General features: G+C 68.1%; 56 protein-coding genes and 2 pseudogenes (1 of these 58 cut by a window edge). 33 read left to right on the top strand and 25 right to left on the bottom strand.

Annotation, left to right across the window (positions count from 1 at the left end):
* Positions 1–249 (top strand): annotated as a pseudogene (locus tag FJ694_RS19575) (hypothetical protein); the annotation flags it as partial.
* Between the two features lie 132 nt (positions 250–381).
* On the opposite strand, the gene FJ694_RS19580 reads toward FJ694_RS19575, so the two are convergent.
* A complete protein-coding gene (locus tag FJ694_RS19580; RefSeq protein WP_157269010.1) occupies positions 382–588 on the bottom strand; it encodes a hypothetical protein in 207 nt (68 codons plus the stop codon).
* 597 nt (positions 589–1,185) lie between these two features.
* On the opposite strand from FJ694_RS19580, the gene FJ694_RS19585 reads away from it, so the two are divergent.
* Positions 1,186–2,160, top strand: a complete 975-nt coding sequence (locus FJ694_RS19585; protein ID WP_198320909.1) for an AraC-like ligand-binding domain-containing protein — start codon at positions 1,186–1,188, stop codon at positions 2,158–2,160.
* A gap of 24 nt (positions 2,161–2,184) precedes the next feature.
* On the opposite strand, the gene FJ694_RS19590 is transcribed toward FJ694_RS19585, so the two are convergent.
* Complete coding sequence (locus tag FJ694_RS19590; RefSeq protein WP_157269012.1) at positions 2,185–3,147, bottom strand: cyclase family protein; 963 nt, start codon at positions 3,145–3,147, stop codon at positions 2,185–2,187.
* A 183-nt stretch (positions 3,148–3,330) separates the two neighbouring features.
* Between FJ694_RS19590 and FJ694_RS19595 the strand changes: the two genes are divergently transcribed.
* Positions 3,331–3,630 (top strand): YHYH domain-containing protein, encoded by a 300-nt coding sequence (locus FJ694_RS19595; RefSeq protein WP_157269013.1) that lies wholly within the window; start codon positions 3,331–3,333, stop codon positions 3,628–3,630.
* A 60-nt stretch (positions 3,631–3,690) separates the two neighbouring features.
* Here FJ694_RS19595 and FJ694_RS19600 read toward each other — a convergent pair whose 3' ends face one another.
* Positions 3,691–4,455 (bottom strand): DNA/RNA non-specific endonuclease, encoded by a 765-nt coding sequence (locus FJ694_RS19600; RefSeq protein ID WP_375140238.1) that lies wholly within the window; start codon positions 4,453–4,455, stop codon positions 3,691–3,693.
* Between FJ694_RS19600 and FJ694_RS37175 the strand changes: the two genes are divergently transcribed.
* Positions 4,352–4,795, top strand: coding sequence for a hypothetical protein (locus tag FJ694_RS37175; RefSeq protein ID WP_232540128.1), 444 nt, complete (start codon positions 4,352–4,354; stop codon positions 4,793–4,795). The genes FJ694_RS19600 and FJ694_RS37175 overlap by 104 nt on opposite strands.
* Positions 4,796–4,836: 41 nt before the next feature.
* Positions 4,837–5,532 carry an HAD hydrolase-like protein gene (locus FJ694_RS19610; protein WP_157269014.1) on the top strand — a complete coding sequence of 232 codons (696 nt, stop codon included), beginning with the start codon at positions 4,837–4,839 and terminating at the stop codon, positions 5,530–5,532.
* 12 nt (positions 5,533–5,544) lie between these two features.
* On the opposite strand, the gene FJ694_RS19615 is transcribed toward FJ694_RS19610, so the two are convergent.
* The 4 genes from FJ694_RS19615 to FJ694_RS36750 all read right to left on the bottom strand — a co-directional run bounded on the left by FJ694_RS19615 (position 5,545) and on the right by FJ694_RS36750 (position 8,390).
* The gene (locus tag FJ694_RS19615; RefSeq protein WP_157269015.1) at positions 5,545–5,955 is read right to left on the bottom strand and encodes an OsmC family protein; all 411 of its coding nucleotides are present in this window, start codon (positions 5,953–5,955) and stop codon (positions 5,545–5,547) included.
* A 702-nt stretch (positions 5,956–6,657) separates the two neighbouring features.
* Positions 6,658–7,104 (bottom strand): hypothetical protein, encoded by a 447-nt coding sequence (locus FJ694_RS19620; protein WP_157269016.1) that lies wholly within the window; start codon positions 7,102–7,104, stop codon positions 6,658–6,660.
* 132 nt (positions 7,105–7,236) lie between these two features.
* A complete protein-coding gene (locus FJ694_RS19625) occupies positions 7,237–7,548 on the bottom strand; it encodes a hypothetical protein (protein WP_157269017.1) in 312 nt (103 codons plus the stop codon).
* Positions 7,549–7,685: 137 nt separating this feature from the next.
* Complete coding sequence (locus tag FJ694_RS36750; protein ID WP_198320910.1) at positions 7,686–8,390, bottom strand: hypothetical protein; 705 nt, start codon at positions 8,388–8,390, stop codon at positions 7,686–7,688.
* A 153-nt stretch (positions 8,391–8,543) separates the two neighbouring features.
* On the opposite strand from FJ694_RS36750, the gene FJ694_RS19635 reads away from it, so the two are divergent.
* Positions 8,544–8,837, top strand: a complete 294-nt coding sequence (locus tag FJ694_RS19635) for a hypothetical protein (protein ID WP_157269018.1) — start codon at positions 8,544–8,546, stop codon at positions 8,835–8,837.
* A 615-nt stretch (positions 8,838–9,452) separates the two neighbouring features.
* On the opposite strand, the gene FJ694_RS19640 is transcribed toward FJ694_RS19635, so the two are convergent.
* The 3 genes from FJ694_RS19640 to FJ694_RS19650 all read right to left on the bottom strand — a co-directional run bounded on the left by FJ694_RS19640 (position 9,453) and on the right by FJ694_RS19650 (position 12,578).
* A complete protein-coding gene (locus FJ694_RS19640; RefSeq protein ID WP_157269019.1) occupies positions 9,453–11,000 on the bottom strand; it encodes a helix-turn-helix domain-containing protein in 1,548 nt (515 codons plus the stop codon).
* 311 nt (positions 11,001–11,311) lie between these two features.
* Complete coding sequence (locus FJ694_RS19645) at positions 11,312–12,001, bottom strand: glutathione S-transferase family protein (RefSeq protein WP_157269020.1); 690 nt, start codon at positions 11,999–12,001, stop codon at positions 11,312–11,314.
* A gap of 259 nt (positions 12,002–12,260) precedes the next feature.
* Positions 12,261–12,578: a helix-turn-helix domain-containing protein gene (locus FJ694_RS19650; protein ID WP_310735055.1), complete on the bottom strand. Its 318-nt coding sequence runs from the start codon at positions 12,576–12,578 to the stop codon at positions 12,261–12,263.
* Between the two features lie 459 nt (positions 12,579–13,037).
* Between FJ694_RS19650 and FJ694_RS19655 the strand changes: the two genes are divergently transcribed.
* Positions 13,038–13,769 carry an endonuclease/exonuclease/phosphatase family protein gene (locus tag FJ694_RS19655; protein ID WP_375140239.1) on the top strand — a complete coding sequence of 244 codons (732 nt, stop codon included), beginning with the start codon at positions 13,038–13,040 and terminating at the stop codon, positions 13,767–13,769.
* Between the two features lie 173 nt (positions 13,770–13,942).
* Here FJ694_RS19655 and FJ694_RS19660 read toward each other — a convergent pair whose 3' ends face one another.
* Together FJ694_RS19660 and FJ694_RS19665 are read right to left on the bottom strand one after the other, a co-directional pair.
* Positions 13,943–15,418: a DUF6880 family protein gene (locus FJ694_RS19660; RefSeq protein ID WP_157269023.1), complete on the bottom strand. Its 1,476-nt coding sequence runs from the start codon at positions 15,416–15,418 to the stop codon at positions 13,943–13,945.
* Positions 15,415–16,299: a hypothetical protein gene (locus FJ694_RS19665; RefSeq protein WP_157269024.1), complete on the bottom strand. Its 885-nt coding sequence runs from the start codon at positions 16,297–16,299 to the stop codon at positions 15,415–15,417. Before FJ694_RS19665 ends, FJ694_RS19660 begins: the two co-directional genes overlap by 4 nt.
* A 925-nt stretch (positions 16,300–17,224) precedes the next feature.
* Between FJ694_RS19665 and FJ694_RS19670 the strand changes: the two genes are divergently transcribed.
* Both FJ694_RS19670 and FJ694_RS19675 read left to right on the top strand, forming a co-directional pair.
* Positions 17,225–17,626 carry an antitoxin Xre/MbcA/ParS toxin-binding domain-containing protein gene (locus FJ694_RS19670; RefSeq protein ID WP_232540130.1) on the top strand — a complete coding sequence of 134 codons (402 nt, stop codon included), beginning with the start codon at positions 17,225–17,227 and terminating at the stop codon, positions 17,624–17,626.
* Complete coding sequence (locus FJ694_RS19675; protein WP_157269026.1) at positions 17,623–18,099, top strand: RES family NAD+ phosphorylase; 477 nt, start codon at positions 17,623–17,625, stop codon at positions 18,097–18,099. Before FJ694_RS19670 ends, FJ694_RS19675 begins: the two co-directional genes overlap by 4 nt.
* A 122-nt stretch (positions 18,100–18,221) precedes the next feature.
* Here FJ694_RS19675 and FJ694_RS37975 read toward each other — a convergent pair.
* From FJ694_RS37975 to FJ694_RS19720, 9 genes and pseudogenes are all read right to left on the bottom strand, one after another.
* Positions 18,222–18,431 (bottom strand): annotated as a pseudogene (locus tag FJ694_RS37975) (transposase); the annotation flags it as partial.
* A 42-nt stretch (positions 18,432–18,473) separates the two neighbouring features.
* Positions 18,474–19,280, bottom strand: coding sequence for a sugar phosphate isomerase/epimerase family protein (locus tag FJ694_RS19685; protein ID WP_157269027.1), 807 nt, complete (start codon positions 19,278–19,280; stop codon positions 18,474–18,476).
* A gap of 31 nt (positions 19,281–19,311) precedes the next feature.
* Positions 19,312–20,592, bottom strand: a complete 1,281-nt coding sequence (locus tag FJ694_RS19690; protein ID WP_157269028.1) for a TRAP transporter large permease subunit — start codon at positions 20,590–20,592, stop codon at positions 19,312–19,314.
* A gap of 14 nt (positions 20,593–20,606) precedes the next feature.
* Positions 20,607–21,158: a TRAP transporter small permease gene (locus FJ694_RS19695; RefSeq protein ID WP_157269029.1), complete on the bottom strand. Its 552-nt coding sequence runs from the start codon at positions 21,156–21,158 to the stop codon at positions 20,607–20,609.
* A gap of 116 nt (positions 21,159–21,274) precedes the next feature.
* Entirely contained in the window at positions 21,275–21,889 is a 615-nt protein-coding gene (locus FJ694_RS19700) for an NIPSNAP family protein (protein ID WP_157269030.1), read from the bottom strand.
* Positions 21,890–21,932: 43 nt separating this feature from the next.
* Positions 21,933–23,759 carry an FAD-dependent oxidoreductase gene (locus FJ694_RS19705; RefSeq protein ID WP_157269031.1) on the bottom strand — a complete coding sequence of 609 codons (1,827 nt, stop codon included), beginning with the start codon at positions 23,757–23,759 and terminating at the stop codon, positions 21,933–21,935.
* Between the two features lie 5 nt (positions 23,760–23,764).
* Positions 23,765–24,577, bottom strand: coding sequence for a shikimate dehydrogenase family protein (locus FJ694_RS19710; RefSeq protein WP_157269032.1), 813 nt, complete (start codon positions 24,575–24,577; stop codon positions 23,765–23,767).
* Positions 24,578–24,607: 30 nt separating this feature from the next.
* Positions 24,608–26,377, bottom strand: a complete 1,770-nt coding sequence (locus FJ694_RS19715; protein WP_157269033.1) for an FAD-dependent oxidoreductase — start codon at positions 26,375–26,377, stop codon at positions 24,608–24,610.
* A 112-nt stretch (positions 26,378–26,489) separates the two neighbouring features.
* Positions 26,490–27,506: a TRAP transporter substrate-binding protein gene (locus FJ694_RS19720; protein ID WP_157269034.1), complete on the bottom strand. Its 1,017-nt coding sequence runs from the start codon at positions 27,504–27,506 to the stop codon at positions 26,490–26,492.
* A 227-nt stretch (positions 27,507–27,733) separates the two neighbouring features.
* Here FJ694_RS19720 and FJ694_RS19725 point away from each other — a divergent pair, with 227 nt between their 5' ends.
* On the top strand, positions 27,734–28,378 hold the full coding sequence (locus FJ694_RS19725; RefSeq protein WP_157269035.1) for a TetR/AcrR family transcriptional regulator: 645 nt from the start codon (positions 27,734–27,736) through the stop codon (positions 28,376–28,378).
* A gap of 28 nt (positions 28,379–28,406) precedes the next feature.
* Here FJ694_RS19725 and FJ694_RS19730 read toward each other — a convergent pair whose 3' ends face one another.
* Positions 28,407–29,303, bottom strand: a complete 897-nt coding sequence (locus FJ694_RS19730; protein WP_157269036.1) for a helix-turn-helix domain-containing protein — start codon at positions 29,301–29,303, stop codon at positions 28,407–28,409.
* Positions 29,266–29,571 carry a hypothetical protein gene (locus tag FJ694_RS19735; protein ID WP_157269037.1) on the bottom strand — a complete coding sequence of 102 codons (306 nt, stop codon included), beginning with the start codon at positions 29,569–29,571 and terminating at the stop codon, positions 29,266–29,268. Before FJ694_RS19735 ends, FJ694_RS19730 begins: the two co-directional genes overlap by 38 nt.
* Between FJ694_RS19735 and FJ694_RS19740 the strand changes: the two genes are divergently transcribed.
* From FJ694_RS19740 to FJ694_RS19765, 6 genes are all read left to right on the top strand, one after another.
* The gene (locus FJ694_RS19740) at positions 29,561–30,388 is read left to right on the top strand and encodes an SDR family NAD(P)-dependent oxidoreductase (RefSeq protein ID WP_157269038.1); all 828 of its coding nucleotides are present in this window, start codon (positions 29,561–29,563) and stop codon (positions 30,386–30,388) included. The two genes, FJ694_RS19735 and FJ694_RS19740, sit on opposite strands and share 11 nt — an antisense overlap.
* Before the next feature lie 76 nt (positions 30,389–30,464).
* The gene (locus tag FJ694_RS19745; RefSeq protein WP_157269039.1) at positions 30,465–32,237 is read left to right on the top strand and encodes an FAD-dependent oxidoreductase; all 1,773 of its coding nucleotides are present in this window, start codon (positions 30,465–30,467) and stop codon (positions 32,235–32,237) included.
* Positions 32,227–32,574: an NIPSNAP family protein gene (locus FJ694_RS19750; RefSeq protein WP_157269040.1), complete on the top strand. Its 348-nt coding sequence runs from the start codon at positions 32,227–32,229 to the stop codon at positions 32,572–32,574. Before FJ694_RS19745 ends, FJ694_RS19750 begins: the two co-directional genes overlap by 11 nt.
* Positions 32,575–32,626: 52 nt before the next feature.
* The gene (locus FJ694_RS19755; protein ID WP_157269041.1) at positions 32,627–33,616 is read left to right on the top strand and encodes a Bug family tripartite tricarboxylate transporter substrate binding protein; all 990 of its coding nucleotides are present in this window, start codon (positions 32,627–32,629) and stop codon (positions 33,614–33,616) included.
* Positions 33,617–34,095: 479 nt separating this feature from the next.
* Positions 34,096–35,685 carry an MFS transporter gene (locus FJ694_RS19760; RefSeq protein WP_157269042.1) on the top strand — a complete coding sequence of 530 codons (1,590 nt, stop codon included), beginning with the start codon at positions 34,096–34,098 and terminating at the stop codon, positions 35,683–35,685.
* Positions 35,686–35,722: 37 nt separating this feature from the next.
* Positions 35,723–36,016 (top strand): DUF2798 domain-containing protein, encoded by a 294-nt coding sequence (locus FJ694_RS19765; RefSeq protein ID WP_157269043.1) that lies wholly within the window; start codon positions 35,723–35,725, stop codon positions 36,014–36,016.
* Positions 36,017–36,154: 138 nt separating this feature from the next.
* On the opposite strand, the gene FJ694_RS19770 is transcribed toward FJ694_RS19765, so the two are convergent.
* Positions 36,155–36,643, bottom strand: a complete 489-nt coding sequence (locus tag FJ694_RS19770) for a bacteriohemerythrin (RefSeq protein WP_157269044.1) — start codon at positions 36,641–36,643, stop codon at positions 36,155–36,157.
* Positions 36,644–36,737: 94 nt separating this feature from the next.
* Entirely contained in the window at positions 36,738–37,574 is an 837-nt protein-coding gene (locus tag FJ694_RS19775; RefSeq protein ID WP_232540132.1) for an FRG domain-containing protein, read from the bottom strand.
* A 198-nt stretch (positions 37,575–37,772) separates the two neighbouring features.
* Between FJ694_RS19775 and FJ694_RS19780 the strand changes: the two genes are divergently transcribed.
* The 17 genes from FJ694_RS19780 to FJ694_RS19860 all read left to right on the top strand — a co-directional run.
* A complete protein-coding gene (locus FJ694_RS19780) occupies positions 37,773–39,092 on the top strand; it encodes a Rieske 2Fe-2S domain-containing protein (protein ID WP_157269045.1) in 1,320 nt (439 codons plus the stop codon).
* 74 nt (positions 39,093–39,166) lie between these two features.
* Positions 39,167–40,159 carry a PhnD/SsuA/transferrin family substrate-binding protein gene (locus tag FJ694_RS19785; RefSeq protein WP_157269046.1) on the top strand — a complete coding sequence of 331 codons (993 nt, stop codon included), beginning with the start codon at positions 39,167–39,169 and terminating at the stop codon, positions 40,157–40,159.
* Positions 40,160–40,241: 82 nt separating this feature from the next.
* Complete coding sequence (locus FJ694_RS19790) at positions 40,242–41,222, top strand: Bug family tripartite tricarboxylate transporter substrate binding protein (RefSeq protein WP_232540133.1); 981 nt, start codon at positions 40,242–40,244, stop codon at positions 41,220–41,222.
* 20 nt (positions 41,223–41,242) lie between these two features.
* Positions 41,243–41,971: a sulfite exporter TauE/SafE family protein gene (locus FJ694_RS19795; protein ID WP_157269047.1), complete on the top strand. Its 729-nt coding sequence runs from the start codon at positions 41,243–41,245 to the stop codon at positions 41,969–41,971.
* Positions 41,972–41,982: 11 nt separating this feature from the next.
* Complete coding sequence (nadC, locus tag FJ694_RS19800) at positions 41,983–42,846, top strand: carboxylating nicotinate-nucleotide diphosphorylase (RefSeq protein WP_157269048.1); 864 nt, start codon at positions 41,983–41,985, stop codon at positions 42,844–42,846.
* A gap of 19 nt (positions 42,847–42,865) precedes the next feature.
* On the top strand, positions 42,866–43,840 hold the full coding sequence (locus FJ694_RS19805) for a PDR/VanB family oxidoreductase (RefSeq protein WP_157269049.1): 975 nt from the start codon (positions 42,866–42,868) through the stop codon (positions 43,838–43,840).
* A complete protein-coding gene (locus FJ694_RS19810) occupies positions 43,837–45,039 on the top strand; it encodes a Gfo/Idh/MocA family oxidoreductase (protein WP_157269050.1) in 1,203 nt (400 codons plus the stop codon). The genes FJ694_RS19805 and FJ694_RS19810 overlap by 4 nt, the downstream gene beginning before the upstream one ends.
* 11 nt (positions 45,040–45,050) lie before the next feature.
* On the top strand, positions 45,051–45,578 hold the full coding sequence (locus tag FJ694_RS19815; RefSeq protein ID WP_157269051.1) for a MarR family winged helix-turn-helix transcriptional regulator: 528 nt from the start codon (positions 45,051–45,053) through the stop codon (positions 45,576–45,578).
* 54 nt (positions 45,579–45,632) lie between these two features.
* Positions 45,633–46,598: a LysR family transcriptional regulator gene (locus FJ694_RS19820; RefSeq protein WP_232540134.1), complete on the top strand. Its 966-nt coding sequence runs from the start codon at positions 45,633–45,635 to the stop codon at positions 46,596–46,598.
* Between the two features lie 262 nt (positions 46,599–46,860).
* Entirely contained in the window at positions 46,861–47,838 is a 978-nt protein-coding gene (locus FJ694_RS19825; protein ID WP_157269052.1) for a Bug family tripartite tricarboxylate transporter substrate binding protein, read from the top strand.
* A gap of 32 nt (positions 47,839–47,870) precedes the next feature.
* Complete coding sequence (locus FJ694_RS19830; RefSeq protein ID WP_157269053.1) at positions 47,871–48,395, top strand: cupin domain-containing protein; 525 nt, start codon at positions 47,871–47,873, stop codon at positions 48,393–48,395.
* A 46-nt stretch (positions 48,396–48,441) separates the two neighbouring features.
* Complete coding sequence (locus FJ694_RS19835) at positions 48,442–49,314, top strand: amidohydrolase family protein (RefSeq protein ID WP_232540135.1); 873 nt, start codon at positions 48,442–48,444, stop codon at positions 49,312–49,314.
* Positions 49,315–49,381: 67 nt separating this feature from the next.
* On the top strand, positions 49,382–50,383 hold the full coding sequence (locus FJ694_RS19840; RefSeq protein WP_157269054.1) for a Bug family tripartite tricarboxylate transporter substrate binding protein: 1,002 nt from the start codon (positions 49,382–49,384) through the stop codon (positions 50,381–50,383).
* Between the two features lie 16 nt (positions 50,384–50,399).
* Positions 50,400–51,137 carry a maleate cis-trans isomerase family protein gene (locus tag FJ694_RS19845; RefSeq protein ID WP_157269055.1) on the top strand — a complete coding sequence of 246 codons (738 nt, stop codon included), beginning with the start codon at positions 50,400–50,402 and terminating at the stop codon, positions 51,135–51,137.
* A gap of 121 nt (positions 51,138–51,258) precedes the next feature.
* Positions 51,259–52,308: a tripartite tricarboxylate transporter substrate binding protein gene (locus FJ694_RS19850; protein ID WP_232540136.1), complete on the top strand. Its 1,050-nt coding sequence runs from the start codon at positions 51,259–51,261 to the stop codon at positions 52,306–52,308.
* Positions 52,309–52,350: 42 nt separating this feature from the next.
* On the top strand, positions 52,351–54,147 hold the full coding sequence (locus tag FJ694_RS19855) for a thiamine pyrophosphate-binding protein (protein WP_157269056.1): 1,797 nt from the start codon (positions 52,351–52,353) through the stop codon (positions 54,145–54,147).
* A protein-coding gene (locus tag FJ694_RS19860; protein WP_232540137.1) for an aldehyde dehydrogenase family protein crosses the window boundary here: on the top strand, positions 54,144–55,447 show its 5' portion. 226 nt of this gene lie beyond the right edge of the window; only the first 1,304 of its 1,530 coding nucleotides appear in the window; its start codon is at positions 54,144–54,146; its stop codon lies off the right edge, out of view. The genes FJ694_RS19855 and FJ694_RS19860 overlap by 4 nt, the downstream gene beginning before the upstream one ends.

Consider the following 55,447-nt stretch of genomic DNA (forward strand, 5'->3'; position numbering starts at 1 on the left):
TTCTCGATGCTCACCATCAACGCCGACTCTCACCCGCTGATGCGGCGCTTTCACAAGCCCGGCGACGAGAAGCGCTCGGTGGTGGTGGTGCCCCAGGAGCGGTGGCGGGACTGGCTCTACGCCGACGAGCGAGAGGCCCGGGCGCTGCTGCAGCCCTTCGACCCGGAAGCGTTCACGGCGAGCCCGGCACCGCGGCCAGCGCGCAAGTCGGCCGGCGTCGAGGTGGCGAAGGACGATCCGGCGGCTTGACCGGCAGGGTGCCAGGTGCCGCGGCGTCCAGGCCTCGTCGTCTTGTCAAGGCCATGGCCCTGCCAACAACGGCACGGAGGGATTCCATGGGCGAAGTCGCGTCCAGGGGACCGCCGCGCATCAGCCTGCCGGTCAGCGGCGCTTCTTGCGCCGCGGCTTCGGCGCGGCGAACGGCGCCAGCCAGGCACTCACCGCGGCGCCAGCGGCCTGACGCGTGGCCGTGGCAGCGCTTTTCTTCGCGGTGCTCCTCGCGCGACCCCGTGCCGCACCGGCGACGGCGTTGGCGCCGCTGAGCCACATGCTCAGGATGGGGTTCTTCTTCAGCCAGGGATTGCTCATGCGGGGCCTCTTGATCAGAGCTGCCAGTGTGTGCACAGGCCATCAGCGGGGCTGCCGGCCGGCACCGCAGTGACATGTAAGCCCTCTCCGACATGCTGTCAGCGGCGCCCCGCAACTGCGTTTCAATGTCGAGCCTGAAACGTTGCCATTGCAACTTCCTCCAAACGACTGCACCACCGGCCCGGACCGCTTTGAGCCATGCACGCCCGAGGTATCCAGGCTCAAGTGGGCTTGCCGCGGTTCGTCACGGTTGCCGCCAGACAGTCCTCGGGAGCAGATGGCGCGCGGTACACCGCCACCCACGACAATCGCTTCACTGCGGATTGGCCAGGACTTGAGCGAGCACGGGAGCGCAACCACATCGGCCACCTTGCCGGCATGACCAGGTGCTGTGCAGCGCGCTTGCGCCACCAGCGCCGCCGGGCCTGTCGTGCCGGGGTCGATCCGGTCATGTTGGCACCCCGCCCGGAACCGCTGTCACCGGCCAGGCAAGGCCCAGCGCCCATGGCGACCGTGACGCCTGCACGGCTGGGCGCTGGTTCGTGCCAGGCGCGCGCACAGCGCACAATCATCGCTTCCCGGCATGGAGCAGGTCACATGGCACACGCACATGGTTTCGCCACCTTGTCGCTGCCGCCGCACCGGCGGGTGGCCGGCTGGACGCAGGCGGTGTCCGACCGCTTCGTGGAGTCGGGCTTCCAGATCGAGGAGCCTGAGGGCTTCGACGCCGCCATGCTCAACCGCGACCTGGCCGCGCTGTCGCTCACGTGTTTTCGCTCCAGCGGGCACGGCAGCAAGCGCGTGACGCGCTCGCAGCGCCAGGCCGCGCGTGGAGCGGAGGAGTTCTTCCTGCTCAACCTGCAGCTCGCCGGCCGTGGCGCGGTGCGCCAGGCGGGCCGCGAGACCTGGCTGGCGCCGGGCGAATACGCCATCTACGACACGCGCCGCCCCTACGAACTGGCCTACGACGCCGACTACCGGCAGGCGGTGCTGCGCATTCCCAGGCGCGAGCTGCTGGCGCGGCTGGGCGGCTGTGATGCGCTGGTGGCCCGGGCCGCTGCGGCCAACACGCTGCCGGGCCGGCTGCTGCAGCCCATGCTCACGGCGCTCGGTGAGGATATGCCGGCGTCGCAGCCCGGCACCGCGGGCGACCTTGCCTGCGCCCTGCTCGACGTCATCACGGCGGGCCTGCGGGAGCTGCGCAGCGAGGCGGCGCCCTCGAACTGCCCGCGGTTCGAACGCGTCAAGGCCCAGGCCATGGCGCGGCTGCACGATCCGTCGCTGACGCTGGGCGCTCTCGCCCAGGCGGCGGGCGTGTCGCTGCGCGGCCTGCACCAGCTGTTCCGGGCGCAGGGCTGCACGGCTTCGCGCTGGATCTGGCAGCAGCGGCTGGCCGCCTGCGAGCGCGTGCTGCGCGACCCGGCCGCCTCGCACCGCACGATCACGCAGGTCGCCTTCGACCACGGCTTCAGCGACGCGGCGCACTTCAGCCGGGCCTTTCAGCAGCGCTACGGATGCTCGCCCAGCGAGCACCGGCGCCGCTGCAATGCTGCCGTGCAGCGCAGGGGCTGAAACGGCGCGCCAGCGCCCAAGCTTTCAGCGGATGGCGATGGGCGCCACCGGCGAGCCCGAGGCGCCCACCAGCGGCAGCGGCGTCATGACGAACAGGAACTCGTGCGCGCCGTCCGCAGCCAGCGTTTCGAGGTCGAGGTTCTCGATGTTGTAGATGCCGGCCTGCGTGCCCATGATCTGGTGGCAGGGCCACAGCACCGCGGCGTCGTGCGGGTTGGGCACGACGTCGCAGCCGTAGGTGTCGCAGCCGGTGGCCGCGGGCTTCTGGCGCACGATCCACTCGCAGGCCTGCGCTCCCCAGCCGGGCGCCTTGCCGGTGTAGGCAGCCGGATCACCCTTCCACAGCTGCGCCCAGCCGGTGCGCATGAGCAAGGTGTCGCCTTCGCGCAGGGTGAGCTTCTGGCGTGCCAGCGCGCCCTGCAGGTCGGCCGCCGTGACCTCGTAGCCGGGCGGCAGCCGCTGCACGCCCTTGTAGGCCGCCACATCGATCATCACGCCGCGCGTGACGAAGGGGCCGGCGTGCTCGATGCCCAGGCGCTGCAGCCCGTTGCGCCGCACGAACTCGCGCCGGTCGTTGCCATTGTAGTAGAGGTCGCCGATGCCCACGTGCCCGAGCCCGTCGAGCTGCGTGCCGACCTGTCCCAGCTCGCCAGAGACGAAGTCGAGGTTGGCCGTCAGCGCGTTCTGGCTCGGCGGCTCGTCGGCGTGCGGGATGGTGAGCTGGAAGGACCGCCCGCCCCAGATGGGCATGTCGGATCGAAACGGCTGGGCCAGCGAGTGGATGCGCCCGGTCCTGGCCAGGCGCAGCGCCGCGAGCGTGCGCTCGGGCGTGATGCGGTTGGCCGCGCCGCGCTGGTCCTGCGCACCCCACTCGGACGGGAACCAGGAGGGCGCCTCGGCAGCCAGGGCCGGCGCAGCCGCGCAGGCCAGGAGCAGCGAGGCCACCGCATGGCGGCTGTGGAAGGGACGTGTGGCTTGGGCAGGCATGTCTTCCTCGTGGTGTCGGTGCGGGCGGTCCATGCGGACCACGACAAGGAAGGTGCCTTGGAGAGCCAGCGCCATCTTGCCTGCCCGTGCCGGGCGCTTGTCCCTCAATGCAAGATGGAGTCCTTGGCGGGACCTCGTCCAGGCACGGCCGTGGCCCGACCGGAACATGAGGGGGACCCACCGATGAAACGAATCCCGGCATCCGTGGCCGCGGCTGTCCTGGCCACGTCGCTGCAGGCGCTGGCGCACGGCGGCGGCCTGGACGCCAGCGGCTGCCATCACAACCGCAAGACAGGGGACTATCACTGCCATCGCGCTCAGCCCGAGCCGGTGCGCTCGCCGTCCAGCCAGGCCGCCGCGGATGCCTTGCAGGATGAGCGCCGCGCTGCAGCCGCTCCCGGCGCTCCGACCTGCCATGTCGGCCCGCGTGGCGGTACCTACACCATTACGGCCAGCGGGCGAAAGAACTACGCGGGATGTTGAAGGACCTGGCCGCAAGCTCGAAAAGAGCTGAGCAGGTTCGAGATCGGCTGGCCGAGAAGGTCAGTCCGCAGGGTTGATACCCGGCAGGAACTCGATGCCGGTGCGTTGCACCAGTTCCCGATAGCTGATGGGCTTGCCCGCGCGCGCCTCGTTCTCGTTTTCCACCCAGTGCGCCCACGCCCGGTTCGTGCCGGCGTCGTAGACCAGCTTGTAGAGTTGTGCCGGCACCCACACCCTGCCCTTGCCGATGACCTGGGCGCCGGCGGCCGGGTACACCGGGCCGGTGAAGACGTAGACCGGGCCCTTGGCCCGACGCACGTAGCGCCGGGTGTCGTTCTCGATACCCGCCCAAGTTTTGCGATTGTTCTCGGGTGCCTGGGGAACCATGTTTGCGAGGCTGAATGACTGCGCCATGGCCTGCGCGGTCGGCATGTCGGCAGCCGGGGCCATGTGGCCGCGGTCGAAGCCGCTGCCGCGATAGTCCTCCAGCGTGGCACGCTCTGCCTGCGGCAGGCGCGCGTCGGCGTAGAACTTGTTGGTACGCTCCTCGTCGGCCGCGTCGGCCAACTGCGCGGCGGTGAGTCTTTCAACGGCGAAGATCGGCGTCTTGGTTCGGCCTGAGTGCAGCACGGCGAAGGCATCGAAGCAGAGGTCGCGCGGCTGCCTGGCCTGCAGGTCCGGCACGCGCGGCAGTTCGCCGGGAAAGAACTGGCGGCACTGCTTGAAGCCGGCCACCGGCTCGCCCGACACGATCGCCGGTGCCGGCACCTGCCTGGGCACGGGTGCGCGCGCATCGCAGGCGGCCAGTGCCAGGACACAGGCCACGCCAAGTAGGGATAAACGGATTGTTGTCGTCATGGCAAGGCATTGTCTGCGCGCGCGCCATGCACCCGGCATCCGGTCATTCGCGGGCGATCGTGGTCGGGGCGATGCCCAGCATGCGCTTGAACGTGCGGCTAAGATGGGCCGAGTCCGCGAAGCCTGCCAGGTGCGCAGCCTGCGTGTGAAGGCGCCTGCCGCGGCGGTGGGCCGGTCCGAGTTGGCGCAGGACAGCAGCCCGTCGGCGCAGCACCCGCCGATCCGCCTCAGCGGACAAGAAATCGCGGATATCGTGCGTTTTCTGGGGGCGCTGCCCGGACCCATCGTCGAAGCCCCGGCGCCATGAATGCAGTCCCCTGACTCGCGCCCCCGAGGAGCCTGCCTGCCATGCCCTTGCCCGCCTGCCGCCTCGTGCTGTTCGACTTCGACGGCACGCTGGCCGACTCCTTCCCGTTCTTCGTCGAGGTGCTGGGTGAGCTCGCGCGCCGTCACGGCTTCACGCCCGTGACCCCGCAGCAGATACCGCTCATGCGGCGCCAGGACGTGCGCGCCAACATGCGCCTGGTGGGCCTGCCAGCGTGGAAGCTGCCGCACGTGGCGGCAAGCTTCATGCAGCTGATGCAGTCGCGCCGCGCTGCCGTCCCGCTGTTCGCTGGCGTGCAGGAGACGCTGGCCTTCCTGCGCGAGCAGGGCATGACGCTGGCGCTGCTGACCTCGAATTCGGCAGTCAACGCGGTGCGCACGCTGGGCCCTGCCAGCGCAGCGCATTTCGCATACCTCGAAGGCGGCAGCCCGATCCTGGGCAAGCGGGCGCGGATCAGGCGGGTGCTGGCTCGCAGCGGCATCCCGGCTTCGCAGGCGCTCTACGTTGGCGACCAGATCTCGGACTTGCGCGCCGCGCATGCCGCAGGAGTCGCCTTCGCAGCCGTGGCCTGGGGCTACGGCGAGATCGATTCCTTGCGCCAGGCCGGCGCGGACCAGGTCTTTGCCGACGTTGGAGAACTGCGGCGGCTGGTCAGCGACTTGGGATGCACGAGCCCGGCGGATTGCACAGAGTTCTCCTGTGCCCGCCCCCGCGGCTGAGAAGCATGCGGACTACGAGCCCTGCGGCGCCAGCTCGGTCACGACCTCGGTAGTCACCTGCGTCATCAGCTTGTGGACGGGGCACTTGGCCGCCACGTTGAGCAACTCCTGGCGCTGCGCATCGCTCAGTGCACCCGTGATGTCCAGCGTCACGCGCAGCCGGTAGACCCCCTGGCGCTCCTGGCTGTCGTCACGCTCGACGCTGGCGCGGATGTCCTCGACGGGGATGTGCCTGCGCTGCGCGTACCACAGCGCCGTGAGCGCCTTGCAGGCACCCAGGGCGCTGTCGTAGAGATCATGTGGCGTCACGCCAAGGTCTTCGCCACCGTTGGCCGGCGGCTCGTCGACCGCGAAGATGTGGTTTCCCACGCGGATGGTGTGCTTCATCTTCTGCGCGCGATCACGAACGACTTCGATGGTCATCGACTGGCTCCGGTAGAAGGGACTGCGCATTGTTGCGGCAGCACGGCATCCGCCTTCGCTCAGCCGATGCTGCTGCAGCAGCATCGCGTGCTGCAGGGGTGTGTGCAGACCGCACCCGGACCGGCCGACCGCCGTCTGGGGTAGGCAGCAGTCAGCGCGTACAACGGGCACACGCCGTCCGCCTCGCGTGCCGTGCGTGCGCAGGCAAGTGCTGCGTCACGCAGCGGCTCCTTGTCGATCCGTACACCGTCGCGCTCGAGCCGGCGTCAAGCCTCGTCGAGCAAATCAAATACCGCCTGCGTGCGCCATCGAGCTGCTGCACACGGGACTGGAACTGTGCACGCATGTGCAGCCGGCCACGCGAAGGCTGCCGATCGGGCGCCACGGGGCGCTCCAGTGCTCGCAGCGTGACCATGGGCGAGAAGCCGAGCGCCACGCCGCCGACGCTGGCCGCTGGCGTCACGCCGGCCAGCGTGCCGAAGGGGAAGAGGTCAAGGGCAGCCCGGCTGCGTTGCCGTGCTGGTTCGATGTTGGAGGCATGGGCATCCGGCACCGCCAGGTCCAGGTCGCGGATCTGGAAGGCGTGGCTGGCCGTGGCGCGACCGGGCTGCTACAGGGGACAACCCGGCAGCGCCCGAAGCTGTGCAGGGACACTGAAGCCGATGGTTCCTGGAGAAGTCCGCTCTTGGCGTGCAGGGGGTTTCAGGACCGGGGCAGGCGGCCGGGCAGACCAATACGTACCGGCGCGCCGGCCTCGTCGAGCTCGATGTCGCCGGTCAATGCCACGGGATGTTCCAAGCTCCACACCGAGACGGTGAGAACCGGCAGGGACGGCGTCGCCTGCTCGTCACCGGATAGCGGCAGTCTCGTGGCCAAGTGCATCACGACCAGCGTCGCGTCGTGGTCCTCGCCAACGGCGAAGGCGGCCCTGGACTCCAGCTCCGCGAGGTCCTCCACCGTGTGGTCGTGTGGCGGCTCGACATCGATCACGGCACGCTCGTTTCCCGCTGCCAGGTCTGCGGTCCGAAACACTTGCCAGCGGCCGGCGAAATGAGACAGGCGCACGCCCGGCGCGGCGTAGCGGCGCGACAGCCGGGCGTAGACAGCATGAAGCAGCTCCGGCGGCTGCTGTTCGAGCATCGAGAACATGGCGCGGCACTTTGCCAGCCGAACGGCTCATGCCTGCGCCCTTGTTGCAGCGCCGTCACACCGAGCGGGACGGTGTGCGTGACATCAGGCCACCCCGGCAGCGATTCGGCCTGGAGGCCGTGCCGGGATGGATCAGGCGTGTCCCGGCGGGTAAGCGAAGCCGCCGCCGTGCTCCATCTCCAGGCGGCTTTCCTCAAGCAGATCTTCCTGCACCGGGTCCGGGGCGCCGCCTTCGCTGACATGCACCCGGTACCAGGCAGCGATCAGCGGCACCACCAGCGGCTGTGGGCCGTCCACGAGCTCGGCGAGGTCCAGGTCGCTGGCTTCGCAGATCGCCGCGATGGGCGCCATGCTGAAGCGCACCCGGCCGTTGTCCGAATCGAGCGACAGGCGCAGGTCCGCGAACTCGACGCCCTCGGGGATGGTGACACGCAGCTCTCTCATGGCGCTCCTCCCAGCCTTGCCATGCCGGGATCTTGTCCCGTCACCGCGCCCTTTGGCCGTGGTGCCATGGAAATCCCTGCCGCGGCTGCCGAATCACTCCAGCGGGCGGTGCAGGGCGTCTACAGGGCATCGAGCCGTCAGGACGCGGCGGCCTCGGCGCCGGGCGTATCGGCGGCCGACGGCGCTGCGGCTGATTCCTCGCCTGCGGCACGCGCAGGTTCGCTCGCGCCCTTGGCAGCGCTGGTCTTGCCAGCTGCCTTCTTGCCCGCAGCCTTCTTGGCAGAGATTTTCTTGGCAGCAGCCTTCCTGGCGGGTGCTTTCTTCGCTGCGGGCGCCGCGGCATCGATCCCCTCGGCCTGTGCAGCAGCATCGGTCGTCGCAGCCTGGGTACGCGTCTTCTTGGCAGCGGCCTTCTTGGCGGCAGCCTTCTTCGCAGGCGCCGGTGCCGGTGCCTCAGCGGACTTCTTGGCCGCCGGCGCAGCCGTCTTGGCGCCGCGCGGGGCACGCCCTTCCTCCATGCCGAAGCGCTTGGCAGCCTTGGCGTCCGTCGTGGCCAGGTGGGCTCCCTTGGCGGTCACAGGCTGCTCCAGTCGCACGGCGCCACCCTCGTCCATCTTGGCCAGCGTCTGCGCCAGCTTGGCCACCGCGCGCGCGAGCTGCTTGACGGTCTTGGCGCCGACCGCGAGGTTGGCGAGGTCGATCTTCGTGCGGAACGTGGCTGCTGCGGCGATGGGCTGCGGCGCCTTCTTCGCGGCGGCCTTCCTGGCAACAGGTGCAGCCGTCTTCGCAACGGCTTTCTTGGCGGCAACTTTCTTGGTTGCGGCGGTCTTTCTGGTCGGCATGGTGGTGTTACTTCCTCAACGAAAATTGTGACGTAGCGTCTGCAGAGGATACCGGCAAGACGCCGGGCGCTCTTGCAATGCCTGCCAGGCCGGCCAGCCCGGCGCCGCGCGCGCTACAGTGGTCGCATGCAACTCGATGGCAGGAAAGCATCTATGAATCGAGCCAGCAGCCCGGTGGGGATGATGTTGCAGTTCGCCTTCGGTCCTGGAGGGATCGCCCGGCCAGCCAGCGGCCCGGCCACGCATGCCACCGGCGCCGTGGCCTGCGAAACAGCACCGCAGTTGCTGGCGCTGGCCGCTTCCGCCAAAGCCTGGTGGGAGGCCAGCCGGCCCGAGGGCTGGTCGCTGGAGCAGCACCTGGCCGACCCGGCCGCTGGCTGCAACGCTTCGGCTCTGGAGCGGGCGCTGGCCGAAGCGGTCGCACATTGGCTGAAGGACGACACGTGAGTGCTGTGGTCCGCTCCACAGGGCGCCAAGCGCAAGCGCGCTGACTCGGCCCAGTCCGCTGCAGACGTGCCCCCGGCACGCAGGCCCTACACGGTCCTGGCTGCAGTGGGAGTCCGAGGGCGACCTTCGGTCGGGTCGGGTCTGGAAACAGGCTGGATGTGGAGAGACCAACCTGGGGGAATCTTCCTTCACGACCGGCAGGATGGCGTCGGCCACGGGCCGTAGCCGCCGCTCGATGTCGTGGTGGTGCCTGTCGGCGCGTGGCGCATCTTCAGCAGCTGCGGGCCTGCCGGCGTGATCGCACAGTTGATGCGGGAGGGGCTGCTTCCGGGCATTGGCGCAGGCGCCCCAGCCGCCGTGGGATGCTTTCAGCCAAGCACGCCGCGGGCGACTACAGCGGGACGCTGCGCCGGCAATCTTCGACTTCCTGGCCAAGTCGCTTTCAATAGGCCAGTAGCTCGTCCATGTAGCGGGCCAGGATGCAGTGCAGGCAATCCCTGTTGGGCTGCCGCTGCAGTGATCCTTCAATGGCCGCTCTGGGCACCGATGGCGGCAGGAGATGCGATGCCATCGTGCCCAATGGCATTGATTTCATGGATCGGCCGTCAAGATGCCTCAGAGCAGGCGCACGGTGCCCAGCAGCTCGAAGGCCTTGTCCTCGGAGAGCCTGCCTTGCCGGTCCTTGAGCGCCAGGATCTTGATGAGTGCTTCCGTGATGGGCGCCAGGCCACCGTCGATGACCAGCGGTTGGGCCGAGACCGCCGTGAAGTTGATCATCCGCTGCACGACCTGATGAACGGACTCGGATGCCGGCACCATGACCGGTGTCGGGACCGGCACCACGGCCGGCACGGCCGGGACGTCGACAGGCGGCGCTGGCGTGGCTGCCTGCGCCGCGGGCTGCACTTCAGGCTCGACTGGAGCCAGCAGGTCGGCTTGAACCGGCACGGCGGCAGGAGGACGGGCGGATGCCGTGACCGGGCGGCCGGGCCCGGTGCGCTGCGGGTGGTCGCCTGAGGAAGCGGGCCGGATGTGGGGCCGCTTGTCTGCTTGCCGGGCGGCGACGCTCGTGGCCACGGTCTGGCTTGCGGCAGCGGCGGCAGCGGCGGCGTCGTCGGCCACGGCGGTGGCCGTGTGGCTCGAATCGGCCGGCGCGACAGCCGTCTCGGGTGCCACTGCGCCGCTGGCACCCGCCGGCGTGCCCTCGGCTGCGGCTGCGCCACTGGTCGCAGCGGTGCTGGCGCTGGCCGCGGTGCTGCGCGACACGGGCAACAGCAGCTTGAGCGCGGCCGCAGGGATGTCGGCCACCGTGCGCGGCGCCTCGAACCAGTCCTCGTGCAGGCCCAATGACTTCGCCACGTTGCGGCAGAACGCCTGGTCCAGGACCTTGCCGCCGTTGGCTATCGTGGACATGTAGGGCTGGCTGATGCCGATGAGGCGTGCCAGCGCGCTTTTGGCGCCCTTGCCCTGCACCAGAAGGCCCAGGTTCTGCTGGCGCAGTTCAGGTGTCGGCATGGAGGCGGAAGTTGCTTTGGGGTCGGACGGAGTGCGCTGCTGTGCCGTGGAGGAAGGCGGCTGGCCTGCTTTGGGGGCAGCCGCCGCCTGGGCGGCTCGTGCAGCGGGTCGTGATGCGCTCTCAGCACCCTCGCCAGCCGCCATGGGCCGGGTACCGCGCGCTACCGGAACGTCATTGGCTTGCTGATGCTCGACAGGCGTTGCGGACGCGACTTCGGTTGCCCGGCCTTGCTGTGCCGAGTCGTTGCCTGGCAACGCCAGCACCTTCGTCGGCGCTGAGCCTGCAGGGACGGCGGCGGCACGTCCTGCCACGGGCTGGGCGCTGGGACTGGCAGCGGCCGCCGCCACTACCGCGGGCGCGACAGGGGCCTCCTCATCGAGATCGTCGTCATGCAGAGCGGCCTTTCCAGGGTCCCTCAACAGCTCCAGGGTACGCGCCGGAGGCGCCTTGTTGAGACCATCCAGCCACTTCCCGGGCAGCTTCAGCGCCCGCTCGATATGAAAGGCCGTCTCGTCGGGACACAGGGCACCGCGGGACATGGCCTCGAGCCGCTCCAGCGGCACCTCGGCCACCAGCGACAGGGCCTCCCGCACCGGCGCATGCTCCAGCAGCAGCCGCAGGTTCGCGGCCCGCAAGGCGCCGTTCACGCCCTGCTTGACGACTGGTGGGGCACCTTTGTCCTGCCGGGAGCCGCCGGGCGGCCGGCTTGACGCCAGCTGCAAGACCACGGGGTCCCGCATCGGCTCCCGGTACTCACGAGCGCGGCTTGCGCCGCGGTCGCCGTCACGGCGCCTTGCTTGCCAATCAGCCTTTGCCAAAGAGTTCTCCCTGCTTCCCTTGCCCGATGGGCGCTCGCATCGCGCCGCATGACCCACAGAAGAAATGCCCGTCGCCAGTCAAGCAAGTTCCTTAGCGAAGCATCTTCTCATTGCTCCAGCATAGGCAGGAAGCACCGTGCTCAGGCGGATGGATTCTTCAGCCGCTGGTTCTGCGGGAACATGGCGCGTTGCGCCTCGTCGTCCATCTCGGTCTTGAAGGCGTGGCGTTCCTTGAGCGCTTCGACCCGCTGTGCGGCAGGCCGGGCGTTGATGGCGTCGAACAGCCGCTTGACGTGGGGCAACTGCTGCCAGGCGTCCGCGCCTAGCGCGAAGGGTACTGCGCGTGCCCAGCCCCAGACGGCCATGTCCAGGAGGGTGTAGCGCTCACCCAGCATCCATGGCCGGTTGGCCAGGTGCTGCTCGACGAGCTTCCAGTGCCGCCACGCCTCGTAGTCGTAGCGGTTGAGCGCGTAGGGCACGGGCTCCGGGGCGTAGTGCTTGAAATGCACGCACTGCCCGGTGAAGGGGCCGATGCCCGAGGCGGTGAACATCAGCCACGACAGCATCTCGCCGCGCTGCTCGGGCGCGGGCAGGAACTGGCCGGTCTTCTCCGCCAGGTACAGCAGGATGGCGCTGCTGTCGAACACGGTGGTCGAACCGTCGACGATGGCGGGCACCTTGGCGTTGGGGTTGATGGCCGTGTACGCCGGCGCATGCTGCTCGCCCTTGCGCGTGTCCACGGGGATCGGCTCGTACGGCAGGCCGGCTTCCTCCAGGAAAAGCGCCACTTTCATCGGGTTGGGCGCGAGCGAGTAGTAGAACTTGAGCATGAAGACTCCTTGGGTGAACGGGCCGGGTCCGTGCGGTCAGCGGCACGTGACCCCGTGCAGAGATGGCGCACCCTGGGCGCCTGTGACCGCGGAAAGACGCGCTGCGAACCGTGGCCGGCCAGGAGGGGAAAATCCATGAGCCTTGAGAGGCGCACCGTCGGCGCGCATCAGTCTAGATGGGAACGCAACCGCATGCCCGGCGCGGTCGTTGCGCCATCGCGGAAGCCGCCGCTGTGGCGGCATCTCCGGTCGTGATGCGTCACCGCCGGGTTCTCGGCCTGATGCCGGCGAGCTCGATGCGCAGTGCTTCCCGGTCGAACTGGGGGTCGACGAGATCCGGCAGCCACTCCAGCCGCTCGTAGAAGTGCAGCGCAGCGGCATAGATGGCCATGGATACCGAGGCCTCGCCGCGCTCCATGCTGATGATCGTGGGTGCCGAGGCGTTGAGCTGCGCAGCCAGGTCTCGGATCGTCATCCCGCGGCGTTCACGCGCCAGGCGCAGGTTCGCTCCCAGCGCAGCCAGAGTCCTGGTGATGGCTGGCGGCAGGTCACGGGTCATCTTTGGCGCACGAGGCATAAACTATATTTTTACAAAATCTCGGCAGATGTGGAATCATAATTTAACAACGAGGCCTGCCCCGTTCTGGAATAGTCCCGGCTGCAATTGCTGACTGCACGCCGGGCTGGCCGCTCCGAGACGGCTGCGTCGATGCTGGCACTGCGTGGCTGGAGCGTACATGGCGGCTTCCTTGCGCCAGCGTGCCTGGCGCAGGGAATGAGCCGCAACCGTAAGGGACGGCGGGCTCAAGGCTGAACATCGGCCTCCATGCACGAGCCTCTCGAGGCATTCCCTTCAGCATCAAGGCCCGGTGCAGGCAGCAGCAATGCAATGACGCTACAGCGGCGGCTGCAGGGTGCAGAGCATTGCTCTGCTGCAACCGGCAGCTGTGTTGACCAGAAGCCTTGTTGTCGTGCGCAATTGCGCGACCCATGGTGCGAAGGACGAGGAATCGGGGGAGAAGCGACGTTGGCATCGATGCGGATCGGCACATGGAACCTGGGGCGCTCCGGCGCGTTTCACCGAACCCGAATTGCTGGGCAACAGGAAGTGCTTCGTCATTGCGGCGCGGACATCTGGATCCTGTCCGGGGCCCATGTCGCCAACGTGCCGCCGCACGGCCAAGCCTGCTGCACCGTGCCCGGGCCCGAGTTCCAGCACGCCGGCGAGCATCGCGTCATCATTTGGTCCACGCATGCGATGGAGGCAGTGGCCACCGAGGACCCGACATCGACCGTTGCGGCGCGGCTGCAGCCGCCGGCGCTGGATCGGCCGCTGCTGGTGTATGGCACCACCATGACGCACGCCCGTGGCGGCGCTGTGCAGCGCCAGGGACTGGCCTGGCAGCGTCACCACGCGACCGTGCAGCGCCAGCGTGCCGAATGGCTGCGGCTGCGCCAGGAACATCCCGACCACCTGCTGTGCGTGGCCGGCGACTTCAATGCCAGCCTCGACGTGTCGGCGCATTACGGCACGGTGGACGCCAGGCTGGCCATCTTGCAGGGCCTCTGCGATGCCGGGCTGAGATGCTTGACGGCAGACGAGATCCCGAGTGAACGGGCAGAGGACGCCCGGCGCGCCGGCATGGATCACGTGGCCTTCACGGAACTGGCCAGTCTTGCGAATCGGGTCGAAACAGTGCCCGGTGTGGTCGAAGGCCGTCGCATGAGCGAGAGGGACGGTGTCCTGGTCGATCTGAACTGGAAGTGAGGATCCTTGGCTTGGAGGCGGTCGTCATTTCCCGACGCTCGTCACGTTGCGAGCGCAGCGTTTTGCTGGTCCCTGGCAGGTGTACAGCCTGCAGGCTGTGGGCCGGCGTCGACAGCCACGGGAGCCATCGACTGCAAGCCAGGCGGAACTGACCGGTCAACCGGCGCCCGCCTTCAGCGCATCGGCAGTCCGTTGAGGAAGTTGCGCTTGCCCGCGTACACCTTGCGCAAGTGCGCCAGCCACACTGCCCGTTGTGGCGCGTACATGCGCTGGGCGATCTCCGCAACCAGCTGCAGCTCCATCCGGTAGGGGCTGGCGGCTCGCTGCATCGAGGCGTCGAGCACGCGCATGAGAAGCGCCGCCGCCGTGTCCCGCTCCTCGGTGTCGAGATTCAATGCGATGGTGCGCAAGGTCGGCGCCGAGCAGCGCGTCCCAGCGGGCTGCACCAGCCGTGCCGCTTCCCGCCAGCGCTGATCGGCACACAGCAATTCTGCCCGCAGCGTGACGTCGCCCTCGAACCGGCCGCCGCTGGCTTCCTCGATCTGCAGCCAGGCCAGCATCTCTTCGCGCAGTGCCCTAACGTCGTGTCCGGCCGTGCTGGCCGCTTCGAGCAGTGCCTGGAACGACGTCAGGCTGGGGCGGGCCTCGAACAGGCGGCGCCGCAGCGCCAGCGCCTCGTCGGTGCGGCCCGCGTGCTCCAGGCAGCGCAGCAACGCTTGCTGAAGGCGCGCGTCATCCGGGAACGCGCGACAGCCCTCCTCGGCCTGCAGCAGCGCCTGGGCATGGCGGCCGTGGCGCTCCAGAAAGCCGATCACGCACGCGTGGGCGTCAGGCCTGCAGAGGTCCTCGTGCAGCACGGCCAGGATGCCGTCGATGTCGCCCGCCGCTTCGAGCTGCTCGCGGTGCAGCCGCTCCAGCTGTGACAGGGCGCTGTCGGGCCGAGGCGCAGGACCAGCGTACCGGCCCTTGCGGCGCGCCTGCTTCTCTTCCCACTGCTCAATCTCCAACAGCAGCGCGTCCTTGGCTGCTCGCCAGCGCTGCTGCAGGGCCCGACGCATCTCCTGGCACGCCGCTTCGCCCATGGCAGCCTCGGCCGCCGCGGTGTCGAAGCTCTCGTACGGATCGTCGAGCACCAGGTGCAGATAGGTCCGGCCGAACGTAGCCGGCTGCGGCCCGGCTGCCTGAAGACAGCGCAGCCATTCGGCACCGATGGCCTGGCACAGCTCGCCGAACTCGCCATAGGAGTCGTCCGCCTCCTGCGACAGCTCCCATGCCCGGCGCAGCGCGTGGCCGCCCAGCTGCACGGCCGCCTGGGCGTCGCGGACACAGGTCTGGCGCAGCAGCGGCAGCACCGCCTCACCGCGGCGCACGTACCCTCGGCCCTCGCCCAGCTTGATGTAGTGGCGCCCCGGCCTCAGCATCCCGTCAGCAATGGCCTCGAGCTCGGCCGGCTTGCACGTCACCTCGCTTGCGCGGCGCCAGCACTGCAACTCCCGCTCGATCTCGAAGTCGCTGTCGGCCATCTGCATCAGCTTCTCGGCCAATACCGATGCCGGCAGCCCCTGCAGGAACGACTGCAGCCGCAACCGCTCTTGAACCTCGGGCAACGGCTCCAGGTCGCCGGCCTGGCTCACGTCCACAGCGCTCATGGCAGCGGCCGCACAGGACCGGCCGGCATGCTGCAGACGCCTCTCGCCCTCCGGGCTGGGGCACACCGCCGCAGGATGCGTTTCCAGCCGTTGCGCGCCCTCACCGCCTCGTCCAGGATGTCCAGATACTCGGCGACGTCCACCACGCTGTCGCCGGGCAGTGACCCCTGGGCATGCTCCTGCAGCGCTCGCAGGCGGCGCGCCGGCGTGTCGCCCATCACCCGGATGCGGCTGTAGGCCTCGCAGGCGTAGGCGAAGGTCTCGCGCCGGCGGAAATCGATGTCCAGCAGCCACTCGCGACGCCGGGTTTCGGGCAGCCCGGCGGCAGATCGCTCGCAGTTGTGAAATACATGCGCGACTTCGTGCACCACGAAGTCGGCGAAGGGGTCGTCCTCGGCGAAGTACGCCTGGCTGACATAGCAAGTCGCCTCCTCGCTCAATCCCAGGCAGGCCGAGCCGTCGTCCGAGAGCGGTTCGCACCCTGCGGCGGCCAGGACCATGTTGGCCAGCGACCAGGCGGTGCGGGGCCAGAGCCTGGTGCGCAGGACCGACTCGACATTGTCCGGTCCCACGATGACGACCGAGCGCTCCAGCAGCGCCAGCACGGCGTCACGCTCGGTCGCCGGGAACAGGCCTTCGACCATAGGCGCGACCTTGCCGCGCACCCATGGCGCCAGGTCGGCCGCCAGCGGCAGCACCGGCGTTGGACTCGCCTCCAGCCGTGCCAGGCAGTGCGCAATAAGCCCTTCGCGCAGGATCGCGTCGGCGTTGCGCGCAGCCTCAAGGAAGCTCGTGCCTGCCCAGCGCGGTGCGTCGTCGTAGTCACCTGTAGCCAGGTAGCGCTGCAGCGCAGCCTCCCGGCTCTCGACGGGGGTTTCCATGCGGCGATTGTGATGGAGGCTGCCCCGGATAGCCATGCGTGCCATGTCGTGCGCAACAGCCGCGCCACGGACAGCCAAGGGGTGGGTCGCCATGCGCCGCCGATGCGGCCATGCCGAACTGGGCCGGAAGCCCGGCTCCTCCATCGTCCGGGAGACCGCCTGCAGCCGGGCCGCAGCCCGAACTCCTCCGGCCGTTGGCCATCGACTCCCGCTTCCAGCAGCGCCTGCATCAGCGCTGCGTTGCCGGCGCGCGCTGTCACCATCAGCGACATGGCGCTCGACCGGGGTGGATGATCCACGCCTTGGGTGCCGGCCGTGCGCAGCACGTCCTTGAAGTTCCCGCCGGCACAGGGCTGCCGGGAGCGCTGGCGCCGTGCAGCCACCGTGCGCTGCACCGGCGGCCTGCTGCGGCGCGAACAGCGGCCGTGCCAGGCGATCGTCCTTCCAGCCTGCGCCCACAACCATTCCGGCTTCGACAAGGCTGCGCGTCAACACAAACTTCACTGCCGTCTGCCGTGTGATCCGGGGCCGCCACTCCTGCACAGATCTGCGCACCGATCCGGTGGACACCGGTGCAAGGCGGGCCAGGGCTGCGCATGCCGTGTGGAGGCTTGCGGAACAGGTGTGGGCTGCCCGTGCATTCGTTCCCGGAGAAGCAGCTGAAGGGAGATCGCGCCTCCTCCATTTGGAGGTAACATTCCCTCCAGATGGAGTATCCAACATGACTGCCACCGCCCGCCCTAGGAAGTCCCAGTCCCTTGCGACATCCCCGGTTGTCACGGCTGGTGTAAGCAGCCGCAAGCCACGACGCGCCTTGCGGCAGGATGCCGGTGCTCGACTCTGGGGCGTGCTCAGGCGCAGCGGCGCCCGTGACTCGCGGGCCGTGTTTCATGAGTTGCTGGGCCTGGTTACCGACTGCCCCCCCGTGGACCTCTACGACGCGGTGGAGGAAGGGGTGCCGACCGCGGTGGTCTCGGTGATTGCCGGTGCCTTCGGCGGCACGCATGAGTCAGTGATGGACCTCATCGGCGTTTCCGAGAGCACCTTCCGACGCAAGCACGAAGCCAGCGAGCCACTGCCCGAGGTGGCAGGCCATCGCGTCATGGGCTTCCTGCGCATCGTGGCGCGGCTGCAGCGGCTGTTGCAGGAAAGCGGTGACCCGGCGCAGTTGGCGAACTTCGACCTCGATGCCTGGGTCAGGGACTGGATACGCGAGCCCTTGCCCGAGTTCGCAGGCAAGACACCGGCGCAGATGCTGCGCAATCCGGAAGGCCAGCGTGCCATCGAGGAACTGCTCGACCGCATGCGCGGAGGCCTGCCCGCGTGACGGTGTCCCTATGGCGTATCGCGGCCGACACACCCTCCTGGACGGCTGACGACATGGCTGGCAAGGGTGCGGCCTACAAGGGGGGCCGCTGGAACGGCCCTGGCGAGCATGTCACGTACGCTGCGACATCCATCGCCCTTGCGGCCTGGGAGACGCGCGCGCATCTTGGCCGTGCCGGCACGCAGCTGCCATTCAACCGATTCCTGGTGCGCATCGATGTACCCGACGACGTGTGGGCGGCCCGCACGCAAGTGCCCCGACCCTTGCCTGTGGGCTGGAACGCCATTCCCGAAGGTATGGTGTCGCGCAGTATCGGCTCGGCTTGGCTGGCCAGAGGCACCTCAGTTCTGCTGGCGGTGCCTTCTGTCATTATCGAAGAAGAGTACAACGTGCTGATCAACCCAGCGCATCCGGATGCAGGGCGGCTCATGCCCGAGAAGGTGCGCCGGTTCCTATACGACCATCGCGTTTGATTCCGATTCCAATTTGGAAGTGAAACAACGATCCACGGCCACGCGGTGATGGAGTGAACGCGTTGAGTATCGCGTTCAAGATCGGCCAGTGCATCGGCCAGGTGTTTCTCAACGTCTTCCAGGGTGTCGAAGAAGCGGTTGTGGAAGTGCTTCTCGCGCAGCTCGTCCCACAGATGCTCTACGGGGTTGAGCGCGGGCGAGTATGGCGGCAACTGCAAGGGGCGCACATTGGGTGGCCACTGCAGCGCGGCCTGGTGGTGCCAGCCCGCGCCGTCGAGCACCAGCACCACGCGCTCGCTGCGATGGCGCCGGGAGAGCCCAGTCTCCGTGATGGCAGACCCGGCCCTTGTTTCACCAGTGAATACGCGTCGGGATTAGCCCAGCAGCCGCAGCGTGGCCTCGTGCGCCTGTGTGGCCCAGCCGAGCGCGCCGGCCAGCGGCGCACGCCGGTGGTGCGGGATCTCCACGCTTAGCGGCAGGTCGGACGGCAGCGCGGACAGCATGGCGCGGATGTCGATGCCACCCTCGCCGGGCAGCAGCCGCTCGCAGCGCGCGTCGCGGATCAAGCCTTCCATCGTGTCCGGTACCTCTGCCGTAGCGTCGCACACCTGCGCATAGTGCAGCAGCTCGCGCGGCAGTGCCACCACCTGCGCCAGCGGGCTGTCCGAGCGGGCCCAGTGAAGCGCATCGACCAAGATGCCAGCGTTCACGGGCCGGCCGGCAGCCTGCACCAAGCGCAGCGCGCTGCCCACGTCGGGCACCGCCGTCCACGGCATGAACTCGATGTTGGGATGCAGACCGTAGGGCCGCGCCACCTCACACAGCGCCGCGAAGGACTGCGCCAGGCGCTGCGGCTCGCGGTCGTCGCCGCCGACCAGGATGCTGTGCGCGCCCAGCTCGGCGCCCACCTCGCAAAAGCGCTGACAAGCGCGCGCGTCGAAGTCCGCACCCAGGCGCACGATCTCCAGGTCGAAGATCCGCACCCCGCTGTCCTGCATGCGCCGGCGCGTCTCGCGCAGCAGCGCGGGGTCGTCCATCAACGGGTAGGCCTGGCCGCCGGGTGCCGAGGGCAGGAGCCGGATGCCGGCATGGCTGTAGCCGGCGGCGGCGGCCGTCTCGACCAGCTGCGGCGGCGCCAGGTCGAGCACGGTCAGGTGGGCCAGGGAAATGCTGCGGGTCATGGATGAACTCCGGTATGAGAGAAGACTGGATTCAGTTCGCCAGCCAGCGTGCCGGCGCGATGACGAGCGAGGGGAAGAACACCATCAGGAACATGACGATGAACTGCGCCACCATGAACGGGATGACGCCGCGCGTGACCTCGTCCATCTTCATGCGCCCCACGCCGGCCACGACGTTGAGCACCGTGCCCACCGGCGGCGTGATCAGCCCGATGGCGTTGTTCATAATGAACAGCACGCCGAAGTAGACCGGATCGATCCCCGCGGCCTTGATCACGGGCATGAGCACCGGGGTCATGATCAGGATCGTGGGCGTCATGTCCATGGCCGTGCCCACGGCGATGACGAGCAGCATGATGGCGATGAGCAGCAGCGTCTGGTTGCCCATGAAGGGCTCGAGCAGGCTGATCATCTGGCTGGGGATGTCGGCCACCGTGATGAGCCAGGCCGAGACCATGGCCGCGGCCACCAGGAACATGATCACGGCGGTGGTCTTGGCGGCGCTGACGAAGACGCCATAGAGCTGGCTGAGCCTCATCTCGCGGTACACCAGCATCGACACTAGCAGCGCGTAGACGGCGGCCACCACCGCCGCTTCCGTCGGGGTGAAGACACCCATCTTCAGCCCGACGATGACGATCACCGGCAGCCCCAGCGCCCACAGCGACTCGCGCAGCGCGGCGAGTTGCTCCTTGAAGCTGGCCTTGGGCGGCGGCTGGATGTTCTCGCGCTTGGCCACGAAGTACCAGGCAATCGCGATGGATAGCCCCATGAGCAGTCCGGGGACGATGCCGGCGAGGAAGAGCTTGGAGATCGAGACGTTAGCCGCCACGCCGAAGATCACGAAGCCGATGGACGGCGGGATCACGGGCGCGATGATGCCCGCCGAGGCGATGAGCCCGCCGCTCCTAGCCTTGTCGTGCCCGGCCTTGACCATCATGGGCAGCAGCAGCGCGGCTAGCGCCGCGGTGTCGGCCACGGCCGAGCCCGAGAGCGCGGCGAGCATGCACGCGGCCAGGATGGCCACGAAGCCCAGGCCGCCCCGCTTGTGGCCCACCAGCGTGAGCGCCAGCTTGACGATGCGCGCCGAGAGGCCGCCGACGTTCATGATCTCGCCGGCGAGCATGAAGAAGGGCACGGCCAGCAGCGGGAAGGAGTCGGCGCCGTTGATGACGTTCTGCGCCAGGATCTGGGCGTCGAACATGTCCAGGTGCACCATCAGCGCGACGCCGGAGACCAGCAGCGAGTAGGCGATGGGGATGCCCAGCGCCATGGCGCCCAGCAGCGAGCCCAGGAAGATGAAGACGGTCATGGTCGGCTTCCCCTTCAGACCTTGGCCGGCTGGCCCAGGTGCAGTTCCTCGACCTGGGCCAGGTCCTCGGACTCCTGCACCGCAATCAACTCGTCGTCGCCGAGCTGGCCGGTGGCGAGCCGCCACAGGTCGTGCAGCAGGATGACGCCGCTCAGCAGCGCGAACACCAGGCCGCTGGCGTAGAACACCGCCATCGACAGGCCGGTCACGGGGGCCGCCACCTCGCGGTTGATGGCGACCTGGGCCAGGGTGCCGCTCCACAGCAGCCAGGTCACGTACAGCATGGCGGCGTGCGACAGCACCAGGCACGCCTGCCTGCCGCGCCGATTCAAGCGGGACACCAGCATGTCCGAGCCCAGGTGGCCGCGCTCGTGGATCGCGACCACGGCGCCCAGGAAGGTCAGCCACACGAAAAGCCAGCGCGAGATTTCCTCGCTCACGGTGATGCCGGAGTCGAAGGCATAGCGCAGCACGACGTTGCCGAAGACCAGCAGCACCATCAGCGCCAGGCACAGCACCAGCAAGGCTTCGAGCAGCCGGCAGCCGCCGGCAACGAGTCGGTTCATGGGAGTCTCCTACGGAAATGGACGCCGCCTTGGCACCGCGGCGCGGGTGCGGCCGGCACGGGATGTCGGCGCAGGGACGGTCTGAACGGCGCGCGGCGCGGCGGCCGCGGCCGGGGTCACTTCAGCGGCGAGATCGCCGTGGGCATGAAGATCTGCGACTGCATGTTGGAGGTCAGCCAGTCGGGGCCGCCCTTGGGCGGCCACACGCCCTGCTTCACCGCGTCGGCGCGCGCGGCCGAGCGCTCGTTGAGGCTGGCCGCCGGCCAGAAATGCGTGAAGCGCGGCGTGCCGTCCAGGGCGTACATCGCCAGCAGGCACGGAGAAATCTCGTTGCGCGCGGGCAGCGCGGCCTTCCAGGCGTCGAGCGTGGGCTGCAGTCCGCCCGTCTTGTACTGGTAGGTGCGCACCTCGTAGACCGGGCCGTAGCTGCCCGGGGCGGGCGGCTCCATCCAGGGGAAGCCGGCGTAGCTGTGCATCTCCAGCCCGGTGAGCAGCTCGCCGCAATTGAATGGGCTGCTCGCCAGCAGCGCGCGGCGGCGTTCGGTCAGCAGCTCGGCCTCGGTCTCGAAGCCGCGCAGCACCAGGATCTGGTTGATCGCGCCGATGTCGGAGTACCAGCAGCCCAGCAGCCGGCCGCGGGCCTCGGGAGCCTGCACCCAGGCCTGGATGGCCTCGGTGGCCTGCGCCGTGACGAAGAGGCGCGTGGTCAGGGTGGCGAGTTCGTAGTACATGCAATGGCTCCGTGAAAGGGGTTGGTGATGCTGCCGGTGCGGCTCAGGCGCCGGCGGCCAGCGCCGGTGCGGTCGCCTGCACCGTTGCGGCCGCACCGGCCTGCGCCGCGTCGTGCGCGGCGATGAAGCCGAAGGTCATGGCCGGGCCGAGCGTGATGCCGCCGCTGGGGTAGTGGCCGCCCAGCACGCTCGACATGTCGTTGCCCGCGGCCCACAGGCCCGGGATGGGCTGGCCGCCGGCGTCGAGCACGCGCGCCGACGCGTCGGTGCGCAGCCCGGAGAAGGTGCCCAGGCTGCCGGGGACGATGCGCACCGCGTAGAAGGGCCCGTGCTCGATCGGCGCCACGCAGGGATTGGGCTGGTGCAGCACCTCGCCCTGCACGCGGTTATAGGGCGTGGCGCCACGGCCGAAGGCGGTGTCGCGGCCTTCGCTCGCCTCGGCATTGAAGCGCTCGACCGTGGCCGTCAGCCCCTCGGCGGCGATGCCGCAGGCCCGGGCCAGCGCCTGCAGGCTGTGCCCGCGGCGCAGGTAGCCCGAGCGCAGCCACGGGCCCAGCGGCACGGGCGCGGGGCGCACGCGGCCCAGGCCGTAGCGCCGGATGAAGCGGTGGTCGCACACCAGCCAGGCCTGCACCGTCTCGCCGGGCGGCGTGGCACGCACCAGCGCGCCGGCGAAGTCGTGGTAGCTGTCAGCCTCGTTGGCGAAGCGCCGCCCGTCGGCGCGAACCGCGATCAGCCCCGGCTTGCCCCGCTCCACCAGGTGCGGGAAGTGGCCGGTGCCGCCGTCGCGCCGCGGCACCAGCGACACCGGCGCCCAGGCCATGGGCGAGGCCAGCGTGGCGTCCACCACGCCGCCGGCGCCCTCGCCTAGGCGCAGGCCATCGCCGGTGTTGGCGCCGGGCGCTGCGGACCAGTGCGCGCGTGCCACTTCGCCCTCGCCCAGCAGCGCCGCGCGCCGGGCCGGGTCGTGCGGGAAGCCGCCGCAGGCCAGCACCACGCCGCAGCGGGCATGCACCGTGGCCTCGCCTTGCGCGGTGCGCAGCACCGCGCCGGTGACGCGCCCGCCCTGGCGCAGCAGCCGCTGCACGCCGGTGGAAACGCGCAGCTCCACGCCGTGGTCCAGTGCCGACTTCAGCAGCGCGCCCGCCAGTGCATTGCCGCCCACCAGCCGCATGCCGCGGCGGTGCAGCACCAGGTCCTTCACATGCGCGGCCACGCGGCGCGCGACATGGGCGAAGGCGCTCCACGACCGCGTGGCGTTGAAGAAGTGTTTCAGCTCGCTGGCAGCGATGCCCATGCCCCAGAAGCTGATGAGGTCCAGCGGCGGGCGCAGGTACGCCAGCGCCGGCCCCAGGGCGCGGGCGTCGAAGGGCGCGGCGCACACCGAGCGGCCGCCCTGGGCCGCGTCGGGGCTAGCGCCATGGAAGTCGGGCACGGCGTTGCCGTCGATGAAGTCCAGCGCCGTGTGGCCGCGGAAGAACTCCACCATGCGCGGTCCCTGGGCCAGGAAGGCGTCGATGCGCGCGGCGTCGTACTGGTCGCCCAGCTCGTGGCGCAGGTACTCGCGCGGCGCGGCCAGCGGCTCGCGGATGCCGGCGGCCACGGCCAGCGGATTGCGCGGAATCCACATCCAGCCGCCGGACCAGGCCGTGGTGCCGCCAATCAAGGCTTCCTTCTCCACCACCAGCACCCGCAGCCCCAGCGTGGCCGCCGTCACGGCCGTGGCCAGGCCGCCCGCGCCCGAGCCCACCACCAGCAGATCGCAGCTGCCGGGCACGGCGCCGGCACCGACCGTGCCGCGCTGCGGCGCAGCGGCCCTGGGCTGGCCGGCGTGCAGGCCCGGGACGCTCAGCGAGGACTTGGCGGCCATCGGCTTCAACCCTTGAGCGGCCCGTCGGCCAGCAGGAAGTCCACCATCAGCGCGCACACGCCGGCGAACATGTCGGCGCCGATCTGCGTGGCGCAGCCGCGGCCACGCGCGGCCTCGATCAGCGGCGTGACGGCCGGCTTTGTGATCACGTCGCCCACGAAGGCACCCTCCTCCAGGCGCGACACGTCGAAGGGCAGCGGATCACTGGCCTGCATGCCCACCGGCGTGGCGTTGATGACGAGGTCGAAGCCGCGCGGATCGCTGCTGCCGGCACGGACGCTGTCGCCGTGGCGCGCCTGCAGCCGCGCCAGCAGGGACTCGCGCCGCGCCGCGTCGGGCTCGTGGATGGCCAGCTGCTGCACGCCGGCCTCCAGCAGCGCCAGGGCGATGGCCGAGCCCGCGCCGCCGGCGCCGGCCAGCAGCGCGCATTTGCCCCGGGGCTCGCAGCCGTTGCCGCGCAGGGCGTGCACGTAGCCTTCACCGTCGAAATGGTCGCCGTGCCAAGTACCGTCGGCATTGCGGCGCAGCACGTTGACGCCGCCCAGGAAATGCGCATGCTCGCTGGCCGTGGCGCACCAGCGATAGGCATCGAGCTTGTGAGGGACAGTGACGATGATCCCGTCGAGGTTGCGCATGTGCGCCGCGCCCTGCATGAAGGCCGGCAGGTCGGTGCTGGCGATGTGCACCGGCATCACGATGGCATTGCGGCCGCGTGCCTGCAGCGTCTGCGTGACGCCGGCGGGCGATTTCACCTGCGCGATGGGGTCGCCGATGATGGCCACGACGCGCGTGGCACCGTCGAGTTGGAAGGCATTCATCTTGTCGAAGCTCCTGGAAATGAAGGGGGTTCAGGCCGCGGCAGCCAGTGCGGGCGACGACGGAGCCTGCGCCGCTTCAGGCGCTTCAGCGTTGCCGCGGGCGCGCCGCGCCGCATGGCGCCCGGCGAGGTAGCCGAACACCAGCCCGGGGCCCAGCGTGATGCCGGGCGCGGCATAGACGCCGCCGAAGGCCGAGTGCATGTCGTTGCCCACGGCATAGAGCCCTTCGATCGGCTGCTGCCGCGCATCGAGCACGCGCGCGGCCGCGTCGGTGGCCCAGCCGGTGGCCGCGCCGATGTCGCCGGGGTAGAGCTTCACGGCGTAGAACGGCGCCTCGCGCAGCGGCCCGACGTTCGGGTTGCGCAGGCCCAGCGTGGCGTCGCCCATATTGCGCGAGTAGTCGGTGCTGCCGCGGTTGAAGTCGGCGTCCACGCCGGTCTCGGCGTAGCGGTTGATGCGCGCCACGCTGTCCTGCAGGCCGGCGGCGTCGATGCCCAGCTTGGCGGCCAGTTCCTCAAGCGTGGCGCCTTGCACCAGGTAGCCGTCGGCCAGGTACGGCTCCAGCCCCTGCCCGCCCGGGCGCACCATGCCCATGCCGTATTTCTTCAGCGCGCGGGCGTCGGCCACGAGGTACGCCGGCACGGCGCCGGCGGCCTGCATGCCGATGCCGAAGAGGTGGTAGCTGGTGCTCTCGTTGAGGAAGCGCTGTCCTCGGGCATCGACCGTGATCATCCCGGGCTTGGCGCGGTCCATGAGGAAATGCGGGAACACGGCCTGCGTGCCGTCGGCGCGCCGGCGCAGCGACACCGGCGCCCAGAAGGCCGGGCTGAGCGCGCCTTCCCCGTAGCGGGCCCCGAGCTCGCGCACCAGGCCGTGCGCCTGGCCGGTGTGGCCGTCGGCGCCGGGGCACCAGGCATCATCGGTGCCCAGCAGTTGCGCGCGCAATTGCGGATGGCGGTTGAAGCCGCCGCTGGCGAGCACCACGCCGCCGCTGACGCGAACGCTGCGGCGCACGTTCCCCTGCGCGACCGTCAGCGCCGTGACGCCGCCCGGTCCGCGCTCGAAGGCCGCGACCTCGGCGTGCATTGCCAGCTTCACCGTAGGCTGCTGCAGCAGCGAGTACAGCAGTCGCGCGCACAGCGCGTTGCCCATGAGCAGCCGCGTGCCGCGAGGGTGCTTCAGGCGGTCCATCGCGTGCCGCGCCAAGATGCGCAGGCTGTAGCGCAACGACTTGAACGACTTCTTCATCGCCAGCAGGTGCGGGATGTCGTTGCGGTCCACCATCATCCCGCCCAGCACCGTGAACTCCGGAATAGGCGGGCGCAGCAGGCCGAAATGCTGGCCCAGCAGCCGGCCGTCGAAGGGCAGCGGCTCCAGCGCGCGGCCGCGCAGCGTGGAGCCGGGCAGCTCGGAGATGTAGTCCGGATGCGTAGGGTAGGGGCGGAACTGCACATGCGAGTGGCGCTCCACATGCGCCACGGCCTCGGGGCCGGTGCGCAGCAGCGCCTGGCGCAGCGCGCGGGGCGCGCGCGTGTCGACGGCGGCATCGAGGTAGGCCTCGGCGTCCTGCAGCGTGTCGCCGGGGTTTACGGCCGCGCTGTGGTGCGTGCCCGGGACCCAGGTCGTGCCGCCGGAGAGCGCGCTGGTGCCACCCACCTGCGCGGTGCGCTCGACCAGCAGCACGCGCGCGCCGTCCAGCGCCGCGCACAGCGCAGCCGACATGCCGGCGGCACCGGCGCCGACGACCACCACGTCGAAAGTGGCGTCGCCCTGGGGAAGATCGGAGAGTTGGAGCAGCATGCCGGCCTCGAAGCGGGGTTGATGCCTGTGTGAACGGTCGCCACGCCTGGGTGCGGCGCGACCGGGAGTGTCGGGATCGAACGCCGGGCGCCGGAGCGGCCCGGGCCGCGGCTCACTTCGCGGCCGCCCTCACCTTGTCGACCTCGGCCACCATCTCCTTGACGAGGCCCTCGCCCACGGCCTTGGCGTACTTGTCGAACACCGGGCGCGACTTCTCGCGCATGCGGGCGATCTCGGCCGGGGCTACCTCGTTGACGGCCAGGTGCTTCCTGAGCTCTTCGAGCGCCGCGGCGTTCTTCTGGCGCGAGACCTTGCGCTGGTACAGCCCCGCTTCGGCGGCAGCCTCCTGCAGCACCTTGCGCTCGTCGCCGCTGAGCTGGTCCCAGACCTTCTTGCTGAACATGAGCAGCTGCGGGTTGTACATGTGGTTCGTGACCGAGTAGTACTTCTGCACCTCGTAGAACTTCTGCACGAGCATGGTGATGGGCGGGTTGGTGGCCCCGTCCATGGCCTTTTGCTCCAGCGCCGGATACAGCTCAGGGAACGGCAGCGGCGCGGCATTGGCGCCCAGCGTGTTGAGCAGGTCCAGGTAGATCGGCGTCTGGATCACGCGCAGCTTCAGGCCCTGCAGGTCTTCGAGCCGGGTGATGGGCCGCCTGCTGTTGTGCATGTTCCGAAAGCCCAGCTCCCAGTAGGCCAGGCCCACCAAGCCCTTGGGCGGCATCAGCTCCAGCAGCTTCTTGCCCACCGGGCCGTCTACCACGGCGTCGGCCTCCTGGTAGGACGAGAACAGGAACGGCAGGTCGTAGACCGCCATCTCCTTGACGATGCCCTGCGTCAGGCTGGCGTTGGTGAGCGTGAGCTCGATCGTCCCGCCCTGCACCGAGCTCAGCACCGGGATGTCGCCGCCGAGCGTGCCACCGCCGAACACCTTCACCTTCATCTTGCCAGCGCTCTTGGCGCCCACCAGCTCGGCAAACCTCTCCGCGCCGTCGTACTGCGCCGTGCCCTTGTCCACCACCAGCGCCAGCTTGAAGTTGCGCTCCTTGATCTCGGCCGCGTGCAACGCACCGGCCATCAGCAGTGAACCCGCCAGGGCGGCGGCCGCGGTGTGAACCCACTTGAGCATGGCTGTCTCCTTCTCTCGATGCACCGGTGTCTCCGGCATGGCGGCATGTTAATTCACCCATTAGGGAATACACAAGTGACCATAATTCGAGCCGGATCGGTGTTTACCCGATGAAAGCGGTGCATCCATCGGCAGAAGCGGGTGCATCGGTTGATTCAATTCACTAATGGGTGAACTTGTGGGCGCGATGGGTGCGGTCACAATGCCCGGCAGACGAGTCCCCAGCCATGCCACCCACCAAGCCCGCCCCCGAGCCCCGTACCCGCGACGCCGAACGTTCGCGCCAGGCCATCCTCGACGCCGCCTGCGCCGCCTTTGCCGAGACAGGCCTGGGCGGCACGCGGCTGGACCACATCGCCGAGCGTGCCGGCGTGGACAAGCGGCTCATCTACTACTACTTCGAGAACAAGGAAAAGCTGTTTCTGGCCGCGCTGGAGGAGGTGTACGCGGGCATCCGCGGCGCCGAGGCCGGGCTCAACCTCACCGAGCTGGCGCCGGATGCGGCCATCCGCCGCCTCATCGAGTTCACGTGGGACTACCACCGCGCGCACCCGGAGTTCCTGGCGCTGGTCAACAGCGAGAACCTGCACCGTGCACGGCACCTGGCGCAATCGAAGCGCATCGTGGAGCTGAACTCGCCGCTGATCGCTACGCTGGCCAAGGTGCTGGAGCGCGGACGGGAAGAGGGCGTTTTCCGCGGCGGCGTGGACCCGCACCAGCTCTACATCACCATCGCGGGCTTGAGCTACTACTACCTCTCCAACCGCTACACCCTGGGCGTCATCTTCGGCCGCCCCACCGACACGCCCAAGGCGCTGCAGGAGCGGCTATCGCACATCTGCGACCTGGTGCTGGGCTACCTGCTGAGGTGATTCGCCTCGGCGCTTTCCCTGCCACGCATCACGCGGCAGCCAGCCGCCGGTGGGCCATGGTGCGGAATTCGGTCGGCCGTTGCCCGGTGTGCTTCTTGAAGAAGCGTCCGAAATAGGCTTCGTCCTCAAAGCCCAGCATCGCGGCGATCTGCTTGATGGTGAGCAGCGAATAGGCCAGCTCGCGCTGCGCCTCGTGCACGATGCGGGCGTTGACCACGTCCAGCGCCGAGGTGCCCAGCACCTCGCGGCACAGCCGGCTGAGTTGTCCGGCGCTCACGCCCAGCAGCCGCGCGTAATCCTCGATCGACACTCGCTGCCGAAAACGGGCCTCCACCAGGGCCCGGAAATGTTCGACCTGCTGTGCCTTGCGTGAGCGCAGCAACGCTTCTTCTCCATGAGGCTGTGCCGCGCCGATGCGCGCCACCTGCACCAGCAGCGTCACCAGCAGCGACAGCCCTACTGCCATCTGCCCGGCCTCGTGCACGCGCGTCTCCCGCTCGACCGCTTCGAACAGCGGCGCCAGCGCCTCGGCATGGCGGCTGGCAGGGTCCACCAGCAGCACTTCGGGCTTGCGCAGGAGCGGCAACAGCTCTGGTGCCAGCACCTTCACGGCGGCCTCCAGCGGGCGCTGTGCGGCAGTGATGACATGACCGTCCGTGCCGGGCTGGAAATGAAAGCCGTGCACCGCGTTGGCCGGTACCACGATCAGGCAGGGCGGTAGCACCGGCCATTTCATCTCGTCGATGAACACCTCGCCCCCGCCGCTCACCACGTACAGCAGCTGCAGCAGCGCGTCATGAACGTGCGGCTCGATCTCCCAGTGGAACAAGCTGGAGCGCACCGGGATGCGCTCGACATGGACCATGTCCAGCCAGCTCGGCTGGGCCTCATGCCCGTAGAGCGCGAAGTTCGGGACTGTCGTCATCGTCAGGCGCAACGCCAAGGTTATGCACGAATTGTCCTGTTGTCCGCAGATTTTGTCGATTGGAACGGAAGCGCTTGCCGCCTAAAGTTCGGCTCATCGCAAACGGCCTTGTCGTTGATTTCATAGCGAATTCGCTGTCGATCAACGCGATGTACTCGGACGATTCCTGCATCGCTGGATGAATGGGCACCAAGGGTTTGCCCGAAGCATCCGCATGAATGTCCGGTACTGGGGCTGAAGTTTTCTGGAGACAAGTGATGATGTCCACGCCCCATGTTCAAACCTCCTGGCTGCACCTCGAAGGCCGGATCTGTGCGGTCACCGGCGCGGGCAGCGGCATCGGTGCCGCCATCGCCACCGAGCTCGCCGCCGCCGGTGCCCGCGTGGCACTGCTGGACCGCGATGGCGCCGCGGCCGCGCAGGTGGCACGGTGCCTGGACAGCGCCGGCGGCAGCGCCATCGCGCTGGAATGTGACGTCAGCCGCGAGGCCAGCGTGCAGCAAGCCGCGCAGCGTGTGCAGCGCGAGCTGGGCCACTGCGGCGTGCTGGTCAACAACGCCGGCATGCTCAGGCCCGGCCCCCTTGACAGCGTCACGGTGGAGGAATGGAACACGGTGCTGGCCGTCAACCTCACCGGCCAGCTGCTGTGCGCACGCGCCTTCAAGGCGCAGCTGCTGGCCGCGGGTCAGGGCAGCATCGTCAACGTCGCGTCCATTGCGGCGCTGCACCCGCAAACGCACAGCGGCGCCTACAGCGCCAGCAAGGCTGGTGTGCTCCTGATGTCGCGCCAGCTGGCAGCGGAGTGGGGCCCGCAAGGCATCCGCAGCAACGCGATCTGTCCCGGGATGATCCGCACACCGTTGTCGGCGAAGTTCTACGAGGAGCCTTGCCTTGAGGCCCGGCGCGCCGCCATCACGGCCAGCCGCCGCGTGGGCGAACCCATCGACATCGCCAACGCCGCGCTGTTCCTTGCCAGCCCGCGCAGCGGCTACCTCAACGGCGCGGAGCTGGTGGTGGACGGCGGCATGGACGCCATGCTCATGGACCTGGTGCCCCGACCCGGCTTCAACGCCACCACCGTCTGAGCTGCCAAGGCCCCGCTGATGTGGGCCGGCCGTTTTCCTCAACTTCGACTTTCCTCTCGTACAGGAGGGCTGCCGCATGGGCACCATCAACCATTCCGGAGCGCAGCACTGCGATCTCCTGGTCATCGGCTCCGGTGCCGGTGGCCTGTCCACCGCCATCACGGCCAGGAAGCACGGCCTGGACGTGGTCGTGATCGAGAAGGACAGTGTCTTCGGCGGCACCACCGCCTTCTCCGGCGGCGTGCTGTGGATCCCGGGCAACCCGCACGCAAAGGCCGCCGGGGTGAAGGACAGCCGCGAGGCCGCGCGCCAGTACATGAGGAACGAAGCCGGGGCGTTCTTTGACGTGGCAGCGGTGGACGCTTTCCTGGACGTGGGCCCGGAGATGGTCGAGTTCTTCGAGCGCGAAACCAGCGTGAAATTCGTGCCCACCCTCTACCCCGACTACCACCCGACCGTGCCGGGCGGCGTGGACGTGGGTCGCTCCATCCTGGCTGCACCCTTCGACATCCGTGCCCTGGGGGAAGACATGGCGCGCCTGCGCCCGCCGCTGCAGACCATCACCTTCATCGGGATGATGTTCAACTCGTCCAACGCGGACCTGAAGCACTTCTTCAACGCCACCAAGTCGCTCACCTCGTTCACCTACGTGCTCAAGCGCCTGGCCAAGCACGTGAAGGAGCTGGCGCTGTACCGGCGCGGCATCAACGTCACCAGCGGCAACGCGCTCGCGGCACGGCTGGCCAAGAGCGCGCTGGACCTGGGCATTCCCATCCACACCGGCACGCCGGCGCAGGCACTGCTGCAGGAGCACGGCGTCGTGGTCGGTGCCCGGGTGCGGGGCACGCAGGGAGAGTACGAGATCCGCGCCCGCCGCGGCGTCGTGCTGGCCTGCGGCGGCTTCTCGCACGACGTGGAGCGGCTGAAGAAGGCCTATGCGCACGTGAAGCGCGGCGGCGAGCACGTCTCGCCCGTGCCCCAGGGCAACACCGGCGACGGCGCGCGCATGGCTGAGCAGGCGGGCGGCAGCGTGCCCATCCGCTACCCGCAGCCGGCGGCGTGGATGCCAGTGTCCAGGGTGCCGCTGCGCAACGGCCGCTCGGGCGTGTTCCCCCACCTGCTGGACCGCTACAAGCCCGGGATCATCGGCGTGACGCGCAGCGGACGGCGCTTCTGCAACGAGTCCGAGAGCTACCACGACGTGGGCGCCGCGATGATCCAGGCCTGCCAGGGTGAGCGCGAGACGGCGATGTGGCTGGTCTGCGACCAGTCGACCATTTCCAAGTACGGTCTGGGCTACGCCAAGCCTGCGCCCATGCCGCTGCGGCCGTTCCTGAAGAACGGCTACCTGGTCAAGGGTCGCACGCTGTCGGCGCTCGCTGAGAACACCGGCATCGACGCCGCAGGCCTGGAGCGCACGGTGCACGAGTACAACCAGGGCGCCGTGCGCGGCGTGGACGAGCAGTTCGGCCGCGGCAGCACGAGCTTCAACCGCTACCTGGCCGATCCGGAGCAGCAGCCCAACCCCTGCGTTGCACCCATCGGCGCAGGCCCGTACTACGCGCTGAAGGTCGTGATGGGCGACCTGGGCACCTTCGACGGCATCCACACCGATGTGGTCGGGCGCGTGCTGGACGTCCAGGACGCGCCCATTGAAGGCCTCTACGCCGTGGGCAACGACCGCGCCAGCATCATGGGTGGCAACTATCCCGGGGCCGGCATCACACTGGGGCCGATCATGACCTTCGGCTACATCACGGGCCGGCACATCGCCGGCGTGAAGACGCCGCAGCTGCCGTCCCAACCGCAGGCCATTGCTCAGGACAGGGAGCTGCGCCATGCGGCCTGACCCCAACTGCTACCCATTGGTGGACCACCGCGTCTACACCATCGCGCTGCGCAAGATGAACGAGTTCATCGAGGTCTTCGACCGCCTGGCGATGCCGGTGCTGCTGCAGACGTTGGGCAACCCCATCGGCTTCCACGTCAGCCAGGTGGGTCCGCTGAACCAGTTCGTGCACCTGTGGGCTTACGAGAGCCTGGCCGAGTACGAGCGCCGCAGCGCACTGCGCGACAGCCACCCTGCCTTCCCGGCCTACCTGCAAGCCTCGGAGCACCTGATTGTGGCGCAGGAGAACCGGCTCATCCGCCACGTCGAGCTGCCCAGCCTGAAGCGTCGGGCCTGACCCGGCGCGCCCGCGTCTGAACGTCCCATCGATGACAACCAGGAGACAAGCCATGAAGTCACTGCCCAGAACCCTCTCCCGCCGCCGCCTCGCACAGGCTGGCGCACTGTGCGCGCTGGGTGCGATGCTGCCCGTACTGGCGCAGCAGCCCTGGCCGACCAAGCCGATCCGCCTCGTGGTCGGGTTCCCGCCCGGCGGCACGACCGACGTCATGGCACGCGTGGTGGCCGCGCCGCTGCAGAAGGCGCTGGGGCAGACCATCATCATCGATAACAAGCCCGGTGCCAGCAGCAACTTGGCAGTCAGCGAAGTGGGCAAGGCACCGGCCGACGGCTACACGCTGATGGTGGCGCCGATCTCGGTTCAGACGGCCAACCCGTTCCTGTTCAGGCCGGCGCTCAACCCGGAGCGGGACCTGCAGCCCGTGGTCAGCATGGGCTACGCGCAGCTGTACCTGGTGGCCAGGAGGGATCTGCCGGTGAAGAGCGCCCAGGAGCTGGCACAGCTGGCCAGGGCCCAGCCGGGCAAGCTGACCTGGGGCTCGGGCGGGGCGGGCACGCAGATGCACCTGGTCGGCGAGCTCTTCAAGCAGCAAGCCGGCGTGGACGCTGTGCACGTGCCCTATCGCGGCGCAGCACCGGCACTGCAGGACTTGCTGGCCGGCCAGATCGACTACTACTTCGACCCCGCGACCGGCTTCAGCCACATCCGTGAAGGCCGCGCTAGGCTGCTGGCAGTGACCGGGACCAGGCGCTCCCCCTTCTTCCCTGACGCACCGACGCTGACCGAGGTGGGCATCAAAGGGGTCGAGCTCGGCAACTGGTTCGGCTTGTTTGCGCCAGCAGCCACGCCGCCCGAGGTCGTCGCGCGCCTGGGCCGCGAAGTCGCCAAGGTCGTAGCGCTGCCGGAGGTCAAGCAACGCTTCGCCGAGCTCGGCGTCGAGCCGATGGCGCAGGACGCCGCGGCCTTTCGCACGACGGTCGCCGACGAGACCAAGCTGCTGTCGGCATTGATCAAGGACCGCCGGATTGCCGTTGATTGACGGCGTGCACCCGTGCTGCGTGGAACGGCATGCGGCACTGGACACGAGAATGGTGTGGGAACCATGCTTGTGCAAACCGCCCCAGCAGGGTTGACCCACCCAGTCAGCACGCTTGTGCATAAAGCACCATACCGCGTATGGCATGCGGCAGCCCATTCGCGTGCTACATGCAATAGCATTTATGTCAAGTCAGTTGCGTTAGCAACTTCTCCGGCATTGCGGCTGACATAGGGACGGTTGGCGACTGCGTACTGGTCCTGGTTCCGGAAATCCGCGGCCAAGACTAGCGCCGTCCCAGATGAAGCACCGCAAGGAGAATCACGAACTTAGGCGGGTAAGATCTGGGCTTTCACGTGGCTGCATCGATGGACGCCCCACCCGCGATCAATATCGTGATTCAGGAACGCGGGCGCGGTATGGGCAATGTCGCGCGCAGGAATCCCTGCCGTACCTGACAGGGCTGCGTACACCGTCGAACCATGGCAACACCAATCCCCGGGACTTTCGCTCCACTTCGCCAAGCAGTTTTCAGGATGCTGTGGCTGGCATGGCTGGCCGCGAATCTGACGATGTGGATGAACGACGTCGCGGCCGCCTGGCTCATGGCCGAGCTTACCGACAGCGCCACGCTGGTGGCGCTGGTGCAGGCCGCATCCACCCTGCCCGTCTTCTTGCTGGGCCTGCCCAGCGGGGCGTTGGCCGACATCGTGGACCGGCGTCGCTACCTTGCCGTCACCCAGCTCTGGATCGCCTGCATCGCCTTGGTGCTTGCCGTGCTGTCGCTGACCGGCGTGCTCAATGCATGGACCTTGCTGGCACTGACCTTCGCAAACGGGATCGGGCTGGCGATGCGCTGGCCGGTGTTCGCAGCCATCGTGCCAGAGGTGGTATCCCGGCAGTACCTGCCAGCAGCCCTGGCACTCAACGCGATCTCCATGAACGCGTCGCGCGTGGTGGGACCGATCGTGGCCGGCGCGCTGCTAGCCAGCGCCGGCAGTGCGGCGGTGTTCGCGCTTAACGCGCTGCTGTCTGCGGCAGCGTTTGTCATCGTCCTACGCTGGCGACGTGTCCCTCAGGCAAGCACGCTGCCCGGCGAGCGGCTGCTGGGCGCCATGCGAGTAGGCCTGCAGTTCGTGCGCCAGACGCCCGCGCTGCGTGCGCTGCTGCTGCGCGCGGTGATGTTCTTCGTACAGTGCACCGCCTTGATCGCCCTGCTGCCATTGCTGGCCAGGCGCTTCGATGGCAGTGCCGGCACGTTCACGCTGCTGCTGGCAGCCATGGGCGTGGGTGCGGTAGCTGCCGGGGTGGTGGTGCCAGGACTTCGCCGGCGCTGGTCCGCGCAACAGGTGACGGCAGTCGGCGTCGTCCTCTATGGGGCGGCTAGCGTGACCATGGCCATCGCGTCGAATTTATGGGTGGCTGCGCCGGCGATGGTTGCTGCCGGAATGGGATGGCTGTCCACTGCCAATACGCTAATGGTCTCGGCACAGTTGGTACTGCCAAACTGGGTGCGCGCACGAGGCATGGCGGTGATGCAGGTCGCCACGATGGGCGGTACTGCCACGGGCGCATTGCTGTGGGGCCAGGTCGCTACGTGGAGCAGCGTGTCGGTGGCCGTGGCCGCCTCGGCTCTGGTTGCGCCGCTGCTGCTGCTCGCTATGGCCCGGTGGACGGTGCGCGTACCTGGTGACGAGGAGGTGCAGCCCTCGCCTGCACCGGTCACCCCCACCGCCGCATTCGAGGTCGATCCTCTGGCAGGTCCCGTGCTGGTGACCGTCGAGTACGACATCGATCCCGAGCGCGCAGCGGAGTTCATGGAGATCATGGAAGCTACCCGCCAGGCACGGCTGCGGCTGGGCACGCTGCAGTGGAACCTGATGCGCGATAGCGCCGACCCGTCGCGTTTCGTCGAGTGCTTCATGGACGAAAACTGGACCGAACACCTTCGGCGTTTGCAGCGCTTCACTGTTGCGGACAAGAAGTTGCGAGAGCAAAGGTTGTCATTTCATGTCGGCAGTGAACCTCCCCTGGTCCGCCGGCTCATCGGCACCGGCTCGCCACTTCCCTGAACGTGCGCGGGATTGCGCAGTCAGGCTATAACGGTCCATGGCTACGCAACACTCTTCCAACACGCCGCCCCGCGGCTCATGGCGTCTGCCAAGCCGCTTGGCACCCGTCGCCTTTTCCTTCTACATGGCCAGCATCGTGGCTTTCCTGATGAGCCTGGCACTCACGGCTATCAACACCGGTCTGGGCGATGGCTACCTGCTGCGGGTGCTCAAAGCGTACGCCCTGGCTCTGCCGGTCGGGTTCCTGGGCGTGATGGCAGCCCGTCCAGTGGTTATTCGCCTGGTCGCGTGGACCGTTGAGACCGCAGCGGTCCCGGTTCGAAAGAATTGAAGGCGATACCCAACGGGCGCGGTAGCCGGCTATCGGGCCCCAATCGTGGAGAGGGGCAATTCTCGCGACCGCCCTTCAACGTCGTCGGCGCCGTCGAGCAGACACCGCATGGATCAGCCGGGCAGCTTCCAGGCCGTTTTAGACGCCGGAAACATTAAGGCTGGTGCCATCGCGCAGCGCTGCAGGCTTGATGTCGCGCCGAAGGATCACTGGCTTGCCGCCCAGGCGGCGCTTGCACATCCAGTGGGCAAGCGCGGAATCGAGGTAGTCGGCATGCCCGGGGAACCAGGAAGCCAACTCGTCAGCCAGCCGCCGGGCCACCGCGTAGTCGCCACCGGCCAGACGCTCGCGCACCTGTTGGACCGAGCGCAGGACCGCGGCATGCTCATCAATATGACATTCGCGGGCCGGAAAATCCGTCTCCACCATCCACGCATTCTCGGCATCGAAATGCGCCTGTGCATGCTTGGCAAAGGCTTCCAGCAGCGCAGCGAGTTCCCCGTCCTGAGCCTTCTGCATCGCGCCGACGAGTTCCACGAACTCCTCGTGCACATCGTCCATCGGGCCGAAGCCCAGCACGAAGGCATCGCTCCAGACCATCGCGTCGCTGTCGTGTTCGGTTTGCATGGAGGCACTTCCTTGGCGAGGCAGCAGGGCTCCTGCCGCCGGAACGGAAGATTTTATCTTAGTTGGCTAATATTCCTGGTTTCCGTGGAAAGGCTTAGGGTTTTTCCATGGCACCGCCCTCGGCGTCGATGCGGCGGCGGTAGTCCCGCACGAGCCGTTCCCACACCACTTCCAGTTCGTAGCCCATCGACCGGGCCAGGCCGTCGAGGTCAGGGAACAGCGTGGCGCTGGTGACGTTCATGCGGTAGAGCGCGCGCATGGCCTCCTCACGCGCGCTGGCGGGCAGGACGAATTTCCTGAGCATGTGGGCCCCATCGGGGTACTGCTGCAGGATCGCCTCCAGCGGCAGGTCGAGCACCCCAGGGATCACGAAAAGCCCTGACTGCGCCACCAGCCGCGCATCCATCTCCAGCGGCTCGCCAAACCAGAGCATGGGATGTCGGTTCACGGCATAGAGCCGCTGGTAGACCCCAGGCTGGCGCGGGTCAATCACGTCCCGCGTCAGCCCCGCATCAAAACGCGGCGCCGCATCCCACAGCGCCGGGGTATTGAGGGCATAGACGGCCACCTCCTCGGTCGCCCGCTCGAACGCGAAGAAGGCTGCCACGTACGGCGACTTCGTGAAGTCCAGCAGCCGCGTCGGCGCGCCATGGTGTTGCATCAGCGCCAGGCAGCGAAGCTCGTCCTCCAGCAGGCCGCGCTCGCGCAAATGGATGTTGGCCTTGCGGCGAAATATCCGCAGGGCGCGTTCCTCACGCAGCGGCCACAGCGACGTGTCAGGGCAAAACGCCGAGAGCCAACGAGTAAGGGAGCTTTCCAGGGGCCACGCCGATCGCTGCTGGCCGCGAAAGGCCCAGCCATCGAGCGCTTCGGCCTGGGCCACGAACTCGGCCCACGCGGTCAGGCGGATTTCGATCATCTTGGTCGTCAAGGTAGTTCAGGCAAGACGTCCACGTTATCCCGCAGGACGCCGCAGCGCAGCGCTGCATCCAAGGGTTTGTCCCAGGTAGGCACACTTCCAAAGCTTTTGTCTTTGATCTAAACTAAGTTTAGTCATCTAAGCATTTGCTCTAGAGCAAAAGCTAATCACCAGGGTAGATAGCCTTTTTTCTGACTTAGGAGCCTTTCCATGTTGACCCGCGAAGAGAACGAACTGCTGTGCCGCGTCGAAGGCGATGCACCCATGGGCCAGCTCATGCGCCGGCACTGGACGCCGGTGTGCCTGATCGAGGAAGTGGCCGAGGCGGATGGCACGCCCGTGAAGGCCCGCGTGTTCGGCGAGGACCTGGTGGTGTTCCGAGACAGCGATGGCCGCGTGGGCGTGATGGACGAGTACTGCCCGCACCGCCGCGCCTCGCTGGTCTACGGCCGCAACGAGGAAGGCGGCCTGCGCTGCCTCTACCACGGCTGGAAGATGGACGTGGAGGGCAACGTGCTGGAGATGGTGTCGGAGCCGGCGGCCAGCGGCATGGCCGAGAGGGTCAAGCACAAGGCCTATCCGGTCCAGGAGTGGGGCGGCATGGTGTGGGCTTACATGGGCCCGCAGGACGCCGTGCCGGAGTTCGTGCCCCCGCGCTGGGCGCCCACGGCCGAGGCACGGGTGTCGATCGCCAAGGCCATCCTGCCGTGCAACTGGGCGCAGATCCTCGAAGGCGCGATCGACTCGGCGCACAGCTCCAGCCTGCACAGCTCGGACATGGTTCCCGCGCGCGTGGACGGCGCCAAGGCCACGGCCAACGCCTGGTTGCGTCCCTCGACCGACAAGGCACCGCGCCTGCAGGTACAGCGCGGCGAGTACGGCTTCCGCTACGCCGCCCTCCGCCGCCCCATCAAGGACGCCGCCACGCACGACTACGTGCGCTCGACGGTGTTCGTGGCCCCGGCCACCGCGCTGATCCCGCCCAACAATCTCTACAACGTCGCCAACATCAACGTACCCTGCGACGACACGAGCACCGCCTTCTACTTCATCGCCTGGGGCCATCCGTCGCAGACGCCCGAAACCGAGACGTGGCGCAAGTTCCTGCGCCAGACGGTGGGCGTCGACCTTGATCAGTACTACCGGCCGCTGCGCAACCAGGACAACCGCTTCTGGCAAGACCGCCAGGCGATGAAGGCAGGCAACTTCACCGGCATCACCGGCTTCCCCAACCAGGACGTGGCGATGTGGATCACGATGGGCCCTATCGCCGACCGCACGAACGACCGGCTGGGCGCCAGCGACCTGGCCATCGTCGAGTTCCGCAAGCAGATGCTCGAGGCGGTGCGAGCCTTTCAGAGCGGCGAAACCGCCATTGGCAGCGGCGAGAAGGCCATCCCCCACGAGGTCTGCGCGTTCCAGGCCATCGTGCCCAAGACCACGGACTGGCGTGCCTTCGAGATCAGGCCGGTCTGGGCGGACGGGGTGGAGCGGGCTGAGATGGAGCCGTCGTACTCCGTCAAGGCCTGAATAGGCGCTCCATTCATGGTTGGCCAGACACCGCGCGTGTCTGGCCATGGCTCACCTCACAAGCCTGCTGCTTCATGTCCAAGCTTCAACTCTCCGTCGCCATGGGCGACTACGACCGCACCCGCGCTCTCTTCGACGGCCGCGTGCAGATCGACGGGGTAGACCCCGTTTTCATGCTGCTCAATCCCGAAGAGATGTTCTTTCGGGCCATGCGCAGCCAGGATTTCGACATCGCCGAGTTGAGCTTCTCCAGCTACCTGGTCAAGCACTCCAAGGGCGAGTGCCCCTACATCGCGGTGCCGGTATTCCTGTCGCGGGCCTTCCGCCACACCTCGATCTACGTGCGCAAGGATCGCATCCAGCGGCCCGAGGACCTCAAGGGCCGCCGCGTGGGCCTGCCCGAGTACCAGCTCACGGCCAACGTGTGGGCGCGCTCGATCCTGCAGGATGACTTCGGCGTCGCCCCCGAGGACGTGACCTGGGTGCGCGGCGGCATCGACACGCCTGGGCGCCCGGAGAAGATCAAGCTGCAGCTGCCGCCCGGTGTGCGCATCGAGGAGGCCCCCGCGGGCACCACGATCTCCGAGTTGCTCGATCGGGGCGAGATCGACGGCTTCATCGGCCCGCGTCCGCCCAGCGCGCACATCCTCCAGCGCAACCCGAACATCGGCTGGCTCTTCGACGATCCGACGGCGGTAGCCAAGGACTATTACCGGCGCACCGGCGTGTTTCCCATCATGCACGTGGTGGGCATCCGCAAGGAGCTCGCCGCCGCGCACCCGTGGCTGCCCGGCGCGGTGTTCAAGGCCTTCACGCAATCCAAGGCCGCCGCGCTGGCGCTGCTGGCGGACACCTCCGCCACCAAGGTCACGCTGCCCTTCGTGGAGGAGCAGCTCAAGGCCGCGCGCGAGACCATGGGCGAGGACTATTGGTCCTATGGCGTGGCGCCGGCACGCAAGACGCTGGAGACCTTCGTGCGCCACCACCACGCGCAAGGCCTGTCGGCGCGCCTGATGGCCGTGGAAGAGCTTTTCCATCCAGCCACCTACGAGACCTACAGCATCTGAAAAGCCTGTTCCCCGTCGCTCTGACCGCGCAGTCAACAGCCTGGCTGCTCGCCCGAGCAGCGGCTGTCCAAAGGAGTTCCTCATGAGACGCATGTTTTGCCGCCAGCTGGCAGCCACCGCGATGGGTTTGCTGGCCTGCACGGCGCTGTCACCCGTGCTGGCGCAGACCTACCCTTCCAAGCCGATCCGGCTGATCGTGCCCTATTCGCCTGGCGGGTTGCCCGACACGGTGGCACGCACCCTGTCGGTGCATCTGTCCAAGGCGCTGGGCCAGACGGTGTTCGTGGAGAACAAGCCCGGCGCCGGTGGCTCGATTTCCGCTTCCGTCATCACGCAGTCGCCCGCCGACGGCTACAACCTGCTGGTGACCGACGGACCGCTGTTGACGATCTCGCCGTTGATCAACAAGAGCGTCACCTACAACGTCCAGAAGGACTTTGCACCGGTGTCGCTCGTGGGCAAGGCGCCGTTGTTCCTGGCCGTCAACGCCGGGGTGCAGGCCAAGACGCTGGACGAACTCATCGCGCTGGCCAAGGCCAAGCCGGGCAAGCTCAACTACGGCTCGTCAGGCATCGGCGGCATTCACCACCTCACGGCCGAGGCGATGAAGGACGCGCTGGGCCTGGAGATCACCCACATCCCGTTCAAGGGCAGTGCCAACTCGATCCCCGCGATGATCGGTGGCGAAGTGGACATGGCGTTCGCGTCGCCGCCCTCGCTGATGGGCTTCGTCAAGTCGGACAAGGCCCGGCTGATCGCCATCAACTCGCTCAAGCGCTCGCCGCTCGCTCCCAACGTGCCTGCACTGGCAGAGAAGGCGCCCGGCTTCGATTTCGCCTTCAACGTGGCGGTGCTGGCCCGCGCCGGCACGCCCAAGGACATCACCGATCGCATTGCAAGCGAGATCGCCAAGATCGTGAAGCAGCCGGAGGTCGTCGAGCAGTTGCAGGCTGCCGGCGTGGACCCCGTGGGGGGTTCGGCCGAGCAGCTCGCCAGCGCGCTCAAGAGCGAAGGTGACCGCCTGACGGCGGCTGCCAAACGCGCCAACCTGAAGCCCGAGTGAACTTGGGCGCAGCACTGGGCATGACAGCGGTGGACATGGCGGCAGCTGCAGCAGTGTTCCTGGCCGGTGGCATGGTCAAGGGCACCTTGGGCATCGGGTTGCCGCTGGTCGCGGTGCCGCTGCTGTCGCTGTTCATCCCGGCCACGCAAGCCATTGCGATGGTAGCCATGCCGGTGCTGGTGTCCAACGCCTGGCAGGCCTTCGAAAGCAGCGACCTGCACGGCCTGCGCCGCTTCCTGCCGCTCATCGCCACCCAGCTCGTGGCCACGCTGCTGACGGTGCCCATGACGCTGGCGCTGTCGCCGCGCACGCTCAACGCCGTGCTGGGCGCGGTCGTGCTGCTGGCCGTGGTGCTGCTGTGCCTGCCCCTGCGCCTGCACGTGCCGCCGGCCCGCGAGCGCTGGTGGAGCGCCGGCATCGGTGCGCTCTCGGGGGCGATGGGCGGCGTGTCTTCCTTGACGGGGCCGCTGATCATCAGCTACTTGGCCAGCCTGCGGCTGCCGCGCGAGGTGTTCATCGGCAGCATCAGCCTGATCTACCTGGGCTCAGCCATCCCGCTGTACGGCTCCATGGCCGCGCATGGTCGTCTCGGCAGTGCGGACCTGTTGCTGTCCACGCTGGCACTGGCGCCGGTGGCCTGCGGCCTCACGCTGGGCAAGCGGCTGCGCTCCCATCTGAGCGAAACCTGGTTCAGGCGCGTGCTGCTGGTCTTCCTGACCGTGGTGGCCGTGGTGCTGGCTCTGAAATAGGAGACACGAAAATGTTTGAAGCCAACGAGACGCTTGAAGCCGCGCTGGCGCGCAACGTGCGCGACGCGCTGATGGAGGACATCGGCCGCGGCGACTGGACCGCGCAGCTCGTGCCCGCGCACCACCGCGTGCGGGCGCAGGTGGTGGCCAAGGAGGGCGCGGTGATTGCCGGCCGTCCCTGGTTCGATGCCTGCGTGAAGGCGCTGGACGCTGAGGCGCGGCTGGACTGGTCCGTGGAGGAAGGTCAGCGTGTGGAGCCTGGCACGGTGGTGGTGGCCGTCGCAGGCGATGCACGCGCGCTGCTGTCCGCCGAACGCCCGGCGCTGAACTTCCTGCAGATGCTCTCGGCCGTGGCCACCAACACGCGCCAGTACGTCGATGCCATCGCCGGTGTCTCGCCCAACCCGCGCGGGTGCAAGATGCTCGACACCCGCAAGACCCTGCCCGGACTGCGCCAGGCGCAGAAGTACGCCGTGCGCATGGGCGGCGGCACGAACCACCGCATGGCGCTGTGGGACGGCATCCTGATCAAGGAAAACCACATCGCCGCGGCCGGTGGCATCCGGCAGGCGCTGGAAGCGGCCTTTGCCCTGAACGCCGGCGTGGACGTGCAGATCGAGGTCGAGAGCCTGGAGGAACTGCGCGAGGCGCTGGAAGCCGGCGCGCAGAACGTGCTGCTGGACGACCTCAGCTTCGAAGACATGGCGCGCGCCTGCGCGCTCAACGCCGGGCGCGCAGTGCTGGAGGTCTCCGGCGGCGTGGACCTGGACTCCATCCGCCGCATCGCCGCCACCGGCGTGGACCGTATCTCCAGCGGCAAGCTCACCAAGGACGTGCGGGCGGTGGACCTGTCCATGCGCGTCATCACCGCCTGAACACAGGAAGGATCCGATCATGACCGCCATCCAGACCCACGCCGACACGCAGATGCCGCTGCGCATCGCCCGCATCACCGATGCCGCCGAAGGCATCCGCAGCTTCGAGCTGGTGCAGCCCGACGGCTCCGAGCTGCCGCCCTTCACGCCGGGCTCGCATGTGAAAGTGCAGGTGCCCAACGGGCTGCTGCGCAAGTACTCGCTGTGCAACGACCCGGCTGAGCGCCACCGCTACGTCATCACCGTCAAGCGCGACGCGCAGGGCCAGGGCGGCTCCATGAGCCTGTGCGACGAGGCCAAGGAGGGCGACACGCTGCCGACCTCGCTGCCGGACAACGCCTTCCCGCTGGTCGAGGACGCCAAGCGCCACATCTTCATTGCCGGCGGCATCGGCATCACGCCCATCCTGTCGATGATCCGCAGCTTCGGCGAACTGCCCCCGGCGCCGTGGAAGCTCTACTACCTTAGCCGCTCGCCCGAGACCACGGCGTTCCTGGAAGAGCTGGGCGCGCCCGAGTACAAGGGCAAGGTCGTGATCCACCATGACCATGGCGACCCGGCGAACTCGCTGGACCTCTGGCCGGTACTGGAGCGCCCCGCCCCGGGCGCCCACGTCTACTGCTGCGGTCCGCGCGGCCTGATGGACGCGGTGCGCGACATGGCCGGGCACTGGTCGAGCAAGAACGTGCATTTCGAAAGCTTCAACGAGGGCGGCGGCGTGCGCCCCGACGACAAGCCCTTCACCGTCACGGTGGCCAAGACCGGACAGCACTTCGAGGTGCCCGTGGGCAAGACGATCCTCTCGGTGCTGCGCGATCATGGTTGCAACGTGCCGTCCTCCTGCGAGAGCGGCACCTGCGGCACTTGCCGCACCAAGCTGGTCTCAGGCGAGGCGGACCACCGCGACATGGTGCTCATGCCCGAGGAACTGGAAAGCCAGATCATGATCTGCGTCTCCCGCTGCAAGGGCGGCGAACTGGTGATCGACCTGTGAGCACGCAGCCCGCTCGCAAGCTCCGGCTGGGGGTGGCAGGCCTGGGCCGCGCCTTCTCGCTGATGCTGCCCACCTTCCTGGCCGATGACCGCATCGAGCTGGCCGCGGCCTGCGACCCGCGCGAGGCTGCGCGCGCGCAGTTCGCGCAGGACTTCCAGGCCCCGGTGTTCGAGGACGTCGAGGCCCTGGCGGCGCACTCCGCTGTGGACGCCATCTACATTGCCAGTCCGCACCAGTTCCACGCCGCGCACACCCGCATTGCGGCAGCCCATGGCAAGCACGTGCTGGTCGAGAAGCCCATGGCCATCACGCTGCCCGAGTGCGACGACATGGTGCAGGCCTGCGTCCAAGCTGGCGTGCACCTCATCGTCGGGCACTGCCACAGCTTCGACACGCCTTACCTGATCGCACGGAAAATGATCGACGCCGGCGGGCTGGGCCGGGTGCGCATGATCCAGGCGCTGAACTACACGGACTTCCTCTACCGGCCGCGCCGGCCGGAAGAGCTTCAAACCGAGGCCGGCGGCGGCGTGGTATTCAGCCAGGCGGCGCACCAGGTGGACGTGGTACGGCTGCTGGCCGGCAGCCGCGCCACGCGGGTGCGCGCCGTGATGGGCCAGTGGGATCCGGCACGGCCCACCGAAGGGGCCTACACCGCCCTGCTGTGGTTCGAGGACGGCGCCTTTGCCAGCCTGACCTACAGCGGCTATGGCCGCTTCGACAGCGACGAGTGGTGCGGCTGGACTGGGGAAATGGGCAGCCCCAAGGATCGTGGAACCTACGGCCAGGCCCGGCGCAAGCTTGCGAGCGTGGTGTCGGCCGAGGAGGAGGCACGGCTCAAGGCGGCCGCGACCTACGGCGGCCCGGCCTGGAAGCCGCCGGCACCCGGCACTGCAGCACCGGCGCACCAGCATTTCGGGCCGGTGATCGTGAGCTGCGAGCACGGTGACCTGCGCCCCATGCCCGACGCCGTCTGGGTCTACGGCGACACCCGCCGCGAGCGCATCGAACTGCCGGCACCCGCGGTGCCCCGCTTCGAGGTGATCGACGAGTTGGTGGACGCGGTGCTGCACGGCGCCAAGCCGCTGCACGACGGGCCGTGGGCGCGGGCCACGCTGGAGATCTGCCTGGCGCTGCTGGCCTCGGCCCGGGAAGGCCGCGACGTGGAACTGAGCCGCCAGGTGGGTTTGCGAGAATGAGCGCCTTGCCCATGCCTGCTGTCGCTACCGTGCCCAAAGCCCCTGCCCCCAGAGACACCGAAGCCGCCAGCCGGATCCTGCGCCACTGGCGCGAAGCCATGCCGCAGGACCGCATGGCGCACCTGGTCAAGGACGCCACGCGCTCGTTCCTGCGCGCGCTGCAGCAGCGCCTGGCGCGCCATGACGTGGCCCTGGGGCACTGGACCTTCCTGCGCATCCTGTGGGAGCGCGATGGCCTGACCAAGCGCGAGCTCAGCATCGAGGCCGGTGTGGCCGAGCCCACGACGTTCACGGCATTGCGCGCCATGGAGACGCTGGGCTATGTCCGGCTGGAGCAGCGCCCTGACAACCGCAAGAACGTCTACGTGTTCCTGACGCTGGAAGGGCGCAAGCTCAAGCGGCAGCTGGTGCCCCTGGCCGAGGAGGTGAATGCCATTGCGACCCGAGGCGTGCCCGAGGTCGACGTGGCCACCGCGCGGCGCGTCCTGCTGTTGATGATTAACAACTTGGCACAGGAAGAGGACAACCAGCGTCCCTGATTGACGCCCGGCCGTCTGTCCCTCCGGGGCTCTGGCATCCAGGGCCGCAATTCCTTGCCCCTCTCGTTCGCGGGCGAGAGCCGAACGTACACGCGTGCAAGAGCCATGAACCTCTACGAAGAAGACCTGAACCTGCTTCTCGTCTTTGAGGCGATGCTTGAAACCCGCAGCGTATCCAAGGCCAGCGAACGGCTCGACATCAGCCAGCCCTCGATGAGCAACGCGCTGGCCAAGCTGCGCAAGGCCTTCGACGACCCGATGTTCATTCGGGTGAAGAACACGATGGAGCCCACGCCGCGGGCACTGAGCATCGCCGAGCCCGTCAGGCAGATCCTGGCGCGCACACGCCTGGAGGTTTTCCAGCGGCACACGTTCAACGCAGCGCAGTCGAACCAGACCTTCACGCTGTGCATGACCGACCTGGCACAGGCTGCTTACCTTCCACGGATCATCAACGCCATGCGGGCCGAGGCGCCGAACGCGAAACTGCGGGCCATGTCACCCATTGCGGAGCGCGTAGAGGAAGGCCTGGAGTCGGGGACCGTGGACCTGGCTGTGGGCTACTTCCCGGACATCAACGAGGCCGGCGTCTTCCAGCAGCGACTGCTGCGCAACAGCGGCTTCAGCTGCATCGTCAATCGACACAACCCGCATCTCGAGGACGGCTGGCTCACCGCCACGTCCTTTGCACGCGCACCCCATGTCGCCATCCGCACCGAGGGCCGCAGCCACGAGGTGATCGACATGAAGATGGCCGAGCTCGGCGTTCACCGTAACGTCGTCGTCACGGTCCCCAACTTCCTGGGCTTGCTGAGCATCATTCCGCAAACCGAGCTCATGGCCATCATCCCGAACGACCTGGCACGGATGTGCCAGCGGCAAGAGGCCATCGAGGTCCACCCCCTGCCCTTCGAAAGCCCGACCGTGGCCGTTACCCAGGTCTGGCACCGGCGCTACGACCAGGATGCCGCCAACAAGTGGCTGCGCGCCCTGGTCAAGCGCTGCCTGGGCGAGCTCTGACCGGGCATCGCCCCGGCATAGCTGCCTGGGCAACGGTATTTCCTCCTGCATCTCTCCAGCCGCTGGCGGACCACGGTTGGCGTCGCGGCTCGCCTATCGGGCCGGGCTATAGGGAAAACCAGCGCGACATTCGTTTTTCCGATACGGCGAATAGCCGTGGACGCGTTGAGTCGCCTGCATGGGTTGACCAGAATCAACTCCAACAAGCGGTGCTTGTGGCAGCGATTCACGGCACCGAGACATGACCCAGGAGACTTTCACCATGCAGACCACCAAGGGCGCGGTTGCGCTGGCCATTTCGCTGTCATGCGTCGGCATCGTGGCCAGTGCGCAGGCGCAGGGTTCTCGCGACTATCCGAGCAAGCCGGTCAGGCTTGTCGTGCCTTTCCCGGCGGGCGGCCCCACCGATCTGCTGGCCCGCGTCGTCAGCCAGCGCATGGGCGAGTCGATGCGGCAGACGATCGTCGTGGACAACAAGCCCGGAGGCAACACGATCATCGGTGCCGATGCCGTTGCCAAGGCACCGGCTGACGGCTACACGCTGCTGATGGCGGTGGACAACACGCTGGTGATGAACCAGTACCTGTACTCCAAGCTGCCCTACGACCCGGTCAAGGACTTCGAACCCATCGGCAAGGTGGCCGTGTCGCCGTTGTTGGTGGTCACAAACCAGGCTGGGCCGAAATCCATGCAGGAGTTGGTGGCACAAGCGAAAGCGGCGCCGGCCAAGGTCACTTACGGCTTCGGCACCTTCACCACGCAGCTTTCCGGAGAACTGCTCAAGCGCACGCTGGGCAAGGACGTGGTTTCGGTGCCCTACAAGGGCAGCTCGGGCACGACGCAAGGGCTGCTGTCCAACGACGTGACCTTCACGATCGACGGCATCACTTCGGCGCTGCCGCACATCGAGAAGGGCACGCTGCGCCCTCTGGCCCGCCTGAGCTCCAAGTCGATCCCCGCACTGGCGAGCGTGCCAACGCTGGCCGACGCTGGCGTCAAGGTCCCGGACATCGACGTGTGGATGGCATTGCTGGCGCCCAAGGGCACGCCCGCCGACATCGTCGCCAGGCTCAACCGCGAGCTGGTGCAGGCCCTGCAGGCCAAGGACGTGCAGGAAAAGCTCCAGAGCGCCGGCCTGCTGGCCGATCCCAGTTCACCGCAAGCGCTGCGCAGCTTCATGGCGTCGGAAGCCGCTCGCTGGCGCCCAGTCATCGAAGAGGCCGGCATCAAGGTCGACTGACCTTTCACTCCTCCACATCAAAAGGCAACACCATGAGCACTACCACGGAATCCCAGACCTTTGCGCCCATCGTCAACAGCGCCGCCGAATGGCGCGACGAGATGCAGCGCCTGTCCCGCCCCGGGCAACCCAGCTTCTTCCATATCCGGGCCAAGCTGCCCCAGCAGGGACGAACCAACCAGGTGCTGGGGGCGTCGCGCTACATGAACGTTGTGCTCAAGACCTACGCCAGCGGCGGGGAGAACGAGATCCACGCCCACTCCAACGAGGACCACGTCTTCGTCATCCTGCAGGGTGGTGCCGTGTTCCACGGACCCCGCGGTGAGACGCGCGAGGTGGGCAAGAACGACTGCGTGCTGCTGCCGGCCAACACCTTCTACTGGTTCCAGGCCAAGGAAGACATGGAGCCGCTGGTGATGCTGCGCATCGGCGCGCACATCGACCCCGACAGCGATGTGCTGGCGCGAATCGGACTCGACGGTGCGCCGTTCGATGGCTACTCCGAGAAGAACAAGGAAGTGCCGGTGGTCCTGCACGAGGACCGCATCTTCGAGTAAGCCACTGCCCACGGCCCCCATTCCACGTTCATTGCAGAAGCCGACCATGATTCCGCTGTGCCAGCCTCCCGACCCCTCGCCCCGCCAGCCCAAGCTGGTCTGCCCGCCCGGGACGACCGACTGCCACGTGCACGTCTACGGTCCGGCCGATCGGTATCCCGTGGCACCCACGCGCTCGTTCGACGTGCCCGAGGCCCTGCCCGCCTCGCTGCGCAAGCTGCACGACATCCTGGGTGTCGAGCGCCTGGTGCTGGTGCAGCCCAGTGGCTACGGCACCGATAACCGGCGCCATCTCGATGCGGTGGCCGAGATGGGCCGGCCGGCGCGGGTCATCGCAGCCTTGCGTGCCGATGTCCCGGACGCCGAACTGGACCGCATGCACGAAGCCGGCGTGCGCGGCGTGCGCTACAACATCGGCCACGCGGGAGCGGTGCCGCTGGCCGAAATGCCCATCCTGGCCGCGCGCGTCGCGCGGCTGGGCTGGCATGTGCAGTTGCACGTCATGGACGACCAGGGGCGCGCCCCGCTGGCCGAAATGGAATCGACCCTGCGCGGGCTGCCCACCGACGTGGTGATCGACCACATGGGATCCCTGCGGCCGGGTAACGGCCTGGGGCAGCCCGGCTTCCAGGCCCTGCTGCGGCTGGTGAACACGGGACGCTGCTGGGTCAAGCTTTCCTGCGGGTACCGCATGTCGGACTTGCCGCCCCCCTACGAGGACATGGTGCCCTACGTCCAGGCGCTGCTTGCGGCACGCCCCGACCGCCTGGTCTGGGCCAGCGACTGGCCCCACGTTTCGTTCAATGGACAGATGCCCAACACCACGGATCTGCTCGACCAGATGCTGACCTGGGTCCCGGACGAGCAGCAGCGCCAGCAGATCCTCGTGCGCAATCCGGAAGTGCTGTACGGCTTCTAGAACACGCGCTCACAAAGCACCGCGCCGGCTCCATGGCTGGCGCAAGGGCCTACCCACAGGAGACTACATGCACACCGTCCGACCGCTGCGCGGCGCTGCCCGGCGCACCGTGCTGCTCGCATCCGTGCTGACCGCCATCGGCCTGGTCTCGGGGGCGCATGCGCAACCGTCGCCCGCCTATCCCACAAAGCCGGTGCGGCTCGTCATCCCGTTTCCTGCCGGTGGGCCGGCCGACGTGCTGGGTCGCGCCATCGCACAGCGCCTGGCCGAGAAGTGGGGCCAGCCCGTGGTCGTGGACAACAAGGGCGGGGCCAACACCCTGATCGCCGCGCAGGAGGTGGCGCATGCCGCACCCGACGGCTACACGCTGTTCATGCCGCTGGATTCGACGTACACCATGAATCCGGCGCTCTATACGCGGCTGCCCTACGACCCGATCAAGGACTTCGCCTCGATTTCGATTGTCGCGAAGCAGTCGCTCGTGGTCACGGCCACCGACAAGACGCCCTTCAAGTCCGTGGCTGACGTGGTGGCCGCGGCCAAGGCCAGCCCCGGCAGCATCAACTACGGATCGAGCACGACGTCGACGCAGCTGGCGGGCGAGCTGTTCACGCGACAGACCGGCACGAAGCTGGTTCACGTGCCGTACCGGGGTGCCTCTGAAGTGATCAAGGGCATGCTCTCCGGAGACATCCAGGTCGCCTTCGACGGGATCGCCTCCAACGTGCCGCACATCAAGACCGGAAAGGTCCGTGCGCTGGCCACGACGGGGCCGACGCGTTCGGCCGCACTGCCGGACGTCCCGACGCTGGCGGAAGCCGGACTCCAGGGCTATGAGCTCGTGATGTGGAATGCGCTGTCCGCGCCTGCCGGCACGCCCAGGCCCGTCATCGACAAGATCAACAAGGACGTGGTCGAAGTGGTGAGCCGGCAGGACATCAAGGATCAGCTCAAGGTCTTCGGGTTCGAGATGGCCGGCACGACACCGGAGGAGATGAACGAGACGATCCGCAAGGAGACGGCCAAGTACGCACCCCTGATCAAGGAACTTGGCCTGAAGTTGAATTGAGCTGGGCGAGGCCGCAATGAAACCACTTCTGTTGGACTACGGGTCGCGCGGCCGGGTGGGACTGCTGTTGCCTTCCGTGAACCGGGCCGCCGAGCCGCAACTGCGGGCGATGCTGCCGCAGAGCATCGGCATCGCCGTCACGAGGTTGAAGTTGGTGGACAGCTCTGAAGAGGCGTTGCTGGGCATGGCGCGGGACGTCGAGCCAGCTTCCGCGCTGCTTGCGGACGCCGGTGTCGATCTCATCGTGTTCCATTGCACTGCGGTCTCGACCTACAGCGCCGAACTGGAGGCCTCGATCCTGGAGCGCATCAAGGGCGCAACGGGGCTCCCTGCCGTTGCGACGTCACAGGCCCTGGTAGGCGCACTGCATGCGCTGCAGGCTCGCCAGGTGATGATGCTTTCGCCCTACACGGCTGCGGTGAACGAGCGCGAGGCCGCCTTCTTCAAGCTCAGGGGGTTCGAGGTCCTGGGCAATGCCGGGCTGGACTGCAGCACAGGCCGCGAGATGATGGCCATCACGCCCGAGGCATGGCAGTCGTTTGCACTGGCCAACGCCCGCTCCGAGGCAGACGCCTACGTCTTGAGTTGCACGACCGTCAGGACCGCCGAAGCCGTCAGGCCGCTGGAACAGGCCTTGGGCCGCCCGGTCGTCACCAGCAACACGGCGGTGGCCTGGTACTGCATGCGCAGGTTTGCAGTGACCGATGGTGTGCCGGGATTCGGCACTCTGCTGTCCCGCAACGAATCCCGGTGAGCCATGGCCGCTGCACTGCGCTCGCTGCGCTGGCCGTGGGCGATGCGGCGGGTGCATTGTGGCGAATCGCTGATCGGAGCTCCAAGCTCCAGCAGCATCTATTGCGCGCTTTGCCTACCGCATGGTTAAGCAAGCGCCTTTTTCCCTTGGCCACACCACGGCTGACCTTTCCTACAACACCGCTGGAGACATGATGAAGCTACCCCGTCGATTTGCCCTGGCTGCCTTGGGGACGGCCGCAATGGCCGCAGCAGTACCCAGTCTCGCCCAAACCGCAGCCGCCAAGCAGGTTCGCATCGTGGTGCCCTTCACGGCCGGGGGAAGCAACGATGTGCTGGCGCGCGTGCTGGCACAAAAGCTCGGGGAGATCTGGGGCCAGACCGTGATCGTGGAGAACAAGGCAGGTGCCTCGGGCAACATCGGCGCGGAGTTCGTGGCCAAGTCGCCTGCGGATGGCACGACGCTGCTGATCGCCGCGAACAACGTGATGTCGATGAATGCGGCGCTGTACTCCAGGATGCCGATCAACCCGCAAAAGGACCTTGATCCCGTCTCGTTGCTCGGCACGGTGCCCGTCGTGCTTGTCGTGCGCTCCACGCTCGACGTCAAGAGCCTTCAGGAACTCATTGCGCTGGCGCGCAGCAAGCCCGGTGGCCTGTCCTATGCGTCGTCCGGGGTCGGAACGCCCCAGCACCTCTCGGCCGAGCTTTTCAAGTCCATGACGAAGACGGACATCGTGCACGTGCCGTACAAGGGCGCAGCCCCGGCCATCACCGACCTCATTGGCGGACAGGTCGACCTGATGTTTGGCGCCATCAACTCCCTCTTGCCGCACTTGCGCAGCGGCAAGCTCAAGGCACTGGCCGTGGCGGGGACCAAGCGCGTGCGTGCGCTGCCGGACGTGCCTACCGTTGCTGAAGCCGGCGTGCCCGGCTACGAAAGCGACATCTGGCTCGGCTTGGCGGCTCCAGCGCGCACACCTGGCGATGTCATCGAGCGCATCAACCGGGATGTGCGCAAGGTCATGGCCATGCCAGACGTCGTCGAGAAGCTGGCCGAGCAGGGCATCGAGCCGCTGACCAGTTCGCCCACCGAAATGAGCAAGCTGGTGGCCTCTGACTTCGCCCGCTGGAGCAAGGTCATCAAGGATGCCGGTATTCGTGCGGACTGAAGTGCGCAACACCACTCGCCCCTTCCACCAACGAGCGCTTCCATGAACAACCCATCCGATGCGGCCGTGCGCCGCGACATGCCGGTACCGTCGCAGCCAAGCAACGAACTCTGGGCCAGCGATTCGATCGCCGCGATGATCCGGGCGCTGGACATCCCCTATGTGGTCCTCAACCCCGGCTCCAGTTTCCGCGGCCTGCACGACAGCCTGGTGAACCACCTCGGCAACGAGCGCCCGCAGATGCTGGTGGTGCTGCATGAGGAGCATGCAGTGGCGATTGCGCACGGGTATGCCAAGGTCGCGAGCCGACCGCTGGCCGCGTTCGTGCACAGCAACGTGGGGCTGATGCATGCGTCCATGGCTATCTACAACGCCTGGGCCGACCGTGTGCCCGTCATCGTGCTCGGGGCCACCGGTCCGGTGGACGCTGCCAAGCGCAGGCCGTGGATCGACTGGCTGCACACGGCGCAGGACCAGGGTGCGCTGGTGCGCCACTTCATCAAGTGGGACGCGCAGCCCGCGTCGGTGGGAGCATCGCACGAGGCGCTGCTCAGGGCTCGCCAGATCGCCACGACGGCACCACAAGGGCCGGTCTACGTCTGCTTCGACGCGACGCTGCAGGAGACCCGGCTGTCGTCGGTGCCCGAGCTGCCCGATCCGAAGCGTTACCTGGCGCCGCCACCGGCACGCCCGGCCCAGGAGCTCATCGATCAGGCCGCGCAATGGCTCATGCAGGCCCAGCGGCCCGTCATCCTCATGGGCCGAGTGTCGCGCGACAAGGAGGCTTGGGAGGAGCGCGTGGCGCTGGCCGAAGCGCTCGGCGCCAGAGTGCTCACGGATCTGAAGCTGGGTGCGGCCTTCCCGACCGCGCATGAGCTGCATGCGGCCCCGCCCGGGTTCTTCTTGTCCGATGCCTCTGCCGCAGTGCTGCGCGACGCCGACGTGGTACTCAGCTTGGACTGGTGGGATCTGGGTGGCACGCTCAAGGCGGCCTGGGGCAGCCAGCCGGTGCAAAGCCGTGTCATCCAGGTGTCCGTGGACCACTACAGCCACAACGGCTGGAGCCAGGACCACCAGGGCCTGCCACCGGTGGACCTGTTCCTGCTTTCGGAGCCCGAACCCACGGTCCGGCTGCTGAACCAGGCCATCCGGCCGCGCAGCGGCCAGCACCCGTCGCCCTCACCCAAGGTGAAAGCCGCCGCACCGGCCGGGGATGGCACGATCAGCATTGCCATGATGGCCGAGGCGCTCAAGCGCGCCACCAGCGGCTGCCAACCCTGCCTGATCCGCCTGCCCCTGGGCTGGTCCGGCGACATGTGGGATTTCGAGGATCCTCTGGACTACCTGGGCTACGACGGTGGCGGCGGCATCGGCTCCGGGCCTGGGATGGCGGTTGGAGCCGCCTTGGCGCTCAAGGGCAGTAACCGCCTGCCGGTGGCCGTGATCGGCGACGGCGACTACATGATGGGCGTAAGCGCCTTCTGGACCGCGGCCAACGCTGGCATACCGTTGTTGACCGTGGTCTGCAACAACCGCTCCTTCTTCAACGACGAGCTGCACCAGGAGCGCGTGGCCCGAGACCGCAACCGTCCCGTGGAGAACCGCTGGATCGGCCAGCGCATCTCCGATCCGGAGCCGGATCTGGCCACCATTGCCCGCGGCCAGGGGCTCCTGGGCATCGGACCGGTGGCGCGCCCGGACGAGCTGGATGCCGCCATGGCGCCCGCCGTGGAGGCGGTGCGCGGCGGTGCCTGCGTCGTGCTCGACGTGCACGTGACGCCGGGGTACAGCCCCTCCATGTCCTCAGGCATGACCCGCTCGCAGGAAGACGACCAATGACCACACCAGAAATCGCCAACATGGACGTTGCACGACCCACTGTCCCTGACAGCCAGGACCTGAGCGCATTGGTGCCCGAGCTGCTGCCGCACTCCAGCGGGTTGTATTGGGGTGGTCAATGGCACGACTCGGATGCGGGCCGAACACTGCAGAGCATCAACCCGTCCACGGGACAGTTGCTTGCCGAGGTCGCGCAAGCCGACGATGCCGCCGTCGATGCCGCGGTGCAAGCCGCCAACCAGGCGCTCGCATCCTGGGCACGCACGCCGCCGCTGGAGCGCGCGCGCTGCCTGCGTGAAGCTGCGCATCGCATCCGCTCGCATGCCCGTGACCTGGCGCTGATCGACGCCGCCGACTGCGGCAATCCCGTCAAGGCGATGCTCGCTGACGCAGAGATAGCCGCCACACAACTGGAGTATTTCGCCGGCCTGGTGCTGGAAGTCAAGGGCGAAACCATTCCGACGGCCAACGGCTCGCTCAACTACACGCTGCGCGAACCGGTCGGGGTCGTGGCCCGCATCTTCCCGTTCAACCACCCGTTCATGTTTGCCGCCGGCAAGATCGCCGCGCCGCTGGCCGCGGGCAACACGGTGGTCATCAAGCCGCCCGAGCAGGCACCGCTGTCCACGATTCGCCTGATGGAGCTGCTGCACGGCGTCTTCCCGCCTGGAGTGCTCAATTGCGCGACCGGTGGCCGCGAGACGGGTGCTGCGCTCGTGCGGCACCCGGACGTTGCTGCCGTGGCGCTCATCGGCAGCGTGGGTGCCGGCAAGGCCGTGCTGCGCGGCGCCGCCGACACCATGAAGCGCTCGCTGCTGGAGCTCGGCGGCAAGAACGCGATGATCGTGTTTCCCGACGCCGACTTCGAACGTGCGGTCGATGGCGCCGTGCGGGGCATGAACTTCACCTGGTGCGGCCAGTCCTGCGGCTCCACCAGCCGGCTCTTCGTGCATGCATCGATCCATGACCGCTTCGTGCAGGCGCTCGTGGAGCGGTTGAAGCAGCGGCACACGCCGGGCATCGCGACCGATCTGCGCACCACCATGGGTGCCTTGATCAACCAAACCCAGTACGAGCGCACGCTGGGCTTCATCGACTCTGCCCGGCGCGAGGGCGCGGAGTTGGCGCATGGCGGACAGCACCCGGCGGACCCGCGTCTGGCCCAGGGCTTCTTCATCGAACCGACGGTCTTCGCCGGCGTGACACCACGGCACACGATCGCGCGGGAAGAAATCTTCGGTCCCGTGCTGTCGGTCCTGAGTTGGCACGATGAGCAGGAAATGCTCCAGGCCGTCAACGG

Source organism: Azohydromonas aeria (assembly GCF_009760915.1).
Classification (GTDB): domain Bacteria; phylum Pseudomonadota; class Gammaproteobacteria; order Burkholderiales; family Burkholderiaceae_C; genus Azohydromonas; species Azohydromonas aeria.

Bases quoted from the DNA above. Each gene is read 5' to 3' on its own strand.
- FJ694_RS19580 (WP_157269010.1), bottom strand. From the start codon at position 588: ATGAGCAATCCCTGGCTGAAGAAGAACCCCATCCTGAGCATGTGGCTC.
- FJ694_RS19585 (WP_198320909.1), top strand. From the start codon at position 1,186: ATGGCACACGCACATGGTTTCGCCACCTTGTCGCTGCCGCCGCACCGG.
- FJ694_RS19590 (WP_157269012.1), bottom strand. From the start codon at position 3,147: ATGCCTGCCCAAGCCACACGTCCCTTCCACAGCCGCCATGCGGTGGCC.
- FJ694_RS19595 (WP_157269013.1), top strand. From the start codon at position 3,331: ATGAAACGAATCCCGGCATCCGTGGCCGCGGCTGTCCTGGCCACGTCG.
- FJ694_RS19610 (WP_157269014.1), top strand. From the start codon at position 4,837: ATGCCCTTGCCCGCCTGCCGCCTCGTGCTGTTCGACTTCGACGGCACG.
- FJ694_RS19615 (WP_157269015.1), bottom strand. From the start codon at position 5,955: ATGACCATCGAAGTCGTTCGTGATCGCGCGCAGAAGATGAAGCACACC.
- FJ694_RS19620 (WP_157269016.1), bottom strand. From the start codon at position 7,104: ATGTTCTCGATGCTCGAACAGCAGCCGCCGGAGCTGCTTCATGCTGTC.
- FJ694_RS19625 (WP_157269017.1), bottom strand. From the start codon at position 7,548: ATGAGAGAGCTGCGTGTCACCATCCCCGAGGGCGTCGAGTTCGCGGAC.
- FJ694_RS36750 (WP_198320910.1), bottom strand. From the start codon at position 8,390: ATGCCGACCAGAAAGACCGCCGCAACCAAGAAAGTTGCCGCCAAGAAA.
- FJ694_RS19635 (WP_157269018.1), top strand. From the start codon at position 8,544: ATGAATCGAGCCAGCAGCCCGGTGGGGATGATGTTGCAGTTCGCCTTC.
- FJ694_RS19645 (WP_157269020.1), bottom strand. From the start codon at position 12,001: ATGCTCAAGTTCTACTACTCGCTCGCGCCCAACCCGATGAAAGTGGCG.
- FJ694_RS19650 (WP_310735055.1), bottom strand. From the start codon at position 12,578: ATGCCTCGTGCGCCAAAGATGACCCGTGACCTGCCGCCAGCCATCACC.
- FJ694_RS19655 (WP_375140239.1), top strand. From the start codon at position 13,038: ATGCGGATCGGCACATGGAACCTGGGGCGCTCCGGCGCGTTTCACCGA.
- FJ694_RS19660 (WP_157269023.1), bottom strand. From the start codon at position 15,418: ATGAGCGCTGTGGACGTGAGCCAGGCCGGCGACCTGGAGCCGTTGCCC.
- FJ694_RS19665 (WP_157269024.1), bottom strand. From the start codon at position 16,299: ATGGAAACCCCCGTCGAGAGCCGGGAGGCTGCGCTGCAGCGCTACCTG.
- FJ694_RS19685 (WP_157269027.1), bottom strand. From the start codon at position 19,280: ATGACCCGCAGCATTTCCCTGGCCCACCTGACCGTGCTCGACCTGGCG.
- FJ694_RS19690 (WP_157269028.1), bottom strand. From the start codon at position 20,592: ATGACCGTCTTCATCTTCCTGGGCTCGCTGCTGGGCGCCATGGCGCTG.
- FJ694_RS19695 (WP_157269029.1), bottom strand. From the start codon at position 21,158: ATGAACCGACTCGTTGCCGGCGGCTGCCGGCTGCTCGAAGCCTTGCTG.
- FJ694_RS19700 (WP_157269030.1), bottom strand. From the start codon at position 21,889: ATGTACTACGAACTCGCCACCCTGACCACGCGCCTCTTCGTCACGGCG.
- FJ694_RS19705 (WP_157269031.1), bottom strand. From the start codon at position 23,759: ATGGCCGCCAAGTCCTCGCTGAGCGTCCCGGGCCTGCACGCCGGCCAG.
- FJ694_RS19710 (WP_157269032.1), bottom strand. From the start codon at position 24,577: ATGAATGCCTTCCAACTCGACGGTGCCACGCGCGTCGTGGCCATCATC.
- FJ694_RS19715 (WP_157269033.1), bottom strand. From the start codon at position 26,377: ATGCTGCTCCAACTCTCCGATCTTCCCCAGGGCGACGCCACTTTCGAC.
- FJ694_RS19720 (WP_157269034.1), bottom strand. From the start codon at position 27,506: ATGCTCAAGTGGGTTCACACCGCGGCCGCCGCCCTGGCGGGTTCACTG.
- FJ694_RS19725 (WP_157269035.1), top strand. From the start codon at position 27,734: ATGCCACCCACCAAGCCCGCCCCCGAGCCCCGTACCCGCGACGCCGAA.
- FJ694_RS19730 (WP_157269036.1), bottom strand. From the start codon at position 29,303: ATGACGACAGTCCCGAACTTCGCGCTCTACGGGCATGAGGCCCAGCCG.
- FJ694_RS19740 (WP_157269038.1), top strand. From the start codon at position 29,561: ATGATGTCCACGCCCCATGTTCAAACCTCCTGGCTGCACCTCGAAGGC.
- FJ694_RS19745 (WP_157269039.1), top strand. From the start codon at position 30,465: ATGGGCACCATCAACCATTCCGGAGCGCAGCACTGCGATCTCCTGGTC.
- FJ694_RS19750 (WP_157269040.1), top strand. From the start codon at position 32,227: ATGCGGCCTGACCCCAACTGCTACCCATTGGTGGACCACCGCGTCTAC.
- FJ694_RS19755 (WP_157269041.1), top strand. From the start codon at position 32,627: ATGAAGTCACTGCCCAGAACCCTCTCCCGCCGCCGCCTCGCACAGGCT.
- FJ694_RS19760 (WP_157269042.1), top strand. From the start codon at position 34,096: ATGGCAACACCAATCCCCGGGACTTTCGCTCCACTTCGCCAAGCAGTT.
- FJ694_RS19765 (WP_157269043.1), top strand. From the start codon at position 35,723: ATGGCTACGCAACACTCTTCCAACACGCCGCCCCGCGGCTCATGGCGT.
- FJ694_RS19770 (WP_157269044.1), bottom strand. From the start codon at position 36,643: ATGCAAACCGAACACGACAGCGACGCGATGGTCTGGAGCGATGCCTTC.
- FJ694_RS19780 (WP_157269045.1), top strand. From the start codon at position 37,773: ATGTTGACCCGCGAAGAGAACGAACTGCTGTGCCGCGTCGAAGGCGAT.
- FJ694_RS19785 (WP_157269046.1), top strand. From the start codon at position 39,167: ATGTCCAAGCTTCAACTCTCCGTCGCCATGGGCGACTACGACCGCACC.
- FJ694_RS19790 (WP_232540133.1), top strand. From the start codon at position 40,242: ATGAGACGCATGTTTTGCCGCCAGCTGGCAGCCACCGCGATGGGTTTG.
- FJ694_RS19795 (WP_157269047.1), top strand. From the start codon at position 41,243: ATGACAGCGGTGGACATGGCGGCAGCTGCAGCAGTGTTCCTGGCCGGT.
- nadC (WP_157269048.1), top strand. From the start codon at position 41,983: ATGTTTGAAGCCAACGAGACGCTTGAAGCCGCGCTGGCGCGCAACGTG.
- FJ694_RS19805 (WP_157269049.1), top strand. From the start codon at position 42,866: ATGACCGCCATCCAGACCCACGCCGACACGCAGATGCCGCTGCGCATC.
- FJ694_RS19815 (WP_157269051.1), top strand. From the start codon at position 45,051: ATGCCTGCTGTCGCTACCGTGCCCAAAGCCCCTGCCCCCAGAGACACC.
- FJ694_RS19825 (WP_157269052.1), top strand. From the start codon at position 46,861: ATGCAGACCACCAAGGGCGCGGTTGCGCTGGCCATTTCGCTGTCATGC.
- FJ694_RS19830 (WP_157269053.1), top strand. From the start codon at position 47,871: ATGAGCACTACCACGGAATCCCAGACCTTTGCGCCCATCGTCAACAGC.
- FJ694_RS19835 (WP_232540135.1), top strand. From the start codon at position 48,442: ATGATTCCGCTGTGCCAGCCTCCCGACCCCTCGCCCCGCCAGCCCAAG.
- FJ694_RS19840 (WP_157269054.1), top strand. From the start codon at position 49,382: ATGCACACCGTCCGACCGCTGCGCGGCGCTGCCCGGCGCACCGTGCTG.
- FJ694_RS19845 (WP_157269055.1), top strand. From the start codon at position 50,400: ATGAAACCACTTCTGTTGGACTACGGGTCGCGCGGCCGGGTGGGACTG.
- FJ694_RS19850 (WP_232540136.1), top strand. From the start codon at position 51,259: ATGGTTAAGCAAGCGCCTTTTTCCCTTGGCCACACCACGGCTGACCTT.
- FJ694_RS19855 (WP_157269056.1), top strand. From the start codon at position 52,351: ATGAACAACCCATCCGATGCGGCCGTGCGCCGCGACATGCCGGTACCG.